This window comes from Flavobacterium sp. WG21 (assembly GCF_000335775.1).
GTDB classification, from domain to species: Bacteria; Bacteroidota; Bacteroidia; order Flavobacteriales; family Flavobacteriaceae; genus Flavobacterium; species Flavobacterium tructae.
Genome location: NZ_AMYW01000017.1, coordinates 57,672 through 110,319 on the forward strand (window position 1 = coordinate 57,672; position 52,648 = coordinate 110,319).

49 protein-coding genes (1 of these 49 running past the window's edge) are annotated in these 52,648 nt (G+C 34.7%); 18 read left to right on the forward strand and 31 right to left on the reverse strand.

What is annotated here, in order from left to right; translation table 11 throughout:
* The 5 genes from C245_RS0113345 to C245_RS0113370 all read right to left on the reverse strand — a co-directional run.
* Nucleotides 1-499, reverse strand: partial view of an aspartate aminotransferase family protein gene (locus C245_RS0113345; protein ID WP_017497100.1) — the start only. Its footprint begins 641 nt before the window's first position; the window shows 499 of its 1,140 coding nt (coding positions 1-499); it begins with the start codon at nucleotides 497-499; the stop codon falls past the left edge of the window.
* 145 nt (nucleotides 500-644) lie between these two features.
* The gene (gene argC, locus C245_RS0113350; protein ID WP_017497101.1) at nucleotides 645-1,622 is read right to left on the reverse strand and encodes an N-acetyl-gamma-glutamyl-phosphate reductase; all 978 of its coding nucleotides are present in this window, start codon (nucleotides 1,620-1,622) and stop codon (nucleotides 645-647) included.
* On the reverse strand, nucleotides 1,615-2,808 hold the full coding sequence (locus tag C245_RS0113355) for an argininosuccinate synthase (protein WP_017497102.1): 1,194 nt from the start codon (nucleotides 2,806-2,808) through the stop codon (nucleotides 1,615-1,617). The genes argC and C245_RS0113355 overlap by 8 nt, the downstream gene beginning before the upstream one ends.
* A 66-nt stretch (nucleotides 2,809-2,874) precedes the next feature.
* Nucleotides 2,875-3,516 carry a GNAT family N-acetyltransferase gene (locus C245_RS0113360; RefSeq protein ID WP_017497103.1) on the reverse strand — a complete coding sequence of 214 codons (642 nt, stop codon included), beginning with the start codon at nucleotides 3,514-3,516 and terminating at the stop codon, nucleotides 2,875-2,877.
* A 468-nt stretch (nucleotides 3,517-3,984) separates the two neighbouring features.
* Nucleotides 3,985-6,255: a M1 family metallopeptidase gene (locus tag C245_RS0113370; protein WP_017497105.1), complete on the reverse strand. Its 2,271-nt coding sequence runs from the start codon at nucleotides 6,253-6,255 to the stop codon at nucleotides 3,985-3,987.
* 186 nt (nucleotides 6,256-6,441) lie between these two features.
* On the opposite strand from C245_RS0113370, the gene C245_RS0113375 reads away from it, so the two are divergent.
* From C245_RS0113375 to C245_RS0113385, 3 genes are all read left to right on the forward strand, one after another.
* Nucleotides 6,442-7,293, forward strand: coding sequence for an aldose 1-epimerase family protein (locus C245_RS0113375; RefSeq protein WP_017497106.1), 852 nt, complete (start codon nucleotides 6,442-6,444; stop codon nucleotides 7,291-7,293).
* Between the two features lie 11 nt (nucleotides 7,294-7,304).
* Entirely contained in the window at nucleotides 7,305-7,862 is a 558-nt protein-coding gene (locus C245_RS0113380) for a GNAT family N-acetyltransferase (RefSeq protein ID WP_017497107.1), read from the forward strand.
* Nucleotides 7,863-7,988: 126 nt separating this feature from the next.
* Nucleotides 7,989-8,543, forward strand: a complete 555-nt coding sequence (locus C245_RS0113385; RefSeq protein ID WP_017497108.1) for a DUF3575 domain-containing protein — start codon at nucleotides 7,989-7,991, stop codon at nucleotides 8,541-8,543.
* A 1-nt stretch (nucleotide 8,544) separates the two neighbouring features.
* On the opposite strand, the gene C245_RS0113390 is transcribed toward C245_RS0113385, so the two are convergent.
* Both C245_RS0113390 and C245_RS0113395 read right to left on the reverse strand, forming a co-directional pair.
* Nucleotides 8,545-8,772, reverse strand: coding sequence for a VF530 family DNA-binding protein (locus tag C245_RS0113390; protein ID WP_017497109.1), 228 nt, complete (start codon nucleotides 8,770-8,772; stop codon nucleotides 8,545-8,547).
* Between the two features lie 108 nt (nucleotides 8,773-8,880).
* Nucleotides 8,881-9,519, reverse strand: coding sequence for an outer membrane beta-barrel protein (locus C245_RS0113395; RefSeq protein ID WP_017497110.1), 639 nt, complete (start codon nucleotides 9,517-9,519; stop codon nucleotides 8,881-8,883).
* A gap of 141 nt (nucleotides 9,520-9,660) precedes the next feature.
* Here C245_RS0113395 and smpB point away from each other — a divergent pair, with 141 nt between their 5' ends.
* Nucleotides 9,661-10,116, forward strand: a complete 456-nt coding sequence (gene smpB, locus C245_RS0113400) for an SsrA-binding protein SmpB (protein ID WP_017497111.1) — start codon at nucleotides 9,661-9,663, stop codon at nucleotides 10,114-10,116.
* Nucleotides 10,117-10,419: 303 nt separating this feature from the next.
* Nucleotides 10,420-11,469: a Fic family protein gene (locus tag C245_RS0113405; protein ID WP_017497112.1), complete on the forward strand. Its 1,050-nt coding sequence runs from the start codon at nucleotides 10,420-10,422 to the stop codon at nucleotides 11,467-11,469.
* A 32-nt stretch (nucleotides 11,470-11,501) separates the two neighbouring features.
* On the opposite strand, the gene C245_RS0113410 is transcribed toward C245_RS0113405, so the two are convergent.
* A complete protein-coding gene (locus C245_RS0113410) occupies nucleotides 11,502-12,143 on the reverse strand; it encodes a protein-L-isoaspartate(D-aspartate) O-methyltransferase (RefSeq protein ID WP_017497113.1) in 642 nt (213 codons plus the stop codon).
* Between the two features lie 562 nt (nucleotides 12,144-12,705).
* On the opposite strand from C245_RS0113410, the gene C245_RS0113425 reads away from it, so the two are divergent.
* From C245_RS0113425 to C245_RS0113475, 11 genes are all read left to right on the forward strand, one after another.
* On the forward strand, nucleotides 12,706-14,889 hold the full coding sequence (locus C245_RS0113425; protein WP_017497116.1) for a prolyl oligopeptidase family serine peptidase: 2,184 nt from the start codon (nucleotides 12,706-12,708) through the stop codon (nucleotides 14,887-14,889).
* A gap of 250 nt (nucleotides 14,890-15,139) precedes the next feature.
* Nucleotides 15,140-16,213: a sensor histidine kinase gene (locus tag C245_RS0113430; protein ID WP_017497117.1), complete on the forward strand. Its 1,074-nt coding sequence runs from the start codon at nucleotides 15,140-15,142 to the stop codon at nucleotides 16,211-16,213.
* Nucleotides 16,214-16,215: 2 nt separating this feature from the next.
* Nucleotides 16,216-16,938: a LytTR family DNA-binding domain-containing protein gene (locus tag C245_RS0113435; protein ID WP_017497118.1), complete on the forward strand. Its 723-nt coding sequence runs from the start codon at nucleotides 16,216-16,218 to the stop codon at nucleotides 16,936-16,938.
* A gap of 94 nt (nucleotides 16,939-17,032) precedes the next feature.
* Nucleotides 17,033-17,998, forward strand: coding sequence for a Gfo/Idh/MocA family protein (locus tag C245_RS0113440; RefSeq protein WP_017497119.1), 966 nt, complete (start codon nucleotides 17,033-17,035; stop codon nucleotides 17,996-17,998).
* 90 nt (nucleotides 17,999-18,088) lie between these two features.
* Nucleotides 18,089-18,982, forward strand: a complete 894-nt coding sequence (locus C245_RS0113445) for a 3-hydroxyacyl-CoA dehydrogenase family protein (protein WP_017497120.1) — start codon at nucleotides 18,089-18,091, stop codon at nucleotides 18,980-18,982.
* A 12-nt stretch (nucleotides 18,983-18,994) separates the two neighbouring features.
* Complete coding sequence (locus C245_RS0113450) at nucleotides 18,995-19,654, forward strand: YggS family pyridoxal phosphate-dependent enzyme (RefSeq protein WP_017497121.1); 660 nt, start codon at nucleotides 18,995-18,997, stop codon at nucleotides 19,652-19,654.
* Between the two features lie 42 nt (nucleotides 19,655-19,696).
* A complete protein-coding gene (locus C245_RS24655) occupies nucleotides 19,697-19,897 on the forward strand; it encodes a four helix bundle protein (protein WP_017497122.1) in 201 nt (66 codons plus the stop codon).
* A 244-nt stretch (nucleotides 19,898-20,141) separates the two neighbouring features.
* Nucleotides 20,142-21,503 (forward strand): exonuclease domain-containing protein, encoded by a 1,362-nt coding sequence (locus tag C245_RS0113460; RefSeq protein ID WP_017497123.1) that lies wholly within the window; start codon nucleotides 20,142-20,144, stop codon nucleotides 21,501-21,503.
* Nucleotides 21,504-21,533: 30 nt separating this feature from the next.
* The gene (locus C245_RS0113465; RefSeq protein WP_017497124.1) at nucleotides 21,534-22,373 is read left to right on the forward strand and encodes an ion transporter; all 840 of its coding nucleotides are present in this window, start codon (nucleotides 21,534-21,536) and stop codon (nucleotides 22,371-22,373) included.
* 85 nt (nucleotides 22,374-22,458) lie between these two features.
* Nucleotides 22,459-23,379, forward strand: coding sequence for a tRNA (adenosine(37)-N6)-dimethylallyltransferase MiaA (miaA, locus tag C245_RS0113470; RefSeq protein WP_017497125.1), 921 nt, complete (start codon nucleotides 22,459-22,461; stop codon nucleotides 23,377-23,379).
* Nucleotides 23,380-23,454: 75 nt separating this feature from the next.
* Complete coding sequence (locus C245_RS0113475; RefSeq protein WP_017497126.1) at nucleotides 23,455-24,201, forward strand: acyl-[acyl-carrier-protein] thioesterase; 747 nt, start codon at nucleotides 23,455-23,457, stop codon at nucleotides 24,199-24,201.
* 119 nt (nucleotides 24,202-24,320) lie between these two features.
* On the opposite strand, the gene C245_RS0113480 is transcribed toward C245_RS0113475, so the two are convergent.
* The 18 genes from C245_RS0113480 to C245_RS0113560 all read right to left on the reverse strand — a co-directional run bounded on the left by C245_RS0113480 (nucleotide 24,321) and on the right by C245_RS0113560 (nucleotide 40,845).
* On the reverse strand, nucleotides 24,321-24,824 hold the full coding sequence (locus C245_RS0113480) for a M48 family metallopeptidase (protein ID WP_017497127.1): 504 nt from the start codon (nucleotides 24,822-24,824) through the stop codon (nucleotides 24,321-24,323).
* A gap of 75 nt (nucleotides 24,825-24,899) precedes the next feature.
* A complete protein-coding gene (prfH, locus tag C245_RS0113485) occupies nucleotides 24,900-25,589 on the reverse strand; it encodes a peptide chain release factor H (RefSeq protein WP_017497128.1) in 690 nt (229 codons plus the stop codon).
* Nucleotides 25,577-26,188: a hypothetical protein gene (locus C245_RS0113490; protein ID WP_017497129.1), complete on the reverse strand. Its 612-nt coding sequence runs from the start codon at nucleotides 26,186-26,188 to the stop codon at nucleotides 25,577-25,579. Before C245_RS0113490 ends, prfH begins: the two co-directional genes overlap by 13 nt.
* 12 nt (nucleotides 26,189-26,200) lie before the next feature.
* Nucleotides 26,201-27,592, reverse strand: coding sequence for an RtcB family protein (locus C245_RS0113495; protein WP_017497130.1), 1,392 nt, complete (start codon nucleotides 27,590-27,592; stop codon nucleotides 26,201-26,203).
* A 3-nt stretch (nucleotides 27,593-27,595) separates the two neighbouring features.
* On the reverse strand, nucleotides 27,596-27,943 hold the full coding sequence (locus tag C245_RS23725) for a hypothetical protein (protein WP_017497131.1): 348 nt from the start codon (nucleotides 27,941-27,943) through the stop codon (nucleotides 27,596-27,598).
* 105 nt (nucleotides 27,944-28,048) lie between these two features.
* Complete coding sequence (locus C245_RS23730) at nucleotides 28,049-28,342, reverse strand: hypothetical protein (protein ID WP_017497132.1); 294 nt, start codon at nucleotides 28,340-28,342, stop codon at nucleotides 28,049-28,051.
* A gap of 614 nt (nucleotides 28,343-28,956) precedes the next feature.
* A complete protein-coding gene (locus C245_RS0113505; RefSeq protein ID WP_017497133.1) occupies nucleotides 28,957-29,673 on the reverse strand; it encodes a response regulator transcription factor in 717 nt (238 codons plus the stop codon).
* Nucleotides 29,674-29,676: 3 nt separating this feature from the next.
* Nucleotides 29,677-31,263: a sensor histidine kinase KdpD gene (locus C245_RS0113510; protein ID WP_017497134.1), complete on the reverse strand. Its 1,587-nt coding sequence runs from the start codon at nucleotides 31,261-31,263 to the stop codon at nucleotides 29,677-29,679.
* Nucleotides 31,264-31,322: 59 nt separating this feature from the next.
* The gene (coaE, locus tag C245_RS0113515) at nucleotides 31,323-31,919 is read right to left on the reverse strand and encodes a dephospho-CoA kinase (protein WP_017497135.1); all 597 of its coding nucleotides are present in this window, start codon (nucleotides 31,917-31,919) and stop codon (nucleotides 31,323-31,325) included.
* A 2-nt stretch (nucleotides 31,920-31,921) separates the two neighbouring features.
* Nucleotides 31,922-32,920 carry a glycosyltransferase family 2 protein gene (locus tag C245_RS0113520; protein WP_017497136.1) on the reverse strand — a complete coding sequence of 333 codons (999 nt, stop codon included), beginning with the start codon at nucleotides 32,918-32,920 and terminating at the stop codon, nucleotides 31,922-31,924.
* A gap of 127 nt (nucleotides 32,921-33,047) precedes the next feature.
* Nucleotides 33,048-34,238 carry an enoyl-ACP reductase FabV gene (gene fabV / locus C245_RS0113525; protein ID WP_017497137.1) on the reverse strand — a complete coding sequence of 397 codons (1,191 nt, stop codon included), beginning with the start codon at nucleotides 34,236-34,238 and terminating at the stop codon, nucleotides 33,048-33,050.
* Between the two features lie 105 nt (nucleotides 34,239-34,343).
* Complete coding sequence (gene recN / locus C245_RS0113530; RefSeq protein ID WP_017497138.1) at nucleotides 34,344-35,996, reverse strand: DNA repair protein RecN; 1,653 nt, start codon at nucleotides 35,994-35,996, stop codon at nucleotides 34,344-34,346.
* Nucleotides 35,997-36,045: 49 nt separating this feature from the next.
* A complete protein-coding gene (locus C245_RS0113535; protein ID WP_017497139.1) occupies nucleotides 36,046-36,930 on the reverse strand; it encodes a DUF4835 family protein in 885 nt (294 codons plus the stop codon).
* A 74-nt stretch (nucleotides 36,931-37,004) separates the two neighbouring features.
* Nucleotides 37,005-38,219: a bifunctional phosphopantothenoylcysteine decarboxylase/phosphopantothenate--cysteine ligase CoaBC gene (gene coaBC, locus C245_RS0113540; RefSeq protein WP_017497140.1), complete on the reverse strand. Its 1,215-nt coding sequence runs from the start codon at nucleotides 38,217-38,219 to the stop codon at nucleotides 37,005-37,007.
* Nucleotides 38,220-38,228: 9 nt separating this feature from the next.
* Complete coding sequence (locus C245_RS0113545) at nucleotides 38,229-38,546, reverse strand: DNA-directed RNA polymerase subunit omega (protein WP_007807938.1); 318 nt, start codon at nucleotides 38,544-38,546, stop codon at nucleotides 38,229-38,231.
* A gap of 9 nt (nucleotides 38,547-38,555) precedes the next feature.
* Nucleotides 38,556-39,350: an outer membrane protein assembly factor BamD gene (locus C245_RS0113550; protein ID WP_017497141.1), complete on the reverse strand. Its 795-nt coding sequence runs from the start codon at nucleotides 39,348-39,350 to the stop codon at nucleotides 38,556-38,558.
* Nucleotides 39,351-39,488: 138 nt separating this feature from the next.
* A complete protein-coding gene (dapA, locus tag C245_RS0113555; protein WP_017497142.1) occupies nucleotides 39,489-40,370 on the reverse strand; it encodes a 4-hydroxy-tetrahydrodipicolinate synthase in 882 nt (293 codons plus the stop codon).
* Nucleotides 40,371-40,386: 16 nt separating this feature from the next.
* A complete protein-coding gene (locus C245_RS0113560) occupies nucleotides 40,387-40,845 on the reverse strand; it encodes a hypothetical protein (protein WP_232424364.1) in 459 nt (152 codons plus the stop codon).
* A 101-nt stretch (nucleotides 40,846-40,946) separates the two neighbouring features.
* Between C245_RS0113560 and C245_RS0113565 the strand changes: the two genes are divergently transcribed.
* Together C245_RS0113565 and C245_RS0113570 are read left to right on the forward strand one after the other, a co-directional pair.
* Complete coding sequence (locus tag C245_RS0113565; RefSeq protein WP_017497144.1) at nucleotides 40,947-41,726, forward strand: 5'-nucleotidase C-terminal domain-containing protein; 780 nt, start codon at nucleotides 40,947-40,949, stop codon at nucleotides 41,724-41,726.
* A gap of 27 nt (nucleotides 41,727-41,753) precedes the next feature.
* A complete protein-coding gene (locus C245_RS0113570; RefSeq protein WP_017497145.1) occupies nucleotides 41,754-42,665 on the forward strand; it encodes a bifunctional UDP-sugar hydrolase/5'-nucleotidase in 912 nt (303 codons plus the stop codon).
* On the opposite strand, the gene C245_RS0113575 is transcribed toward C245_RS0113570, so the two are convergent.
* From C245_RS0113575 to C245_RS23085, 5 genes are all read right to left on the reverse strand, one after another.
* Nucleotides 42,655-43,350: a lysoplasmalogenase family protein gene (locus C245_RS0113575; protein ID WP_017497146.1), complete on the reverse strand. Its 696-nt coding sequence runs from the start codon at nucleotides 43,348-43,350 to the stop codon at nucleotides 42,655-42,657. The two genes, C245_RS0113570 and C245_RS0113575, sit on opposite strands and share 11 nt — an antisense overlap.
* Entirely contained in the window at nucleotides 43,337-45,343 is a 2,007-nt protein-coding gene (ligA, locus tag C245_RS0113580) for an NAD-dependent DNA ligase LigA (RefSeq protein ID WP_017497147.1), read from the reverse strand. Before ligA ends, C245_RS0113575 begins: the two co-directional genes overlap by 14 nt.
* Before the next feature lie 245 nt (nucleotides 45,344-45,588).
* Complete coding sequence (locus C245_RS0113585; protein WP_017497148.1) at nucleotides 45,589-47,526, reverse strand: OmpA family protein; 1,938 nt, start codon at nucleotides 47,524-47,526, stop codon at nucleotides 45,589-45,591.
* Between the two features lie 12 nt (nucleotides 47,527-47,538).
* Entirely contained in the window at nucleotides 47,539-48,471 is a 933-nt protein-coding gene (locus tag C245_RS0113590; RefSeq protein ID WP_017497149.1) for a type IX secretion system membrane protein PorP/SprF, read from the reverse strand.
* A 46-nt stretch (nucleotides 48,472-48,517) separates the two neighbouring features.
* Nucleotides 48,518-52,648 (reverse strand): T9SS C-terminal target domain-containing protein (locus C245_RS23085; protein ID WP_017497150.1); only part of this gene is annotated, 4,131 nt, incomplete at its 5' end.

Sequence of the window (52,648 nt, forward strand, 5' to 3'; positions counted from 1 at the left end):
CTTTTGCAAGTTCTGCTTCAACTAATTCGATTTGATCTAAGGGTAAAAAAGTAACTTCCTGCTGCGCATTTATTGGTGCTACAATTTTTTTATTATCGGTAACCGCAACTGCCGCAGAGGTTCTTCCGTGAAAAGAATTATCAAAAGCTACAACTCTTGATTTTCCGTTATGAAAAGAGGCTAATTTCAAAGCATTTTCGTTAGCTTCAGCACCTGAACTGCATAAAAACAATTCATAATCTTCTAATCCTGATAACTTTCCTAATTTTTGAGCCAGTTCTACCTGTAATGGATTCTGAATTGCGTTAGAATAAAATCCTAAGTGATCTAATTGATCTTTTAATTTAGCTACATAATCCGGTTGTGTATGGCCAATCGAAATTACACCATGTCCGCTGTATAAATCTAAGTATTCTACTCCTTTGTCATCTACAATTGTACAATCTATAGCTTTAACTGGAGTGATGTCGTATAATGGGTAAACGTTGAATAAGTTCATGTTTTTTTGTTTATTTTGTTTCAGGTTTCAGGTTTCAGGTTGCTCGCTAAACGTTAAACCTGGAACTTAAACCTGAACTTGATTTGAGTTTCAAATCTCAAGTTACGTATAGAACGTGAAACCTGAAACTTGAAATAAATTTTTACTAAAATCCGCTTGGTTTCAATTTTAAACCGGTGGTTTCTTCTAATCCGAACATTAAATTCATGTTTTGAATGGCTTGTCCCGAAGCACCTTTGGTTAAATTATCAATAATTGAGGTGATCAGAATCCGGTTTCCTTTTTTCATTAAACTAATGATACATTTGTTAGTTTGAACGACTTGTTTCATATTGATGTTTGTCGTTGTCACCGTCACAAAAGGCTCATTTTTATAGAATTCTTCGTATCTGGATACCGTCTGCTCCAGACTTTCATCGGAAATAGTATAAAGTGTGGCAAAAATTCCTCTTGGAAAATCTCCTCTATTTGGAATAAAAAGTAATTCACTTTCAAAATCATCTTGTAACTGAACCAAACTTTCTCCAATTTCTCCCAAATGCTGGTGTTCGAAAGCTTTGTAATGTGACATATTGTTGTTTCTCCAGCTAAAATGAGACGTTTCTGAAAGTCCCACTCCGGCTCCGGTACTTCCGGTAGTTGCATTAATATGTACATCATTAAGCAACAGATCACTATTTGCCAAAGGCAGCAAAGCCAATTGGATCGCTGTAGCAAAACAACCAGGATTTGCAATATAATTTGCCTTTTTGATCGCTGATTTATTCAATTCCGGAAGACCATAAACAAAATCCTTTCCTTCAAAATGGGCATCTTTGTTCAATCTGAAATCATTTCCCAGATCTATGATTTTCGTGTGGCTTGCAAACTGATTCTCTTTCAAAAACGAAATAGATTTCCCGTGACCAAGACATAGAAACACCACATTTACATTCGGATTAACCACATCTGTAAAGTTCATTTCGATATCTCCCATCAAATCCTGATGTGCCACAGAAAGCGGTTTTCCCGAATTGGTTGTACTGTAAACAAAATCGATGTTTACTTTGGGATGATTCATTAAGATTCTGATGAGCTCTCCGGCTGTATAGCCTGAGCCACCAATTATTCCAATATTAATCATGATCTAAATGGTTTACAGATGAAAATATGTTTTGAGCATTACCTAAAATCTTAATAAATCCTTTTGCATCGTCAGATGTCCACGCATTATTCATTTCTCCATACTGACCAAAACCTGTATTCATTAAATCATTTTTTGATTCAATTCCGTCAAGCGAAAAATGATAGGGTTTTAATGAAACTGTTACGGTTCCGTTCACTGTTTTTTGAGTATCCTGCAAGAAGGTTTCGATATTACGCATTACCGGATCTAAAAACTGCCCTTCGTGAAATAACATTCCGTACCAGTTTCCTAATTGTTCTTTCCAGTATTGCTGCCATTTACCAAGTGTATGTTTCTCCAGTAAATGGTGAGCTTTGATGATAATTAACGGCGCGGCAGCTTCAAAACCAACTCTTCCTTTAATCCCGATAATGGTATCACCTACGTGAATATCTCTCCCGATAGCATAAGCATTTGCCAGCTTTTCAAGTTTGACAATATTTTTTTCAGGAACATCTTTTTTACCGTTTAAGGCTACTAATTCTCCCTGCTCAAAATGCAAAGTCACTTTTTCTTCTCCTTCTTTTTGCAATTGCGAAGGATAAGCTTCACTTGGCAAAGGCTCACTTGATGTTAAGGTTTCTTTACCTCCCACACTAGTTCCCCAAAGTCCTTTATTGATTGAATATTGTGCTTTCTCCCAAGAATAATGTACTCCATTTTTAGATAAATAATCTACTTCTTCTTGTCTTGAAAGTTTTAAATCTCTAATTGGAGTAATGATTTCAATTTCAGGAGCAATAGTCTGGAAAATCAAATCGAAACGGATTTGATCATTTCCTGCACCTGTACTTCCGTGTGCAATCGCACTTGCTCCAACTTTTTTAGCATATTTGATCGCTTCAATTGCCTGAAAAACACGTTCAGCACTCACTGATAACGGATAGGTGTTGTTTTTTAACACATTTCCGAAAATCAAATATTTTATAGCTTTGTCATAATATTTGTCTACAATTGTTAGGTTTGCGTGTTGTGCACTTCCTAACTCATACGCTCTCTTTTCGATAGCTGACAATTCTTCTTCATCAAATCCTCCTGTATCTACCAGAACCGTATGAACTTCGTATCCTTTTTCATTTTTTAAATATTTCAAACAATACGAGGTATCTAATCCTCCACTATAAGCTAATACAACTTTTTTCATTTTTTATAATTTAGGCCAATACTTTCGTATTTAGCAAGTTTGAGATTCTAATTTTTAGTTTAATTTTTAAGATAAGAACCCGAAAAACAATGTTTTATTCAGGAACAAAGCTTGTTTGATTTTTTTCAATCTGCTTAAAACGGCTACGTTAAATGGGTGTTTTGGCGGATCTTTTTGTTTGTCTTTCGGGTCATGCAACATCCCTGTACAAAGACACATTTTGTTTTCTTTGCTTTTTAAAATTTCGTAATTCGTGCAGGTTTTACAGCCAGCCCAAAAACTTGGATCGGTAGTCAGTTCAGAAAAAGGTACAGGTTTATATCCTAAGTCAGAATTTATTTTCATAACAGCCAAACCTGTTGTAATACCAAATATCTTGGCATCAGGATATCTTTCCAGAGAGTAATCGAAAACTTTTGACTTGATTTTTTTGGCTAAGCCTAAACTTCTGTAATCCGGATGCACAATTAAGCCGGAATGAGCAACAAACTTTCCGTGCTCCCAACTTTCGATGTAACAAAAACCTGCAAATTTTCCGTCTGCCAAAGCAATCATCGCATCACCATTTGACATTTTTTTCTGAATATATTCAGGAGTTCTTTTAGCAATCCCGGTGCCTCTTAATAAGGCTGATGATTCTATTGTATCGCAAATTTCCTGTGCGAATTTGAAGTGTTCTTCCTGAGTAACAACAATAGAGATTTTCATTTCAATAGTTGAAGTTAGAGTTAAAAATTAAAACGTATTGTTTAGTTTGAAATCCTGAATTCAATCCAATAAAAATAAGCAAAATAGAAGTAACATTCTCAAAATCAAAAACTTGATTAAGAAAATTTAAAAAATAATATATACTTTTAGGATATGTTTGTCCAATGGACAAATGATGTGATTTCAAAATGAAAAATGAATATAAATAAATACGCGGCGAAAAACTCTGTGGATACTATAGAGATAGTGTCCGTACTTCGGGAGAAGTTACAGCTGAGTTTGTCCGTGACAAAGAAGTTATATGTAAACTTATTTTATTCATCGACTGCAAAAGTACACTATTTTTTTATTTACAAAACAAAAAAATAAAATTCTAACATTTTTTTTTCAGAATGTTAATATTGGCCCATAAAAAACCCGATAGTTCAAAATAACTATCGGGTTCTTAAGTATTTACTTTTTTATCTTTTAATTTTTAGTAAACGGTATTGCATTACCATTGCTCAAAATAATCATATCAAAACCTGTTTTAGCCTCATTAAATTTGAACTTTAGTCCAGCTTCAGCTGATTGAAAGACATCTTTTTCATTTTCTACCGCCTTAACCGTAAACTTCGGATAATTTGTTATTAGAACATTCAATACATTATTCTTTTCTGTAAAATCAATTTTCAAAGGAGCTTTTGAAGTCGAATAGGTTCCTAAATAACCATCTAAAACTACATCTTTTTCTATTTTACCGTTACCGGCTGTCCAAACATTATTAGCTTGATTATTGTCTGGAAAAACATTATCCGGATCAAGCGTGATACTTTCTATTTCTTCAGTAGAATTGTGTTTAAACGTCCAAACATTGTTACGTTGCCATACTTCAACAGGCAATTTAACTCTTGTCACTTTCCCACTTTTTGTTTTCACATCTAAAATAACCGGCATAGGCATTTTATCAAAATTTTCAACTGTGATTGCAACTCCTTTTGACGGATCATTTTTTATGTACTTAATTGAATTGATCCCCTGATTAAAGCGCCAATTGTTTACAAACCAACTTCTCCAGAACCAGCTTAAATCTTCACCTGCAACATTTTCCATTGATCGGAAGAAATCATCCGGCTGAGGATGTTTATAAGCCCAACGCTCTATGTAAGTACGGAAAGCAAGATCAAAACGCTCTTTTCCTAAAATCTGCTCTCTTAAAATTACCAAACCAGAACTTGGCTTAAAATAACACAGCATCCCAATATTAGCCTCTTTCATATTATCAGGAGAACTCATTATCGTTTCCAGATCCGGTCTCGTGAATGGCTCTGCTAATTTATGCAAATTCGATGGCGCCTCTTTATATTCACCTTTATTAAATTCCTCAGTACTTAATGAATTAATAAAAGTATTAAATCCTTCATCCATCCAGGCGAATAATCTTTCGTTTGAACCTACAATCATAGGAAACCAAATATGCCCAAATTCATGATCAGTTACCCCCCATAAATCTTGTCCTTTTGACTCCCAGCTGCAAAAAACAATTCCCGGATATTCCATTCCACCTTCGTTTCCTGCAACGTTTGTGGCTACCGGATAAGGATATTCGAACCATTTTTTAGAATAGTGCTCAATCGATGCTTTTACATATTCAGTGGAACGTCCGTAAGCTTCATTTCCGCCACTTTCTACCGGATAAGCTGATAAAGCCAGTGCTTTTTTACCACTAGGCAGATTAATTTTGGCACCGTCTAAAACAAAAGCTGCCGAAGAAGCCCATGAAAAGTCACGAGCATTTTTTATTTGATAATGCCATGTTTTCTCTCCTGTTGTTTTTGAATTTGCCGTAGCAGCAACTTCTTCAGCAGAACGAATTGTTACGGTTTTATCGCTTTGACCTGCTTCTTTATAGCGTTTAAGCTGTTCTGCCGGTAATACTTCTGCGCCGTTTATCAATTCTCCTGATCCTACAACATAATGATTTGCAGGCACCGTTAACTTTACATCAAAATTTCCATATTCTAAATAAAACTCTGATGCACCCAAGTAAGGGGCAGTATTCCATCCTTTTACGTCATCGTACACACACATACGCGGATACCATTGCGCAATCGTAAAAATTTTACCGTTTTTAGTTTCCAAAACTCCCATTCTGTCCGATCCTTCAAAAGGTGCAACGAACGAAAACTCAATTTTAATTTTTACAGCTCCCCCTTTTGATGCTAATGTTTCGGGAAGAAATATCTGCATTCTGGTATCTGTAACTATATATTTTGCTTCAATTTCAGTCTTTTTCTTTCCACCTGAAATTACTTTAACCGATTTAATTTTGTTTCCTCCATCAAAAACCTGTCCCTGAGCACCATTACGGCTTCCTGAAAGTGGCACCACCGCGTTCCCTCTTGAATCATTTTTGAATAAATTCTGATCTAAATTCAACCATACAAAAGACATTTTTTCCGGACTATTATTGGTATAGGTAATTTCATCTGTACCAGTAATTTCATTCGTAGTTCCGTTTAATTTTGCCGTAATCTGATAATCGGCTCTGTTTTGCCAATATTCAACTCCCGGCTGACCGTTTGCAGAGCGCGTTGGTGTTCCATTTTTGGTATAGAAATTTGGTCCAAACGCATCGTGGTAATCGTAATTGTTAACAGGATTTACTACTGTTGCAGGAGGTGTTTGCTGTGCCCAGACAGAAGAAACTCCAACAAACAAAGCCATGGTTAATAAGGCTTTTGAGGATTGTTTTTTCATAATTTTTAGCTGTTTATGTAGCAAATTAATGAAAAAAAAAGCTATTTACAGAGAAATTATAAAACGTAAATTCAATTTTAGCAAAATTTTATGCAAAAAATATTTTAAGCCATTTTCCTAAAAAAACAAAATTTATAAAATATATTTACATCAGTATATCAGTAATCTTTTTCAATTTCAAACACTTTGAACACAACTATCAACAATTCAGCGATAAGCGTCTCAATAAAACATTCCGGAGCAGAATTATTTTCATTAAAAGACAATCAAAATAAAGAATACATCTGGGAGGGCAATCCTGACTTTTGGGGCAAACATTCTCCGGTACTTTTTCCGATTGTAGGAACCCTTAAAAACAATACTTATACAATCGACGAAAAAGCATACCAGCTACCAAGACACGGTTTTGCACGTGATATGAACTTTGAATTGATCGAAAAGACCGAAAATACAGCAATCTTCTCTTTAAAATCAAATGCCGAAACATTAGAAAAATATCCTTTTGAATTTGAACTACAGCTTATTTACAGTGTTGAAAACACAACTTTGAATATTGAATATAAAGTAATCAACACAGGAAAAAGCAAAATGCCATTTTCGATCGGAGCTCACCCTGCGATAGCATTACCGGGAGATTTTAAAAATTATGCTTTCCAATTCGAAAAACAAGAAGTTTTAAAATATTATCTCTTAGAGAATGATTTGATTTCTAATCAAACAGAAACCTTGAAAAATGAAAATGGATTAATTCCGTTTGACTATCAATTATTCGAAAACGATGCATTAATTTTTAAAACCCTGGAATCAAAATCGCTAACGCTTCTTCAAAACTCCAAGCCCTATGTCAAAGTTGATTTTGAAGATTTTCCGAGTTTAGGAATCTGGACAAAACCACAAGCTCCTTTTATTTGTATTGAACCCTGGCTTGGATACTCTGACACTGCTGAAAATTCGGGAAATTTATTCGAAAAAGAAGGAGTTTTAGTTCTCGAAGCTAATCAAAACTTTAATTCAAAATTTAGTATCTCAATATTATAATCTACAAAAAAATGCTGGAATTTAATTTTACTCCCTTCCCTGTAATCGAAACAGAACGTTTGCTTTTACGAAGAATCACAAATGACGACGTTAATGAAGTTTTCGAATTGCGTTCAAATCCCGAAACGATGAAATTCATCCCTCGTCCCTTAGTTAAAGATTCTGAAGATGCCCTAGCACATATTAAGATGATTGAAGACAAAATTGTCGCAAATGAAGGAATCAATTGGGGAATTACGCTAAAAGACAACCCTAAATTATTAGGAATCATTGGCTATTACAGAATGCAGCCAGAGCATCATCGTGCTGAAATTGGATATATTTTACTACCGGAATTTCACGGAAAAGGAATCATCCCGGAATCAGTAAACGGATTGATCACTTATGGTTTTGAAGAATTAAAATTACATTCGATTGAAGCAGTAATTGACCCTGAAAATTATGCCTCTGAGAAAGTATTACAAAAGTGTGGCTTTGTAAAAGAAGGCCATTTTAAAGAATGTGAATTTTATGACGGCAAATTCATCGATAGCGTAATCTACTCATTATTAAGTAATAAAAAGCAATAGCTTTTTTTGAAAAAAAATATTCCTGTTAAATTAATGGTTCTGGATAATAGTAACTATTGGTTTGCGTTATATTTGCAATCGAAATAAGAAAAAAGAGCTTATTTCGACATCACGAAAGCCCTTTTTATGAAAAAAATATTTATTGCCCTTGTTCTTTTCTTTTCGATTCAGTCTCAAAGTCAGACTTTTATCAAGTTTAATGCTGCAACCGCTTTATTGGCAGTGCCAAATGTTGGAGTTGAAACCAGTATTGGAAAAAATTTAACTTTTAGTGTTGACGTAATGGCGTCATTTTGGGACTCTTTTAACGGACATAGCCCAATGAAACTCTACACATTAACACCTGAACTTCGTTATCATTTTAAAGAAAACTATAAAGGTTTTTATGTGGGTGGCCATGCAGGACCAGATATTTATCAAATTCAAAAATGGAACTACTGGGGGTCTAACCATTACGAAGACGGTTTTGGTTATCGTTTAGGGGTTACTGTTGGGTATAACATTAAACTAAATGATAAATTTTTACTGGATATTTTTGCAGGAGGTGGCTGGCACCAAGGTTTTTACCACGGTTATTACAACGATGGAACTCCAGGAAGATATGAAAAAGCACCAAACTGGAACAAAAGCGGCGAATGGCTTCCATACCGTGGAGGTGTTATGATTTCTTATAAATTATAAATTACTTCACCAATTTAGGCAGTGATTTTACATACAAATCTTCCACTTTTTTACGTGCCCAGTCGGTTTTTCTTAAAAAAGTCAAGCTTGATTTTACACTTGGATTTGAAATAAAGCACTTTATCGGAATTAATTCCGCCAGAGTATCAAAACCATAGTATTCCACTAATGCTTCTACAATTTTTTGAAACGTTATACCGTGTAAAGGATCTTTCGATTGATTTTGCATTTTATACTTTTAAATAATCTTATTAAAAAGACCGTACTTTCAAAAAGCACGGTCTTCCTTTTTTTTACAAAACTAGTAAATTAATTTACATCAATTTCCGTCGTTTGTTTAGAAAAGAAATTTAAACCCAAAAGAAAGCGGAGAAGTCAAATTTGGTCTGCTTCCTGCCAAAGCTGTATTGTAAAAAGGATCAACATTTGCAACATGTGCCAGTCCAAAATTGGTTACTGTGGTTTTCTCACCATTTTTTGGATCTAATGTCGTAGACGTAAAGTTTGCCAGATCGTATGAAAACTCAACCGAGAAATTTTTACTAATAAAATAATCAAACCCTCCTGAAACTGATAAGCCATATTGGCTAATCTTCAAATCACTTTCTTTCTCTTTTCCTGTGATAATAGGAGCTGCTATCTGTCCGAAGAAATATAGCGAACCCGCTACATTCCAGTATTTTCTAGCCAACGGCTGAATAACAAGCAAATCTGTTTTTGCTACGGTTCCTGCTTTTGCATCAGCTTTTATGTTAATAATACCAAACCCTGCTCCTACTGCAACAGAAGGCGTTACAAATGTCCCCACAATTGGCAATACAGAAAGATTTGTATTTTTAACGTCGCCCGTTTTAGTTTGCTGATAACCAAATTGTGATGTTGCAAACCAGGTTCCTTTTAAACCCTGATTTGTTTCCTGAGCTTTTGCGGTCAAGCCAATAAATGCAATACTTACTAATGTTAAAATTTTTTTCATGTTTTAGTATGTTTAAAATTATTCAACAAACTTATATGTAAGCATTTTCTTTGGGTATGATCAAAATCATAGATTAAAAAAAAACTTTAATTCTTTCAGATTTTATTAAAGTTTTTCATTTTTGTTTTACATTTGTACACTATGTTAAAAACAGTCAATATACTTAATAAAAGAGCCCGTTTTGATTATGAAATAATCGACACTTACACAGCGGGAATTGTTTTGTCGGGAACCGAAATTAAATCCATACGTCTAGGTAAAGCTAATATTACTGAAAGCTTTTGTGAATTTAACAACATGGAACTCTTTGCCATTAATACCTATATCGAAGAGTATTCTTTTGGGAATCAATTCAATCATAAATCCAGAAGTGAAAGAAAATTACTTTTGAACAAAAAGGAGCTTAAAACGTTGCATAAAAATGTTCAGGCCAAAGGACTTACTATTGTCCCATTGAAATTATTTACCAACGAAAAAGGACTTGCCAAACTACAAATAGGTCTCTGTAAAGGAAAGAAAAACTACGACAAACGCGAATCTCTGAAAGAACAGGATACCAAACGCGATTTAGACCGAATCAAAAAAGCATACAACTAAATAGAATATCTTTCCAAATCACTACTAAACAAGTGTTTATTACTATTTTATTGTTATTTTTACTATAAACAATTTAACCTTAAGAAAAGTAGTAAACTAATCTGGACAGGTACTACCAAATCAGAATATGGTACCGACCTTGGTCAAACCGTTGATACAATTTATGGTAGCAGTGGTAAAAAAAATAAAAAAAGAACGGTTCAATTCCTCTTAAATAGTATTTTAAAAAGCAATATTTTGATATTGCTTTTTTTTTACTAAATTTATGACTAAATTTGTCAAGACAATTTAAATGAAGTAAAAATGAAATCGCTCCTTAAAAATGCAAGAGAACAAAAAGGTCTAAAAACCCGTGAAGTAGCACAACTGCTTGGCATCGATCAGGCTCTAATAAGCAAATTTGAAAGTGGGGCAAGGAAACCAACCAAAGATCAAATTGTTAAGCTATCTCAACTTCTAGAAATTGACTATGAGACTTTAATGATCGCATGGCTGAAAGAAAAAATTCTCTATGAAATTGGTGATGATGAATTTGCTTTAAAAGCGCTTGAAGTTGCAGAGAAAGAAATCAAATACAATAAAACAGTCTCTAAATTAAAATTATCAACCACTTTAGAAAAAATCCTTAGTGAAATAGATGTTTTAAAAGAAAAACTAGATACTTACAGACAGTTTGATAGTTATAAAATTAGTCAGGCACTTGAGCTCGAATATACTTTTGAAAGCAATCGTATTGAAGGAAATACCATGACGCTTCGTGAGACCGATATGGTCATTAACGAAGGTTTGACCATTTCAGGAAAAAGTATGAGAGAACATCTTGAAACCATTAATCATCAGGAAGCGATAGGTTTTATCAAAGATTTAATGCAAAAGAACAACAGCTTAAATGAACGCGATCTTTTATCTATCCACAATTTAATTTTAAGAGGTATAATTCCCGAAGATGCAGGCCGTTATCGAAAAGTACAGGTCATGATTCAGGGAAGCAGTCACATGCCTCCACAGCCTTTTTTAGTTGCAAAGGAAATGGAAGAATACTTTATTTGGTATGAAATCAACAAAAATAAACTACATCCAGTTATTCTTGCAGCTGAAATGCACGAAAGACTAGTTACAATTCACCCTTTTATTGATGGAAACGGCAGAACCTCCAGATTAGTCATGAATTTAATTTTAATGCAAAAAGGCTATCTGATCGCCAATATAAAAGGAGATTATGAAAACAGAATGCAATACTACCAATCTCTGGAAACCGCTCAAATAAAAAAAGACAAAGAAGATTTTTTATTCTTCATCGCCAAAATCGAAAAAGAAAGTCTGGAGCGTTATATTAGTATTATTGGCCAATAAAATAAAACCCACTATTGCTAGTGGGTTTTATTTTAATTTTTATCTTCTAATAAAGGAACGAATCTAAATTCTCCAAACTCATGTTTTTCAAATTGTGTTTCATTCTTTCGAATCAATAGGGTCATAATCTGAACATCTTCTCCTAACGGAATAACAAGTCTTCCTCCTATTTTAAGCTGTGCCATTAAAGGTTGCGGAATAAACGGAGCTCCGGCAGTAACAATAATACTATCAAAAGGCGCGTAACTTGGCAACCCCTTATAACCGTCTCCAAAAGACAAGTGTTTTGGGCGAATGTTTAATTTTGGAAACAAATTAGAAGTTGTTCTAAACAACTCACTCTGTCTTTCCACACTGTACACTTTTGCTCCCAACATAAACAAAACTGCTGTTTGATACCCCGATCCTGTACCAATTTCTAAAATCTTATGGTCTTTTTTAACCTCCAATAATTGCGATTGAAAAGCAACTGTATAAGGTTGCGAAATAGTTTGCCCTGCTCCTATAGGAAATGCCTTATCCTGATATGCATAATCTTCAAAACTTGAATTTAAAAAAAGGTGTCTCGGGATTTTTTTTATCGCATCTAAAACTGCTTTATCAGTAATTCCTTTTTGTTCTAAAGTGCTTACTAATTGATTGCGAAGTCCTTGATGTTTGGCAGTATCTTTCAAAATGGATTGGTTTTATTTTTGCAAAAATAGGAAAGTAAATCAATTTTAAATGCTTTCACGCAGAATGTTTTCAACTCAGAAACTTCTTTCAAATTAATATTATCCGAACCATTTACCATTCAAATGCTTGTATCAACCGTTCGTCATTTTTTTAAAAATTTTCAGCTGATGTGTTGCTACTTTTGAAACATCAATCAGGAAATAATAATTTAAAAACCAAAATTATGAACACATTAAATTTTAAAACTCCGACCGAAGCTCTAAAACCATTAGCTATTGGTTTTGCAATCGGACTTATTACCAATTTCATTAGTTTTTTAATTCACTTGTAAAAAATCAATCAATCAATCAATCAATCAATCAATCAATCAATCAATCAATCAATCAATCAGTAAAATTAACCAATAAGTAAAACCAAAAATTATGGAAACCCAAAAAGAAGTAAACGTTTACAAAATTGTTAAATCATTTATCGTCGGATTTATAATCGGATTTGCGCTTTATAAATTTATCACTGTAGTCGTACTAAATTAATCTAATCTTCAATCAAAAAATATCAATCATGAAAACCAATACACTTAAAAAGATCGCTTTTCTATCTCTAGGAGTTATTTCGACAGGAAATTTATTTGCACAAAACAAACCCGAAAAAGCACCCTCTGTCCCTGCTAAAGACACTTATTTTGGAATTACAGTAGAAGACAAATACAGAAACCTTGAGGATTTAAAAAATGAACAAACCTTAAGCTGGTTAAAGGCTCAGGCAGATTATACGAACAATATTTTAAACTCAATTCCGGGAAAACAAACTCTTATAGATGAGTTGACTTCTATAAATGACAGAGTTACCGAGGCGATCAGCGGAACGCAGATTATGGAAGATGGTACTTATTTTTATCAAAAAACAACTCCAAAAGATCAGGTTGCAAAACTGTATAAAAGAGCTGGTTTAAAAGGAAAAGAGACGTTAATCTTTGACCCACAAACGCTAAAAGGTGAAGCAAAAGACATCTTTACTATTAGTTCTTTCTCTCCCAATAAGAGCGGAAAACTAATTGCTGTAAATATTTCCAAAAATGGTGGTGAAATGAGCGAAATGTTTTTAATAAATACAGCCGACAATAAAATTTTGGCGGATAAAATCGATAAGTTAAGATTTGGAAATGCCAATTGGTTAGACGATGACAAATCATTTTTATACTCACAATCACCAACAGCCGATATTCATGATGCAAAAGCGCAATTGAATATCGTTACAAAACTGCACGTTATAGGAAATGACATTACAAAGGATAAAGTGATTTTTTCGAAGGCCATGTATCCTGAATTAAAAATTGCAGAGGAAGAAATCCCTATTATGGGTTATGACGTAGACAGTAAGATGCTTTTTCTGATGCCTTATTCTGTAAATCCAAACATGAAAGTGTTTATTGCCAAAGGTTCAGAGTTGAAAAGTGCTAAAATTAGCTGGAAATTATTAACGGACAGAAAAGATGAAATTAAAAATTTTGCTTTCAGCGATAAAGACATTTATTTTTTCACAAGTTTAAATGCTCCAAAATTTAAAGTAACAAAAACCAGTATGGCTAATCCAAATTTAGCAACTGCAACACTGGTGATCCCTGAAGACAAAGAAGCCAATTTGAACCCTATTACGATTACCAAAGACGGGATTTTTTATACCAAAACAAAAAACGGAATCGAAAGTAAACTATTCTTCACTGATTTTGAAGGAAAAAAACACAGTGAAATCAAAACACCAAAAAAATCTGCTACTATTGTTTTAACTTCAAGAGGAAGTAAATTTTCAGACTTATGGGTTCGAACAACAGGCTGGACCACCAAAGGAGAGCGTTATAAATACGATGTAAAGAAAAATAATTTTATCAGAGAAGAACTCTCTACTATTACTGAATACCCGGAATTTGAAAATTTTGAAATTGAAGAATTAATGGTAAAATCGTATGATGGTGTCGAAGTTCCACTATCCCTTATTTATAAAAAAGGAATCAAAAAAGATGCAAACAATCCTGTTTTATTCTATGGTTATGGTGCCTACGGAATGTCTATGTCTCCTACTTTTAATCCTAGTCTGCTTTTATGGGTAGAAAGAGGCGGAATACTTGCTGTTGCTCACGTAAGAGGCGGTGGAGAATTAGGTGAAAAATGGCATTTAGAAGGTCAAAAAAGCACAAAACCAAATACATGGAAAGACGTAATTGCCTGTACCGAATACATGATTAAAGAAGGGTATACAAATCCGACAAAAACGGCAATCTACAGCAGAAGCGCCGGCGGAATTCTGGTAGGAAGAGCCATTACTGAAAGACCCGATTTATATGCTGTAGCCATTCCGGGAGTAGGAAGTATGAATACCGTTAGAGGCGAAAATGCACCAAACGGACCTGCAAATACACCTGAATTTGGAACTATGAAAATCGAAGATGAAGCCAAAGCTCTTATAGAAATGGACTCTTATTTACAATTAAAAGACGATGTTAAATATCCTGCAACCTTAACAACTGCCGGATTCAATGACCCTAGAATAATTGTTTGGTCACCTGCTAAATTTGCCGCTCGATTGCTTGAGGTAAATGCGTCTAAAAAACCAACTTTATTAAAAGTAGATTATGAAGCAGGTCACTTTGGCGGAGCTTCAAAAGCAAAATCTTATGAAGAAGTTGCAGATGTTTTAAGCTTTGCGCTATGGCAAGTAGGACATCCTGATTTTCAACCAAAAAATTAATCATTTAAAATGTAACTTTGGCAATGTTGACATTGCCAAAGTTTTTAAAACTTAAAATTATGATCAAAATAATTATAGCTTTGACTATTGAAATAAGCCATTTGTTATTTAAAATTTTATCTTAATGAAATTAACCGCAAAAATTCTAATGACTATAGTTGTTGTAATCTGCCTGCTCCTTGTAGTCTCTTTTATCGCAGGAATGATTTATGGATACCATACACCGATGAAGGTAAAATAACTTATAAAAATGTTTCAAAAAAAGGATCATGTTTTCATTTTAGTTCAGATCATTATATGGACTATCTACTCAGGAATAATTTTTATTCCTCAAATTATCATTCCGGAATTAAACATATTGAAATACAAAAACTGGCAACTCCTGTTGGACTACTTTTTTAGTGTTTGCGTGCTTACTTTCCTTTCGATAGCTTTAAAATATTTTTATAACCGGTACATAAAACTGGACGATTTTAAACTTTGGGAAATTATTAAAATGCTTTTTTTAATTTTCTCAGCTGCTCTCTTTTTCTTTGGGATACTAACAGCATATAATTATCTTATGATCAATTATGTTTATGAAAACCCTGAAGTTTTTGATCATCCGTCTCAATCTGCCAAAAGACAGATTTTCTTTATTTTTGTGATGGGATTTCTTTTCTTTCTTTGGATAATTGTGTACACCATTTACAAAACAACTTCGCAAATCAAGAATAATAAAATGGACCGAATGGAAATTGAAAACACTTTAAAAGATTCTCAACTGAATGCTTTAAAAGGGCAAATCAATCCGCATTTTATGTTTAACAGCTTAAATAATATTCGCGGATTAATTCTGGAAAATCCTGAAAAATCGAGAGAAATGATCACTCGATTGTCCGAAATGCTTCGATATTCCCTCACCAAAAACGAGATTACAACAATTGCGCTGGAAGAAGAAATTGAAATGGTAGAAAACTTCATTGAAATTTCAAAAATTCAAATGGAAGATCGTTTGAACTTTACTTCTCAAATAGATCAGAATACTTTAAAACTGCAAATCCCTCCCATGATCATTCAAATGCTGATCGAAAATGCGGTTAAACATGGAATTGCAAAATTAAAAGAAGGAGGCCAAATTTCATTAGAAACCAATATGGAAAACAACAATTTGACCATTGTAGTTTCGAATACAGGAGTACTTACCATTGAAAAAGATTCTACACAATTAGGAATCAAAAATATCGAGAAAAGACTGCATTTAATTTATGGCGAGAAAGCTCGTTTTAAATTGCAGGAAATAGAAAATAAAGTAATTGCAAAAATAACAATTCCAATACTTTAAGTATGAAAAAAATAAAAGCTGTTATTGTTGAAGATTCCCGTCTGGCCAGAAATGAGCTTAAAGAATTAATTAAAAATCATCCGGAAATTGAAATTATTGGAGAAGCAGAAAATGTAGATTCAGGCTTTAAATTAATACAGGAAACGCAGCCGGATTTACTTTTTTTAGACATCAATATGCCAGAAAAAGATGGTTTTGAACTGTTAGAAATGCTCGACAAAGTTCCCATTACTATTTTCACAACGGCTTTTGACGAGTACGCCATTAAATCTTTTGAATACAATGCTTTAGATTATTTACTAAAACCTATAAATCCGAAAAGATTTGCACATTCAATCGAAAAAGTAAGTCAAAACCTAGTTGAAAAAGAAGAAAAAAACAATAAGAAACTGACGCTAAACAATCAGATTTTTATTCGCGATGGCGAGAAATGCTGGCTTGTAAAAATTGCCGATATCTTTCTGTTTGAAGTGGATGGCAACTACACCCGAATCTTTTTTCAGGATGAGAAAGCGGTACTTAATAAATCATTAAACCATATTGAAGAGAAACTTCCTGATGATTATTTCTTTAGGGCCAATCGAAACCAGATTATCAATATAGAATATATACTCAAAATAGACCCTTGGTTTAGTGGTAATCTGCTCGTACAGCTTCCAAAAGAAGTAAAAGTAGAAATATCACGAAGACAAACCAATAACTTTAAAGAGAAGTTAAGTCTGTAAATACATTTAAAATTGTTCAAATAATTTCGACTTTGTCCTAACTAAACTTTTACTTTCAACAAATAAATTATATTTTTGTTTAAAATACATTCTCATGTTAAAAGTAGGAGTTTTAGGTGCAGGTCATCTTGGTAAAATACATTTACGCTTATTACAACAATCTGACCAATACGAATTAGTTGGATTTTACGACGAAAATCAGGAAAATGCCGAAAAAATCTCAAAAGAGTTTGGCTATAAAAACTTCAACACAATTGCAAAATTAATTCACGCTGTGGATGTTATCGACATTGTGACCCCAACTCTTTCACACTACAAATGTGCTAAGGTAGCCATCAAATCAGGAAAACATATCTTTATAGAAAAACCAATTGCCAATACTGTTGAAGAAGCCGAAGAAATCATTGCTTTGGCGGCAGAACACCATGTAAAAGGTCAGGTAGGTCACGTTGAACGTTTTAACCCTGCGTTCATTGCTACAAAAAACATGATCGAAAATCCAATGTTTATAGAAACGCACCGTCTCGCCGAGTTCAATCCTCGTGGTACAGACGTTCCTGTTGTTTTGGATTTAATGATTCATGATATTGATGCCATTTTGAGCGTTGTAAACTCAAAAGTAAAAAACATCAATGCAAGTGGTGTTTCTGTAATTAGCGAAACACCGGATATTGCCAATGCCAGAATCGAATTTGAGAATGGATGTGTTGCTAATCTAACCGCAAGCAGAATTTCGATGAAAAACATGCGTAAAACACGATTTTTTCAAAAGGATGCCTACATTTCTGTAGATTTTCTGGAGAAAAAATGTGAAGTGGTTCGAATGAAAGACGCTCCGGAAATTCCTGGTGATTTTGATATGATTTTACAAAATGCAGAAGGTGTAAAAAAGCAAATCTATTTTACAAATCCTGATGTAGAACAAAATAACGCAATTTTAGATGAGCTGGAATCATTTGCCAATGCTATAAAAACAGACACAACTCCGGTTGTAACTCTGGAACAGGCAACAGATGCATTACGAGTGGCTTATCAGATAATTGATTGTTTCGATAAATAATTTGGAAGTTTTAAAAAATAAATTAGCCACGAGTTCATAAATTAATTTGTGAACTCGTGGCTAAAATCATAAATATAATATCAAATTTAAATGAAAACTATAGCTGTAATTGGTGCAGGAACAATGGGTAACGGAATTGCTCATACATTTGCACAAAGTGGTTTTGTCGTAAAACTAATTGACGTTTCTGAAAAATCATTAGACAAAGGAATGGCAACTATTGCTGCCAATTTAGACCGAATGCTTTCTAAAGGAACCATCACTCAAGAAGAAGTTACCAAAACGATCACTAATATTATTACGTATACTGATATTAAAGACGGCGTTGTTGGTGTGGATTTAGTAGTTGAAGCTGCTACTGAAAATGTAGAGTTAAAACTTAATATTTTCAAACAATTAAACGAAGCTTGTTCTCATAACACCATTCTGGCAACGAATACTTCTTCGATATCTATTACTCAAATCGGAGCAGTTGTAGCACATCCTGAAAGAGTTATCGGAATGCACTTTATGAATCCGGTGCCGATTATGAAATTGGTCGAAATTATCCGCGGATACAACACCAGCGATGAAGTTACCAAAACCATCATGGACTTATCTGTAAAATTAGGTAAAGTTCCTGTTGAAGTAAACGATTACCCTGGTTTTGTGGCCAATCGAATTTTAATGCCAATGTTAAACGAAGCTATCGAAACCTTATACAACAAAGTTGCCGGAGTTTACGAAATTGACACGGTAATGAAATTAGGAATGGGACACCCAATGGGACCTCTTCAATTAGCTGATTTTATTGGTCTTGATGTTTGTCTTGCTATTTTAAATGTAATGTACGACGGTTTCAAAAATCCAAAATACGCCCCTTGCCCACTATTAGTGAATATGGTTAGAGCCGGAAAGTTAGGAGTAAAATCAGGTGAAGGTTTTTATGATTATAGCGAAAGTAAAAAAGCAGAGAAAATCTCCAAGCAATTTATCCTTTCCTAAAAAAGAAATACCATGTCGATAGCATCGAATTTAAATACAATCAAGGCAGGTTTACCTGAAAATGTAACTTTAGTTGCCGTTTCTAAAACAAAACCGGTTCCCGATTTAATGCAGGCATATGATGCCGGTCAGCGCATTTTTGGAGAAAATAAAATTCAGGAAATGACTGAAAAATGGGAACAAATGCCAAAAGACATTCAATGGCACATGATTGGTCATGTACAGTCGAATAAAGTCAAATTTATGGCGCCTTTTGTAAGTTTGATTCATGGTGTTGACAGCTTAAAACTGTTGCAGGAAATCAATAAACAAGCATTGAAAAACGATCGAATTATTGATTGCCTGCTTCAAATATATATTGCCGAAGAAGAATCTAAATTTGGGTTAGACGAAAACGAATTAAATGAATTACTATCTTCACCAGAATTCAAAGAACTGAAAAACATTCGTATCTTGGGATTAATGGGAATGGCAACTTTTACAGAAGATCAAAGCCAAATTAAAAAGGAATTTACACATTTAAAATCTATTTTTGATTCCATAAAAGAACTGAAAACTGAAAACTGCAACCTGACTACTGTCTCTATGGGAATGTCCGGAGATTATCAACTCGCAATTGAATGCGGCAGTACAATGGTCCGCATTGGAAGTAGTATTTTTGGAGGAAGATAAGTTCTCAATATCAATGACAGTTTCAAAAATCAATTCATATAAATGGAAAAAATATTCAATTTTGAGGATCGATTAGTTCGTTTTGCCGGAGAATGTATTTTCTTTACAAGACAATTAGAGAAGTTATTCGAAAATGAATATTACAAAAATCAATTGATTAGATCATCCGGAAGTGCTTCACTGAATTTTGGAGAAGCACAAGGTTCAATTACAGATAAAGATTTTATTTTAAACTTTCTTTAGTTGTAAAAGAACTGAAGGAATCCAGAAATTCGCTAAAAATTTTAGATTATATAAAAGAAGGTGATAATAACAAAAGGGACAAACTTCTAATTGAAGTTGAACAACTTATCGCAATTTCATCAAAAATGATAATAAATAAAAGATAATTTTTCAATGACAATTACAATAGCAATTGCAAATTTCAATTTTTAATATTGATTTTTAGCATTGACATTGATTTTTGAAATTGATATTGACATTGAAAATGTACGCAATACTAGACATAGAAACCACTGGAGGCCAGTTTAATGAAGAAGGAATTACCGAAATAGCCATTTACAAATTTGATGGCCACGAGGTAATTGACCAGTTCATTAGCCTTGTCAATCCTGAAATTCCGATTCAGCCCTTCGTGGTGAAATTAACCGGAATCAATAATGCTATGTTGCGGTCTGCTCCTAAGTTTTTTGAAGTTGCTAAACGAATTATAGAAATCACTACAGATTGTATAATTGTAGCACACAACGCTTCTTTTGATTACCGAATTTTACGCACAGAATTCAGACGTTTAGGTTACAATTTTGAAGCCAGAACCCTCTGTACAGTCGAACTTGCCAAAAAATTAATTCCGGATCAGCCTTCCTATAGTTTAGGAAAACTGGTGCGAGCACTTGGAATTCCAATGGCAGACAGACATCGTGCCAGCGGAGATGCAATGGCAACAACCAAGCTCTTTAAAATGCTTCTGGAAAAAGACCTGGAAAAAACCATTGTAAAAGATTTTATCAAACTGGAAGTAGAAAAAGGAATTGCTCCAAAATTTCTGGATATTCTGGCACAAATGCCTGCTAAAACCGGTGTTTATTACATATATAATGAAGGTGGAACCCTAATCTACATTGGAAAAAGCCAAAACATCAAAAAAAGAGTCAATCAACATTTTACAGGAATTACCACCAAAAGCAAAAAAATTCAGGCAGAAGTTTTTACCATCACGTATGATGAAACGGGAAGCGAGTTAATTGCACTCCTAAAAGAAAGTGAAGAAATAAAAATAAATCGTCCAAAATATAATCGTTCACAACGAAAAACGATCTTTCAGTATGCTTTATATGCAGAAAAAGACACTAATGGTTACATCAATTTAAAGCTTGAAAAAGCAGACGGTCGTAAAAAAGAAATCACCTCATTTGGTACTTTGCAGGAAGGTAAAAATGCTCTGTTCAGATTTACGTCAAAATATCATTTATGCCAAAAGCTAACGGGACTTTATCAAACCAAAAAAGAGTGTTTTCAATATAAAATCAAAGAATGTGACGGTGCCTGTATTGAAGAAGTAACACCTGAAGTTTACAATGCTCGTGTACAACAATTTATCGCAGAAAACAGTTTCGAAAATAAAAGCATGATTTTGCTGGACAGAGGCCGAAATGTCAACGAAAGAAGCGCCATTTTAATTGAAAATGGCCTCTATAAAGGATATGCCTTTTACGATCTAAATTATCAAATTACAAACATCGAGATTCTAAAAAATATTTTAATTCCGATGCAGCATAATCGCGATGTGAAAAACATTATTCAGAGTTACCTCCGAAAGAGTAAATCAATAAAGGTTCTTCATTTTTAACACTGCAAAACTTTCCTTATCTTCGTGAGGATGAAAAAAATAAAATCAAAATACGAAATCTTCCGGGAAAAAGTCAAAATCATCCTCTACGGGACAGATACGTTTTTTGGAAAAATGTTTGATTTGGTTCTGCTTGGATTGATCTTACTAAGCGTTATTTTGATTATGATGGAAACCGTTCAGGGAATCAATCAAAAATACCATACTCAGCTTATTATCTGCGAATGGATTATCACCGTATTTTTCACCATTGAATATGTACTTCGAATAATTTCGATTCAAAAACCAATCCGATATGTTTTTAGTTTTTACGGAATTATTGATTTAATGGCAGTTCTGCCAATGTATTTATCAATATTTTTCCCTGGAGCAAGTGTCCTTTCCATAATAAGAGCCTTACGTTTCTTTAGATTGTTTAAAATCCTGCATATTCCGCAAATTTCACATCAGTCTATTCAACTTCGGGAAGCCATCGAAGCCAGTAAAGAGAAAATCCTTGTTTTTATTTACTTCGTATTGATCAGCACCATCATAATCGGTTCGATTATGTATCTGGTCGAAGGTAAAGAATCCGGCTTTACAAGTATTCCCATGAGTATTTATTGGACTATTGTTACTTTAACCACAGTAGGTTACGGCGATATTTCTCCACAGACTCCTCTCGGTCAGTTTATTGCTGCCTTTGTCATGATTTTAGGTTACGGAATTATAGCTGTTCCAACTGGAATTGTAACTGCTGAATTTGCAAAAAGCAGTCTAAAAAACAGTGTCGTAAGCAGCAAAAAAACATGCAAAAATTGCAATGCACAGGTACATTTTGATCATGCACAATATTGCTTTGAATGTGGAACGAAATTGCCGAACAATTAATTCAACGAAAATTTCTCCACCTCATTTTTATTAAAAGTTTAACCCTGCAAGTCTAAGGTTTTACCACCATTAAGACTAAAAAAATATGAAATATCTAATTACCATCGTCGGACCAACAGCAATAGGCAAAACAGCTTTAAGCATTGCTCTGGCACAACATTTTAATTGTGAGATAATCTCCTGCGACAGTCGCCAGTTTTTTAAAGAAATGACAATTGGTACCGCAGTTCCTACTCCCGAAGAGTTACAATCAGCGACACATCATTTTATACAGAATAAATCTATTTTCGAAAATTATACTGTTGGTGACTACGAAAAAGAAGCGCTTTTAAAACTAGAGGAGTTATTCTCAACAAATGATTTCGCTATATTGATTGGCGGTTCAGGATTGTATGTTGATGCCATTTTAAAAGGATTCGATGAATTTCCGGAAATTGATCCTGAGATACGTTCTGACATAAACGCAAACTACGAAAAACTAGGAATCAATTATCTGCAGGAGCAATTACAAAAACTGGATCCTGATTATTATCAAAAACTCACCGTAGAAAACCCGCAAACACTCCAGAATCCACAAAGAATGATGCGTTTTACAGAGGTCTGTATTGGAACACAAAAGCCTTACTCTTCTTTCTTAAATCAGAAGAAAAACAATCGAAACTTTATTCCGATTTTAATAGGTTTAGAAGCCGACAGAGCTGTAATTTACAACCGCATCAATCAGCGTGTAGATCTGATGATGAATGAAGGATTATTGGAAGAAGCCAAAGCTTTGCATCCCAACAAAACGTTAAATGCGCTTCAAACAGTCGGGTATCGCGAATTATTTAGTTATTTTGACGGAGAATTCCCGTTGCCATTTGCCATCGAAGAAATCAAGAAAAATACCAGACGTTTCTCAAAAAGACAACTTACCTGGTTCAAACGAAATGAAGCTACCAAATGGTTTGATTACGCGACAGACAGAAAAGAAATTATAGATTATATAGAGAATTCTTTCAAGTAAAAATCATTCTCTGTATTCTTTACTCTATTTTCTAAATCAATCTAAAATCAACAATCTAAAATCTAAAATTCAGCAATGCCAATATCTCCTAATTTTACTTCCATTCTAAGCAAAGACTGGGAAATCAATTTTACACAATGTACACCAAATGGTTTTCTAAAGTACACTGATTTATGCAACATTCTGCAATTGACAGCTGCTGCACATTCTGAAATTGGAGGCATCAGCTTTACGGATATGCAGGAATTTGATCAGGCCTGGGTCTTAAGCCGTATGCGTGTAGAAATTACTGCTTTACCAAAATGGCGAGATATTGTTACGGTAACCACATGGATCAACAGTTTAGAAAATTCTCGTTCCGTTCGTGCTTTAGAGATACACGCAAACGGAAAAAAAATAGTAGGATGTGAAACGTACTGGGCTGTTTTTAATACACAATTACGACGTCCGGAAGCTTTAGCCCTGCCTTACGAACATTTTGAATTGTATCCGGAGAAACGCGCTACTACAGAAGGGTTTTCGAAAATAAATATCACTCACGAAAAAGAAGCTATTTTTGAAAAAACAGTTTACCTCTCTGATCTGGATATCGTAAATCACGTCAATAATGTCAAGTATCTGGAATGGTGTCTCGATCACGTCGACCCGAAAAGAATCCTGAAACAAGAAGTAAAAAGTTTTGAAATGAACTTCATGAAAGAACTTTCGCTTCAGGATAATGTAATCATTCACGAGGGCGAAAACGACAATCAAACTATTTCAACATTCAGTATTACCAAAGGCGAGAAAACATCTTTTGCTTTAAAATTACACTGGAAATAAAAGAAGATTAAAAAAGCGATTTTTTATTACTCAACCATTATCAGGTGTATTTAAAATTTCATTCCGTATCATGAAAATAAAAAACGATGCAGTGTTGCATCGTTTTTTATTCAATCAAGTTACTTTGATTTTTTCTTCTTCTTTAACAAATCCATCTTACCTTCAATTCTTTTCTCTACTTCCCTAATGTTGCATTCAAAAGCAAATTGCAACGTACATAGTTTGGCTTTTTTAATTTCTTTTAATGCTAATCCAAACTGTTGCTGCGCTTCATAAAGAATTGCTTTTTTGACAAAAATTTCAGATTTGTTTATTCCTTTTACTGTTAAAGCAAAATCAATTAATTTTTCTGCCTCTTCAAAATCTTCATTCAAAATTAAAGTTTGTACATAATGCGGATATATCTCAAGTGCATGAATATTTATTGCTAAAGCTTCCTGAAAATACCATTTGGCTTCTTCATAATTCCATAATTGTTCCGCCTGAATCCGTCCATACAAACAGAAAACCATCGTATTCTTAGCATCATATGAAAATGCATAATCTAAAGATTCAATCGTCTCTTCTAATGAATAAGGATAACTGTCCAGCGCCTGAAAGAGATATTTATCTATTGTTTTCATTTTACGTATCGATATTTATTGTTTTTTTGGTCACATATAATTCGCATATCATCATTGTTTTTTGTGACCAACTTTTTAATTATGCTCATTTCGCAAATCTGTTTTTAACTTCTGACGCGTTCCTTTATAACTCTTCTCTGTTTTACTCTTTTTAAAATCAGTTCCGGTAAAAACTCTGATCGGATTCCCCCGCTGAATGTTCAGCTGATTTTCCCATTGTTTTCCAACATGGTTTTTAAGTTGCTGTAAAGTTTCGTCTTCCAGTTTTTTTAATAATCGTTCTGTTGCCAGTTTTTTATTCTGATGCTGTGAACGGCTGTCCATTGCAACAACAGCAATTCCGGTTGGAACGTGAGTTGCTCTGATTGCCGAACTCACCTTGTTTACATGCTGTCCGCCAGCCCCCGAACTTCGCATGGCCTGATACTGAATGTCACTTTCTAAAAATGATGCATTCTGTTGTGGTTCAATCTCAAAAATGCCAATAAACCAATTTTTACGTTTGTGCATTTTCCTAAACTGACTTTGGCCAATCCATTGAATAGTTCCAGTCCAGGAAGCTACAAATTGAGTGGCTTTTTTACCTTTTACTGCAATTGTTGCCGTTTCAATTGTTCCATTCTCCTGGCCCACTTCTCGCTGAAGCAAAGTCGTTTCTAATTGCTCTTCCTGTGCTTCTTCCAAAACTTTTTTAAGTACCTGAGCCACTACCCAGGTACATTCTGCTGGTCCCCGACCCGCTGTTATCTGAATTATTTTTTCCATTTTTCTATTATCTTAAGAAGCTTTTCTCTGTTTTTAGCTTCCTTTATAAATTTTGGAAGTCTTGAAACCATTGTACTGTTACCGCTTCCATTATTATTTCTTTCTCTTAATTCCGCTTCAATGTATCTTCCTAAATAATCAATGTGCTGCTGGTTATAAGCCCAAAAAACAGCTGTTCCCGCTTCTTTTTGAAACCAAAGCGGCAAATTGTAATAATGCTCTTTAACTAAGCCGTCATCCCTTTTTGAATTCTTCAAAACCTTTTCCACTTTTGGTTTCCATTCTTCCTGAAAATTACAATGCGGACATCTTGTTTTATATACTTTCGGTTTGTCTTTTAAGGGCTGTGATTTAAATTCATATCTCTCATAGCATTGATTACAATGTGCTTTGCCATAAGCAATGTATTGATAAACGGGGCTGTCAAGTTTCAGAAAGCAATCTTTACATTCAAAAACTTTAGTGCAACAATGCCCACACTCACATCCTTCTGAAAGTTTACTCTTTACCTTAGCTTTAGAATCACATTTCGGACACCTTACTAAAATCTCGTTTATAAAACTTTCTAAAAACTTATTCTCATCCTGAAATCTTTTCATAATCTTTGTTTTTTATCGGTCCATTCTAACAATCTTTGGTGTGAAAGTTCCCAGAACTTCAACCAAATCACTTTGATTTGACATCACTTTAGTAATGTCCTTGTACGCCATAGGTGCTTCATCAATATTCCCTCCAATCAAGGTAACCTCATTCGCTTTTAATACCTTTTTAATTTCACTTTGCGTAAAAGTGCTTTTACACTTCGCTCTCGAAAATAAACGTCCGGCACCGTGAGACGCAGAGTTTAAACTCTCAGCATTACCTTTACCCTTCACAATGTAACCAGGGGCGGTCATCGATCCGGGAATAATTCCTAATTGCCCTTCTCCCGCGGGCGTTGCACCTTTTCTATGTACAATACACTCCTGACTGTTTACCATTTCTTTCCAGGCAAAATTGTGATGGTTTTCAATCGTGACCACTACCCTTTTCCCAATAGCTTTAGCAATTCGTCTGTGAATATCATCGTGACAGGCTTTTGCATATTCACCGGCTAAATTCATAGCAAGCCAATATTCCTGTCCGTCATGCGTATTCAAATCTAACCAGGCCAAATGCTGCACATTTTTTGGTAACGGACATTGTTTTGTCGCCAAATAGGTATAATGTTTCGCAATATTTGCTCCTAACCCTCGAGATCCGCTATGCGATAAAACTGCGAAATACTCCCCTTTTTCAAGCTTCCACTCGTTTTCAGGATTTTCAATTTTAGCAATTCCGAATTCGACAAAATGATTTCCTCCTCCAGAACTTCCCAACTGCTTATACGCCTTAGGTAAAAGATTTTTCAATAATGGAATATCCTGAAATTCACTTTTGTAAAAAACATCATGATCTACTCTTGAAGCATGAGTTTCATACATTCCAAATTTGGTATTGTCCTTCAAAATAGTTTCTAATTGATGTTCTTTACCTTTAAAATGAGAAGCTGGCAAGTCAAAAATCGAAAGACTCATTCGACATCCAATATCCACTCCAACTCCATAAGGAATTACCGCATTATCTGTTGCCAAAACTCCTCCAATGGGCAATCCATAGCCCGAATGCGCGTCCGGCATTAAAGCACCTGCAACCGAAATTGGCAATTTTAATGAATCATACAATTGATATTTCGCCTGTTCATCAATCTCATTTTCGCCAAAAATTTTGAAGGGAGCTCTTGTTGTTTTCAACTGATGCATTCTTACCTGCACCGGCTTTAATAAACCTTCAGCCACCTTGCCCCAGGTACCATTTCCTTCGTACTTTTCGGGATTCAGCAGAACATCTTTTGCTTCGGTTAGAATAGATTCTTTTTTCTCTCTTTTTCTATATCTGTTTATTTGCCCTAAGGCAATATTTATTGAATTGTTTTTTGGAAACCCCAATTTAATCAGGTCTTTTCCGGATAATTTATTTCCCATGATTTAGATCATTTCGTCTACATATTGCTGATACAATGCCTGTAGACTTTTATTTTTAATTGGACTTATCTCTTTTGGATTCTCTTTTTCGTAGTAACTCCATTTATGAGAAGTGCCATTTATTAATCTGTTTATTTTATATCTCAGATGATTGTTTACAATATAATTGTCTATAAACTGAATTTGACTTTCCAAATCAGAATCAACCATTTTGGTATGTGTTATCATATAAGGATTAACACGCAGCACGTATCGCCAGGGCTCATTGAAAACATAGTGAATTTTGTATCGTTTACAATTGCTGCACCAGCGTTCTCTTTTATAAAAATGTACTTTTTCTTTTTCGGTCAATTCGAGTTTTGAACTTTTCCATTCCCATTCTGAAAATTCTTTTACAGTTTGGACATTTTCAGTGTATACATGTTTTCGTTTTCTCTTTTTCTTTCTTTTAAAAGATTATTCAGGAGAAAACTGCCATGTATTTATTTTTTCCAATAATTCTGTGTAAAATGAAGCTTCACTTGATCTGGCGACATCATCTCTTAATTTAAAATTACGCTGCCATCCTTTCTGATAAGGAACTTCTAAAGCTACCAATGGTAAATTTCTACGCTTTTTCCAAAGGTCAACTTCAAGTTTTCTTAACTCAATTAATTGTTTTTCAAAATCTTCTTTAATTAATCGTCTTTTCTTTCTTTTACTTTTAAAACGAGCACATAAAGCATACTCGTCTACCGTATAATTTTCCATAAAAAAATTATAGTGCATTAAATTAACAGCCCAATAGGCTTAGCATTTTATCCTTGAAGGATAAATAAAATCGATTTTTCGGGAAAATTTGAAGTGTCTAGAATAAAAAAAAGCCCGAAACTAAATGTCTTCGGGCTTTTATATATCTAAAAATATATTTCTAAGATTGAAATAAGCCACGAAGAAGCACTGCACCAAAATTGTTTGATGCGAAGCTCTGAGATGTAGATGTAAATACAAACATTTTTTCTTCGTTTTTAAAGGGTTATTATTTTTTTCGTCTGCAAATATTCAGAATACTTTTTCGATTTTCCAAATTTATTTTAAGAAAAATCAGTACAAAAAATTTATCCATATTATTCTTAAAGCCAAAAAAAAGACTACAGAACTCAAAATCAAAAAGATAGAAATCGTATTTTAAGAATATTTTTCTTGATATTTTTTTACTTAACCGCAAAGAATGCAAAGGAAAAAACGCAAAGTTCGCGAAGCTTTGAGGTGAACTCTTTGCGAACTTTGCGAAAATCGTTGCGTGCCTCGCGGTTAAAATTCTGCATAAAAAAAGTCCTGATTTCTCAGGACTCTAATATTTTTTTGTTTGGTTATGTTTTTTGTTATTCTGTAACTTTGCTTTTAACAACAAGTCTGAAACCTTCACCGTGAATGTTTAGAATTTCAACATCTTCGTCAGCTTTTAAGTATTTTCTAAGTTTAGCAATGTAAACGTCCATACTTCTGGATGTAAAATAGTTATCGTCTCTCCAGATTTTAGTTAAAGCTAATTCTCTTGGCATTAAATCATTTTCATGAAGAATCAACATTTTAAGCAATTCGTTCTCTTTTGGAGACAATTTAATTGGCTCTTCGTCCTGGAAAGTCAGGAATCTTAGTTTTGAATTTAAATGGAATTTACCAATATTGAATTCGAACTGTACCTGCTCTGCTTTTGTATCAGCAGATTTTCTTTGAATAATTGCTTTTATTTTCATCAATAAAACCTCAGAATCAAAAGGCTTATTCAAATAATCATCAGCACCAGCTTTGTATCCTTTTAATACATCTTCTTTCATAGACTTAGCTGTTAAGAAGATAATTGGCACTTCGCTGTTCTTTTCTCTAATCTCCTTGGCTAAAGTATAACCATCTTTATAAGGCATCATCACATCAAGAATACATAAATCATATACATCTTTCTTGAATTTTTCGAAACCTTCCATACCGTTTTTAGCTAAAGTAACTTCAAAGTCATTTAACATTAGATAATCTTTAAGAACTGCCCCAAAATTAAGGTCATCTTCTACTAAAAGTATTCTTTTGTTATTATTTTCCATATTTTAATTTATTAATGGTATTTTTATTATAAAGGTGCTACCTTTTCCTTTCTCGCTTTCAACATATACTTGACCATTATGGTCCTCTACTATTCTTTTCACATAAGCCAGACCTAGCCCGTGTCCTTTTACATTATGTAAATCTCCTGTATGTTCTCTGTAAAATTTCTCAAAAACTCGTTTTTGAGCTACCTTACTCATACCAAGACCATTATCTTTTACTTTTATCAGAATCATGTCTTTGACATTTTCTGTAAAAATTTCTATTTCAGGCGTACCCGGAGAATATTTTATGGCATTCTCCAAAATATTAACCAACACATTTGTAAAATGCACTTCGTTGATCAGACAGGTTGTTCTCGCTGCATTAAAATGTTTGGCTACACTTCCTCCTCTGTCTTCTAAAATTAAATTTACATGTTCAATTGCATCATCAATGATATCATGAATAGCAGTTGGTTCTTTTGTAATATCCAGTTCTCTCTTTTCCAGTTTAGAAATACGAAGCACGTTTTCTACCTGAGCATGCATTCTTTTATTTTCATCCCGGATCATTTGAAGATAGCGATACACTTTTTCTTTATCTTCAATTATCTTAGGATTTTTAATAGCATCTAATGCCAGATTAATTGTCGCTATCGGCGTTTTAAACTCGTGCGTCATGTTATTTATAAAATCGGTCTTGATTTCAGAAATATGTTTTTGACGTAACAATTGATTTAGTGCACTGGTATAAGCAACTATAATAATTAATGTAAAAATTATTGACAGTATGGTAATACTTAATAATTCTGACAATAAGAATTTCTTTTTATGCGGAAATGTAATAAACAATTCATATTTACTATTTCCTTCATTATCTGTATAAATTGGCACGTGGTAACTTGCGTCTTTATCGTAATGAAATCCATCCGATCTTACTTTCGTCGCAAGACCATTGTTGAGAACTCCGTATTCAAATTTGGTTTTCACACCATATTCTTCCAGTTCTTTCTTTAAGAGTTTTTGAAGTTTATCCTTTGTAATTCTACCTTCTATAGGTGTCAAAGAAGCAACGTCTTTGTACTGAATTTGCTGTTGAACTTTATTTAAAATATCAAGACTTCCAGATTTTTCGATTTTTAAATCAGGTATAATACTTTGTCCTAAAGCATTATTGTCAATATTATTGTTATTGTTGTATACTTCTGTAACTCTTTTTGAACTAAAGTTTTTAAATCTTTCGCTGCTAAATTTTTTATTAAAAATCGAGCCGCTAATATCATAATCTTCAGATGTAAGCGTATTAGAATAAACTATTGTTTTGTTTGTTTTTGCGTTTCTTTGAATGTAAAAAACCTGAAGTAAGTCTTCTTTTTTAGGTGTTTTACCGGTACTGTCTTTAATGCGGTTGTATTTATCGTAAAAACTGTATTCTTCCTGCTGCTCCAATTTATCAGCAACATTCCCAATTACCTGAGTAACATGATATTTAAACTGCTCATCGTTGTTTTTGAACGAAGAATTAAACCAGTATACCTGCACCAAAATTATCCCTATTAAGGACAAGCTCATCAATAAAACAAGTAATCTAAAAAATAATTTATTCATCGAAACAAAATTAATATTTTAACAATATACTAAATAATACATTAACCAAATATTAACATTTAAGACTGATTTTGTTTTATATTTAAAATTTTAAGAATTTTAACAACTTCTTCTCTAGCAATTTTAAGATTACTGTTATTAATAACAAAATTGCTTAAAGAAATTCGTTTTTCATCATCCCACTGCATTTTCATTCGACTTAAAACTTGCTCTCGTGTGGTTTTATCACGCTTAATAACTCTTTCAATTCTCATCTCTTCGGGAGCTATAACGGTTACTACAACATCACAATCTTTATAACGGCCGCTTTCAAACAAAATTGCAGCTTCGTAAATTACATAGTGGTATTTTTTGTTTTTTAACAACCAAAGCTCGAAGTCTTCTTTAACTGCCGGATGTACAATTGCATTTAATGCTGCCAGTTTATCAGCGTCATTAAAAACAATCTCGGCTAATTTAGCTCTGTTTAAAACATCATTTTCAAAGAGCGAGTCTCCAAAAGCAAGTTTAATTTGTTTCACAATCTTTTCAGACTGCATTACTTTTTTGGCTTCATCATCGGCGATATATAAGGGTACTCCCATTTCTGCAAAGTAGTTTGCAATAGTGGTTTTTCCACTTCCTATTCCGCCTGTCAGGCCAATAATTTTAGCCATACCTATATTTTAAAAAACATATTAGGAAAAGCCTCCTGGGGTTTTTTCTTTAAAATAATAACTTTCAGGAACGATTTTAGAAATCCTGTCCCGTAACCATAAAATTGCTTCCATACTGCAATTACAGATAAATATCCAATTTTAATGCTTTTATTCTGAATAGTGGCTGTCAGAAAAATTACCACGAAATATACAAAATATAATTGTAATAGGATATCAATATTGAAAATTAATAGTAAAAAAGCTAATAATAATCCTACGATAAAAACGGTAGGAAAAAAGAATGTTAGTTTATTATGTTCCGGATACCAGCTGTTTAATATTGGTCTGGCGATTCCAAATTTATTCACCTGAATTGAAAACTTTTCCCAATCAATTCTTCGCTTATGATATACATACGCTTCCGGGAACAATCTGGTTTCAAATCCCAGGTTCCACAAACGAATAGAAAGATCAGGATCTTCTCCCGGGTGAATGTTTCCAAACCCTTTTGAAGCAATAAAAGCTTTCTTTGAAATTCCCATGTTAAAACTTCTCGGCTGAAATTTATTGATTTTTTCAGAGCCTCCGCGAATTCCTCCTGTAGTCAAAAATGAAGTCATCGCAAAGTTAATGGCTTTCTGAATATCCGAAAAACTATCTAATGCCTTATCCGGCCCTCCAAAACAATCCACATAACCCGCATTAAGCGCTTTTCGAACCTCGGTCAGATAGTTAGAAGGAATGATACAATCAGAATCAAAAATGATAAAATAATCCCCTCTGGCCTTCTGCATTCCAAAGTTTCTGGAATCTCCCGGCCCTGAATTTTCTTTAAAATAGTACGATATATTCAATTTCCCCTGATAGTTCATCACGACATCTTTACAAGGTATTGATGATCCGTCTTCGACAAGAACAATTTCAAAGGCTTCATTATAATCGGATTTAGACAAACTTTCTAAAAGTTCATCTACTTCATCCGGACGATTATACACGGGTATAATTAAAGAAAAAATCATAGCGATCACGCGGTATTAAAGTGGCAATATTTTAAATTTCAAAATTTTAACAAAGATATGTTATATTCATAAAAAAACCATTCGTCGCAACGAATGGTTTTCATATCTAGTAGTATTTTTTTCTTTTTTATTTGATACTTTCAATTTCTACAACTTCATTCGCTTCGGCAGCATAGTCTACACCTGCAAATTCAAATCCAAATAGATTCAGGAAGTCATTTCTATATCCGGCTAAATCTCCAATTTCAGGTAATGTTTCGGTTGTAGCTTCTAACCAAAGTTTAGCCACTTTAGCCTGCACATCTTCACGCATTTCCCAATCGTCAATTCTGATTCTTCCTTTTTCATCTACAGGAACTTCTCCTCCGTTGTACAATCTGTCCTGAAACAAACGTTGGATTTGCTCGATACAACCTTCGTGAATTCCCTCCTCTTTCATTGTTTTGTACAAAAGAGAAATATACAATGGAATAACCGGAATTGCAGAACTTGCCTGAGTTACCAAAGCTTTGTTTACAGAAACGTAAGCTTTTCCACCAATAGATTTTAAACTATCTGTAATTGAAAATGCTGTAGCTTCTAAATCATCTTTTGCACGACCAATTGTACCTTTACGGTAAACTGCTTCTGTTAATGATGGTCCAATATAAGAATAAGCCACTGTTGTAGCGCCTTCAGCTAATAAATTCTCTGCTTTTAGGGCATCCATCCACATTGTCCAGTCCTCACCTCCCATTACAGCAACTGTATTGGCAATATCTTCTTCATTTGCCGGAGCAATAGAAACTTCTGAAACGTTTCCAGTATGAAAATCAACTGTTTTATTGGTAAAAGTTTGTCCGATTGGTTTTAAAACCGAACGGTGTAAAACTCCTGTAACCGGGTGCTGACGCACCGGAGAAGCTAAACTGTAGATTACCAAATCAACCTGACCTAAGTCAGCTTTGATTAAATCTAAAGTTTGTCTTTTTATTTCGTTTGAAAAAGCATCTCCGTTGATACTTTTAGCATATAAACCTGCTTTGTGAGCTTCTGTTTCAAATGCTGCAGAATTATACCATCCTGGTGAAGCTGTTTTTCCTTCAACCGGTGGTTTTTCAAAAAATACTCCAATTGTTGCAGCATCAGATCCAAAAGCACTTGTAATTCTTGAAGCCAATCCGAAACCTGTTGAAGCACCAATAACTAAGACTTTTTTTGCACCAGCAATTGGTCCTTTTGATTTGATATATTCTATTTGATTTTTAACATTTTGCTCGCTGCCTTTTGGGTGGGCTGTCAAGCAAATAAATCCTCTCATTCTAGGTTCTATAATCATATTTTTGTTTTTTTCGTATTTTAAACAATCTTTAAAAATATAAAAATTGTATTTTATTTACGTTTGTTTAATTCGCTTTTAAGATGACAAATATAAATTATTTCTTTAGTTCAACAAGGCCTTAGCATGATTTAAAGCCGAATCAGAGACAACTGCTCCGGATAACATTTGAGCAATTTCTATAACTCTTTCTTCCTGAGACAATAGCTTAAGTTCTGACTGTGTATCCTCATCAACTGTTGATTTAGAGACTTTAAAGTGCGAATCTCCTTTGGCTGCAATTTGAGGCAAATGGGTGATGGCAAAAATTTGCATTGTACCACTCATTTCTTTCATAATTTCTCCCATTCTAATGGCAATTTCTCCTGAAACCCCGGTATCAATCTCATCAAAGATTAAGGTTGGAAGTTTTGAATATTGCGCTAAAATCGCTTTGACTGCCAGCATAATACGTGACATTTCCCCTCCTGAAGCTACTTTTTTCAGCAAGCCGAAATCAGTTCCTTTATTTGCTGAGAATAAAAACTGCAGCTCATCTTTTCCGTTTTGGAAATAGGTCTCAGAGGACAAAAGCTCCATATTGAAACGCACATTTGGCATTCCCAATGTCTCTAATATTGACACTAACTTTTGTGACAAAACCGGAATTGCATTGATTCTATTCTGATGAATAGCTTCCGCAAAAGCGTCTAATTCTGTAACTTTTTGCGCTATTGATTCTGACAAAGCAGTAATTTCTTCTCCAATATTATCCAATTCCACCAGGGAATTTTCTAATGTCGTTTGTATTCCAAGCAATTCATCAACAGAAGTTACCTGATGCTTTTTTTGCAAATTATAAATTAGCTGTAGTTTTTGACTCACTAATTCTAATTGTGCAGGATCGTTCAAAAGTTTTTCAGAGGCATTTTGCAATTCTTTTGAAACATCGTCAAATTCAATAGCTAAACTGGTAATCCTCTCAAAAACATTTTGGTATTCCGGCGAAAAAAGCGCTATTTTCTGTAGTGCCGTTTTTATTTCATTCAGACTGTGGAAAACACCAAATTGCTCTTCATTGGCAATTGCCAATGATTTATCCATAGCCTCTTTAATAATTTCAACATTGTTCAGTTTTTCAAAATCAGCCTCCAATTCTTCCTGCTCTCCTGATTTTAATTTTGCAGTAACCAATTCATTTAACAAATAGGTATTGTATTCCTGCTCTTTTCCTGAATCACTTTGTTTTTTCAGCAAAGCATTTAGTTTGGACTTATCTGATTTATATCCTTTTAAAACATCCTGGTACGATTGAATCACTTCTCCATTATTGGCAATAGCGTCAATAATTTTAAACTGAACTCCCTCGTCTGATAATTCCTGAGTCTGCTGTTGTGAATGAATATCAATCAAAAACAAACTTAGATCCTGCAATTCCTGCAAATTTACCGGACTATCATTAATAAAAGCACGCGATTTTCCTGAAGGCAAAATTTCTCTTCTAATAATAGTCTCCTCTTCATAATCGAGATCATTTGCTGTAAAAAAATCTTTCAGGTTGTATTTAGAAATTTCAAACTGTGCTTCGATAACACATTTTTCTTCTTTATTTTTTAGTGAAGTTAAATCGGCTCTTTTTCCTAAAACCAATCCTATCGCTCCTAATATAATAGATTTACCTGCACCTGTTTCACCTGTAATAATAGAAAAACCTTTTGAAAAATCTATAGTTAATTTTTCAATCAGTGCATAGTTTTTAATCGACAAGGACGTTATCATAGAAAATTTGGGAAATATAAAAATTAATAAAGAGAGTAATTAAAATGGCCTAAAATTTAATCTGCGACCATTTGGCGGTATTCAACGGAGATACTTTATTTAAGACATCGGTCAGATCTGTAATCGGAATACTTGGTCCTCCAGAAAATATGGAGACAATTTCGTCTGATTTGGCATCGAAAAACACTCTGGTCAAAAAAGCATTGGGTTTTACCGAATTCAATTTTCCGATAAGTATCAAGGCTGATTTGATTTTTTCTTTTGAGGCTTTCAAATCCTGACTCATACCATCTAAGCCGTTATGGTACATGAACATGGTTTGACGTAAATCGCTGTACATTGGTGAAATCATATCGGTAATCAAATAATAACGGTTTTGAACTCCGTCTGACTGGCTCCAGCCTTTTGACCCTCCTTGTTGTGCTACACTTGCAATATTCTGAGCGGTTTCAAGATATTGACTTCCTGCTCCCATTTGAAAGCTATCTGCGTCCATCGCTAAAATTAAATAACTGTAAAAAGAAACCACAGATACTAGATTAGACTCAAACGTGGTCGGATTAAACAACAAAGGCTCGTATTCAATATATCTGAAGTTGAAATCTTTATCGTTGTAATTTAATATTGGTGAAGAATACGTAGAATTATAAATCAATCGTGAGGATTGCACCTGAATGGTACCCGAAAACTGATCAGAACTGTTTGACGACAGTGTAATGTACATCGAGCAATTGATTCGCTCGTTTTGTTTTAAGACTGTTCCCGTCCAATCTGTTTTATTTACAAACTCCGACAACGAAGTCTGAAGTGTTTTAAACACCTGCTGATTGGGATTGGGTAATCTTTCTGTATTAATAGTTACAGTGCAATTTAGCTGCTGTGCTTGTGTAAAGCCAAAGATTAAAAATGCTAAAAAAGTAACTAGTTTATTCATACGAAAGATATTATTTTGATTACAGCATATAACAGACTTACTATCCTTGTTATTGCTTTGTTTACTCTAAATCTTTATGATTTCGCAAAATGCAAAACCACTTTATTTAAAATATCAACAGCAACAGATTCTTTTGATTTTAATTCCATCGGTTCAATTTTAAAATCCTGATCAATAAAGGTCACTTTATTGGTTTCTTTTTTAAAACCGGCTCCTTCATCCTGTAAGGAATTTAGAACAATCAAATCTAAGTTTTTTTTCTGAATTTTCAGCTTCGCATTTTCAATTTCATTCTCAGTTTCCAATGCAAATCCAATTAAAAACTGATTTTTCTTTATCGCTCCTAATGAAGCCAGAATATCTTTTGTTTTTTCAAGTTCAATCGAAAATTCATCTGCCGCTTTCTTAATCTTTTGTAAAGCGACTACTTTTGGCCTGTAATCGGCTACTGCGGCCGCAGCGATTGCTACATCAACATCATTAAAATACTCATGACAGGCATCATACATGTCTTGCGCCGAAACTACATTGATCACTTCCACTAAACCATTTTTAGCTTTATAATGTGTTGGTCCTGCAATCAGAATCACCTGAGCACCTAAGTTTGCTGCTTCATTTGCCAGATCAAAACCCATTTTTCCCGAAGAATGATTTCCTATAAAACGCACAGGATCGATTGCTTCGTATGTTGGACCGGCAGTAATTAGTATTTTTTTCCCTTTTAAAGGCAGTTTACTTTCTAAATCGGCTTCCAGAAAGGCTATAATATTTTCGGGTTCAGCCATTCGTCCTTCTCCGGACAGACCGCTGGCTAACTCACCGCTTTCAGCCGGAATCATAATGTTTCCGAAACTTTTTAAAGCCGTAAAACTAGACAGAACTGAAGGGTGTTTGTACATATCTAAATCCATTGCCGGCGCAAAATAAACCGGACATTTGGCTGATAAATAAGTAGCTACTAAAAGATTATCACTGTTCCCTGTTGTCATTTTAGACAAGGTATTGGATGTTGCAGGTGCAATCAGCATCAAATCGGCCCAAAGAGCCAAATCAACGTGATTGTTCCAAACAGCATCTTCATCATCCTGATTAAAGAAACTGGAATGTACCGGATTTTTTGATAGTGTAGATAAGGTAAGTGGAGTTACAAAATCCTTAGAAGCAGGTGTCATTATCACTTGGACATGTGCACCTGCTTTTATAAAGAGTCGTACTAATGAGGCTGTTTTATAGGCTGCAATTCCACCAGAAACCCCTAGTAAAATTTTCTTCCCGTTTAAAACTGACATTATACTATATTATTTGTTTGAACCTCTGTGGTATGTTTTACCGTCTAACCACTCCTGAACTGCTAAAGCGTGAGGTTTTGGTAATTTTTCGTAAAATTTAGAAACTTCGATTTGTTCTTTATTTTCAAAAACTTCTTCAAGACTGTCATTATAAGTAGCAAACTCTTCCAATTTCTCTGTCAATTCTTTTTTAATTTCAGAGTTAATTTGATTTGCTCTTTTAGCCATAATGGTAATTGCTTCATACACATTTCCTGTTGGCTCTTCAATAACTGTTTTATTGTAAGTTATTGTATTTACAGGAGCATTCGTCTTTTTTAAATCCATGACTTTATTTTATTTAGTAAATTTTTGTAAATCTGTTTCCACTCTGGCATTCATTTCATCTGCCTCTTTTTTATACTTCGTAGCACCATTAAACTTAATCAAGTTTCCATAGGCTACTTTAGCCACATTTAAACGCTCTTCCATTTTTGAAGGAATACTGTTTATTGCTAATTTATATGCTGAATCGTATTTATAAAACAATGCATCTTCTTTTAACGGTGTTCCCGGAAAATCAGCAATAAAATTATCAAAAGCGATTAATGCTGATTTATAATCAGAAATTGTATTGTATCCTTTCGCGTTTTCGTATGCTTTTTTCTCCAGTTTACCATTTAAAACTTTTACAGCTTCGTTTGCCTGAGCGATATACTCAGAATTTGGGTAACTTTCGATAAAAGTTTGTAATTTTTCTAAGGCTTTTACAGTGTCTGTCTGATCTAAGCTATAAACAGGCGCTAATTTAGAATAGCTGTACGCTCCTAAAAAAGCAGCTTCCTGAACTTTTTCACTTCTAGGGTAACCTGAAACGAAACTCTCAAACTGGTAACCTGCTAAGTAATATTGCTTTGTTTTGTAATACGATTGTGAGAACATGTAAAATAATTTCTCTGCCTGAGGTTTCCCTCTGTAAGAAGATGCCAATTGTTCAAAAAGACGTATGGCTTTTGAATATTTACCTGCATCATACATTTTCGTTGCAACTTCGAATTTTGCAGCAACATCATCGTTCTTTAATGCCTTTTGGTATTCGCTACAAGAACAAAAAAGGACAACAATAATTAACAGAGATACTATTTTTTTCATTTTCTTACTTTTATTATGATTTCTTAGACAATTGTGCCAAAGCAAAATCACACCGAAGTTTCGGTGGCAAATTTAGTTATTAATTTAGCTACTACAAAATATTTTTTGGTATATGATAGAATACCGACAATCTCATGCTTATTTTATGCTGTTTTTCACAAATTCATTCAATCTGCCTGCTAATGAATCATCAACAGCTACTAATGGCAAACGTACTGTATTCTCAGCAATACCAAGGGCTTGAAAAACTTGTTTGATTCCGGCAGGATTTCCCTGCTCAAAAATCATATCAATACAATCAGATAAAAGATACTGTGTTTTAAACGCTTCAGTTACCTTTTTATTGAGTCCTAAACGAATCATTTCTGTAAATTCTTTTGGAAAACCTTGTCCGATAACCGAAATCACCCCTGCTCCACCTGCCAAAACAATTGGTAAAGCAATCATATCATCTCCTGAAATAATCAGAAAACCTTCTGGTGCATTTTTAATCAATTGTAAAGCCTGAGCCATATCTCCGGCAGCTTCTTTAATCGCTACCACATTACTAAAGTCATTCGCCAAACGAATTACTGTTGACGGCAACATGTTACTGGATGTTCTTCCCGGAACGTTATATAAAATCACAGGAATTGGAGAAGCTTCTGCAATAGCTTTAAAATGCTGATAGATTCCTTCTTGTGTTGGTTTGTTATAATAAGGAGAAACAGAGAGTATGGCTTCAAAAGCAGAAAAATCTCCTGTTTTTAATTCCTCTACAATTTGCATGGTATTATTTCCACCAACTCCAAGTACCAATGGCAGTCTTCCTTTATTAGTATCGATAACCGTTTTAATCACCAGTTCTTTTTCGGCTTGTGTCAGAGTAGCATTTTCTGCCGTTGTTCCCATAACTACAAGATACTCAACACCACCGTCTATCGAAAAATTAACGATGCGCTGTAAAGCTTCGATATCTACTGAAAAGTCTTTTTTAAATGGGGTTACAAGCGCAACACCAGTTCCTATTAATGATTGCATATTCTACTTTATAATTTTATTTTATACTCTTTAAATATCTAAACAATTCGTGCACGAAAAGTTTGTAATTCTTTATAGCAGTATCAATCATCCATCGATTTAATTTTTCATCTACTGATGCGAATCCTACTTTAAACTTCGCTTTTGACTTGGCAGTTATCAGCATCAAAATGGCCGTTTCAATATCATAATAACTAATCAAAAGATCAAATTCTGTTTTTATAAATTCATTTAAGAAACCTTCTGTAATTTCCCCCTTCCAATTGACGCTTTTTCGTCCAAAAGTTGGTCTTGAATACGTTTGTTTCTCGCTAAATTTACTTCTGTACACTGCAATTTTGATATTCTCAGGAGTAATTCCTTTCGAGACCAATTCCTTTATCAGGTCTTCTGAATGATCAAATCTACTTTCATCAATCAGTAAACCAATTGTTTGCACATTACTTGTAAATACTTCGTTTTTGACATTATTCAAGTTATTTTTTAATGATTTTTTTACAAAAAATTCCTTTATATAATTTAAAAACATAGTACTTTTACCAGATTACAAAATTAATTATTTAAGTCGCATTTAAGATGGTAAAACTAAAAAAGTATAACGGAGTTTTGAAACTTTTTGTTATATTCTTAACACTTTTTTTTATATTTTCCTGTAGCCAGAAAAATTATAATCTAACAAAAATTGAAGGAAAGCAACTTCCGATAACTGAAAAAGGAACTGAAACTCCTGCAATTGAGAACTTTATTAAACCTTATCGTGATCATATTAATAAGGATTTAGATAATGTTCTGGCTTATTGCCCTGAAACTCTTGATAAAAGTACAGGGAAATGGCAAACCAGTATTGGTAACCTTATGGCTGATGTTTGCGTTAAAAGAGGAAACCTGGTTTTTGAGGCACGCGAGAAGAAAAAAATTGACTTGTGCTTACTAAATCATGGTGGTATACGAGCTATATTGCCTAAAGGAAATGTAACTAACAGAACAGCATTTGAAATCATGCCTTTTGAAAACAGTATGGTGGTTATGGCTTTAAAAGGAGATCAGATTTTAGAAATGACTTCTTATATTATTAAGGCACAAAAAGCACAACCTTTATCGGGTATGACTTTTACTATTGCAAAAGACAAGACTGCAAAGAATATTATGATTCAGGGAAAGCCACTTGATCTTAATAAAATTTACTATGTAGCAACAAATGATTATTTGGCAAATGGCGGAGACAGTATGTCTTTTTTCGCAAAAAGTGTTCAAAAATATGATCTGAACTACAAACTGAGAGATGTATTAATTGATTACTTTAAAGAAGTTGATACGATTCCGGTAGCAAAAGACATCCGAATTACAGAAGAATAAAAATCCCATTTCGCAAAAACATACAAAATGAAAAGAAGAGAATTTATCGAAAAAACAGCTGCAAGTACTGCCTTATTAAGTCTAGGTTTGTCGTTGAGCAGTTTTGAAAATAACGATATCAAACACTTAACCATTCTACATACTAACGATGTTCACAGTCATATTGATCCATTTCCGGCTGATGATCCTCGTAATCCAAACAAAGGCGGTGTCTCACGCAGAGCTGCACTTATAGAAACGATTCGTAAAGAAAATCCAAATGTACTTTTATTGGATGCCGGCGATATTTTTCAGGGAACTCCTTATTTTAATTATTATGGAGGGGAATTGGAATTTAAACTGATGAGTATGATGAAGTACGACGCATCGACTATTGGAAACCACGATTTCGACAATGGTCTTGACGGATTACATGCACAAATGCCTCACGCTAGTTTTGATTTTATCTGCTCGAACTACGATTTTAAAAATACGGTGATGAACGGTCTTGTAAAACCGTATAAAATTTTCAATAAAAACGGAATTAAAGTAGGTGTATTTGGTTTAGGAATCGAGCTTGCCGGCCTAGTTGACAAACAAATGTACAAAGAAACAGTTTACAACAATCCTGTAGAAATTGCGCAGGACATGACGCAATTGCTAAAGAAAGAAGAAAAATGCGATTTGGTTGTTTGTCTGTCACATCTTGGATACAAATACAAAGACGATGAATCTAAAATTTGTGATTTAAAACTGGCTGCTCAAACTCAGGATATCGATTTGATTATTGGAGGCCACACACATACTTTCTTAGACAAACCAACTGTTGTAAAAAACAAAGCCAATCAGGATGTTTTGGTGAATCAGGTAGGCTGCTACGGAATCAATTTAGGAAGAATAGACTTTTACTTCGATAAGAACAAAGCTCACACGAACGAAGGGAAATCAATTATTGTTTAGCGTTTTTCTTTTTTTTGGTTTTCGTTTTTTCCAGGAAATACTCGACCATAAAAAAGTATGCTAAAATTTGAGTGACATCCCGGATCAATACCAGAACTACGGAATAGGAAAAGTATTCATTAAAAATATAGAATATATCTGAAAAGATATAGGAAATTGCCATTAATGACATGAGTAACGCTAAGTAGGTTCCTTTTGTAATATAACTAATGAAGGACAAACAACTTAACACACTTAAGACAATTCCGTAGATCATATAGATCAAACTAAATCGTTTCATATTATCAAATTGCATCCCTAGTGCTGATACTAAGAGATATACAATAAAAATAACTACTATAGAAACTGGAAGAAAATCTTTTTTTTCCAGTTTTATTTTTTCATGCCCTCCCAGATAAAGTCGGATAATTAAAAGGTAAACGACTAAAAAACACAGGACTCCCCCTAATTCAGAACTTTCGATATCCATTAGATTAAACACCTGGCCAATAAAGCTGAATAAAAAGATAACCCCTTCGATTTTCCCGATATTGAATTCGGTGCTAATCAAAAAATAAATAAAAATCGAAGGAATTACAATGGCTTTGGCATAAGTCGCAAATAAAAACAGCTCGGTCCAGTCAAAAATGGCCGTGCATAATAATGCTAAAAAAAATAAAATCAACGACGGTTTATTCGCTTTCATTTAGTTTGTTTATAAAATCTTCTTCAGACAGAATAGGGATATTTAATTTACTGGCTTTTTCTAATTTTGCCGGTCCCATATTATCTCCTGCGACAACAAAATCTGTTTTTGCCGAAATAGAGCTTCCTACCTTACCACCATTGTCTTCAATAGTTTTCTTCAATTCGTCTCTGGAGAATTGAGTAAAAACTCCCGAAACCACAAATGTTTTTCCGATAAATTTTTCGGTAGCATTCGGGTTTATCTTCTCTACAATTTCAAACTGAATGCCGTAACTTTTGAGACGGTCTATAATTTCCTGATTCTCTTTATTCTCAAAAAACTCAATTACACTTTTGGCAATTCTTTCTCCAATTTCATCTACCAAAATCAAATCCATCAGGGTGGCCTGACGTAATGCATCAATATTTTTATAATGTTTCGCCAGTTTTTTGGCTACCGTTTCCCCTACAAAACGAATTCCTAAGGCAAAAAGAACGCTCTCAAATGGGATTTCTTTTGATTTCTCTACTCCTTTTACCAGATTCTCGGCAGATTTTTGTGCCATTCTCTCTAAAGGTAAAATATCTTCTACTTTTAATTCATACAAATCGGCATAATTGTGCACCAATCCATTGTTGAAAAGCAAAGCAACTGTTTCACCACCAAGCCCTTCAATATCCATTGCTTTTCTTGAAATATAATGTTGAACCCTTCCAATAATCTGCGGTGGGCACCCATAAAAGTTAGGGCAATAATGATTGGCTTCTCCTTCATTTCGAATCAATTCGGTTTGGCATTCCGGACAATGTGTGATGTATGCAGTAACTTCTGAATCTTCTGGGCGTTTGGACAGGTCGACGGCAATTATTTTTGGAATGATCTCTCCTCCTTTTTCTACAAAAACGGTGTCATTGATTCTGATATCCAATTTTTCAATCTGATCTGCATTGTGCAAAGAGGCTCTTTTTACAATGGTTCCGGCCAGTTGTACCGGTTCTAAATTGGCTACAGGAGTTATTGCTCCCGTACGGCCTACCTGATATGAAATAGACTGAAGTGTGGTCGAAACCTGTTCTGATTTGAATTTATAAGCTATGGCCCAACGTGGAGATTTTGCAGTGTATCCTAATTCTTCCTGATGCTGAATACTGTTTACTTTTACGACTACACCATCGGTTTCGTAAGGTAAATTATGACGATGTACGTCCCAATAATCAATGAAATCGAAAACTTCCTGCATATTTTGCACCAGTTTTGCTTCGTTAGGCACTTTGAATCCCCAATTTCTGGCTGATTCCAATCCTTCAAACTGGGAAGTAAACGGGAGATTGTTTCCTGTAACAAAATACAGTAAACATTCTAACGGACGTTTGGCAACCTCAGCACTATCCTGTAATTTCAAACTTCCTGAAGCTGTATTTCTGGGATTTGAATACGGTGTTTCGCCTATTTCAATTAGATCCTGATTCATTTTTTCGAAACCGGCAAAAGGCAGAATTATTTCTCCTCTAATATCAAATTTATCCGGATAGTTCCCTTTTAATTGTAAAGGAATCGATTTTATGGTTTTGATGTTGTTGGTTACCTCATCTCCCTGAAAACCGTCTCCTCGTGTTAAAGCCTGAACCAGTTTTCCGTTTTCATAAGTAATACTGATCGAAGCTCCGTCGTATTTTAATTCGCAGGTATATTGCAGATCTACATTTCCTAAAACTTTCTGAATTCTGGCTTCCCAATCCAGTAAATCTTCTTTAGAATAGGAGTTATCCAAAGAATACATCCTGTACTGGTGTGCAATTGTTTTAAAATTCTTGGTCACGGCACCTCCTACTCTTTGAGTTGGGGAATTTTCATCAAAAAACTCAGGATGTTTATTTTCTAAATCCTGAAGTTCCTTTAACTTAATATCAAAATCATAATCAGAAATTGTAGCGTTGTCTAACACGTAATAATTGTAATTGTGCTGATTAAGTTCGTTTCGTAAAGTCTGAATTGTTTCTTGAATACTCATAAGATTTTAAAATACCGGAGGTTTTGATTTTGAATAATTGAATACCAAAATTAGGATTATTTTTGTTCAAAAACAGTAAAATCCAAAAGTTTTATAAACTCAAAAATCAAGTTGCAAAAAGATGCAACTTGATTTTCTTCCTGCCCATTCTTCTTAAAAAAGAATTAATAAAAACCAACTTCCAAATGGTTTCTTCATTTTAAAATTCAAACTAACAATTCAATCATTAGTGTGAAAATGTAACTCTATTTTTGAATTATAATAAAGTCTGAGCGTCTGTTTAACAAATGTTCCGCCTCGGTACATTTTACACCATTTTTGCATTTATTGATCGGACGGCTTTCACCGTAACCAATAGCACTTTCGATTCTTGCAGTGTCAATACCTTGTGAAAGGATATAATCACGTGTTGATTTAGCTCTATTATCTGAAAGTTTCAGGTTATAAGCATCTTTACCTCTAGAATCGGTATGGGACTCAATTTTGATACGGATTTTAGGAAATTTTCGCATCACAAATACTACTTTATCCAGCTCAGTGGCTGCCAAAGGTGTAATATTGTATTTATCGTAATCAAAATAGATCGGATTAACGTCTACTTTTTCGACTCCTTGTTTTTTCACTACCAGGTCATCATAATTACTAAGCTCAAAATCGACATCGGTAATTTCGGCTTCATTGATTTTGGTTGTGGCAACAGTTTTTTCATCGTCACTATAATTAAATTTTGACGCTACCAAACGAACTGCTTTGTTGCAAGGAACTGTTACCGCATATTTGCCGTCAAAATTGGTTTTAGTTTCTGCCAAAACTTCATTATACGGATCATAAGCTATTATAGTAACATCGGCTAAAAGTGCTTTTGATTTATGATCGATTGCTTTACCTGAAATATTCTGATTGCAAACGGGTTGTCCTTTAGTAAAGGAATAAATATCATCATCGCCTTTTCCTCCTGCTCTGTTGGAAGATACATATCCATAACTTCCGGTTTTATCAATCACAAAAGTAAAATCGTCTTTATTACTGTTTATTGGAGCTCCCAAATTTTTCGGTGCCGAAAAGCTCCCATCCGATAACATTTTACTTTCGTACACATCTAAATCTCCTAAACCATAATGTCCGTCTGAAGAAAAATAAAGTATTCCGTTACGAAAGAATGGAAAAAGATCATTTCCTAATGTGTTAATTTTTGGCCCTAAATTTTGAGGGGAACTCATGGTTCCGTCGTTTGCGATTTTCACAACATACAAATCGGTTTCTCCATAGCCGCCCGGCATATCGGAAGCGAAGAAGAGCAATTTACCGTCGTCGCTTAAACTAGGATGCCCAACAGAATAATCATCACTATCAAAGAAAATCTTTTGCGGGTTTTCTACCTTTCCGTCTACCAAAGATCCTTTTAGAATTTGAAAGTTGTTGATTCTGTCCTGGTCGACTACTAATTTGTTTTTCTTGACAATATTAGACGTATAGTAAATTGTTTTTCCGCTGGCATCAAAAGAGGCGGTTGCTTCGTGATATTTAGTCATCACGTTAGGGATAAACAGTTTTTCGTTAAATAAACCTCCATCAGCGGGATTTCGTTCGGCTACATACAAATTAAGAAAAGGCTGATTGTTCCAGTTGTAAAGTTTATCGGCAAACTTCGTAGTATCTCTGGCCGATGAAAATACGATTCGGTCCTGAAAAAATGTAGCTCCAAAATCAGATTTACCGGTATTAATGTCTAAGTTTCTAATGTCGTACAAAGACTTTGTTTTGGCCAGACTGTCTAATTGTTTTTTCTGAGCAACATACCGATTGATCTCTTTCTGATCTCCTTTTTTATTGAGATACTCTTTGGTAATTTTATCGGCTTCATCATAATCCATAACAGATTTCAAACACTGAATATAGCGCAGGTAATAAATGTCGGTCAGATTATTCCCTTGTATCTGATAGAGTCTTTTATACCATCGAAGCGCATTTCTTCCATCGGAAATAAAATAATAAGAATCTGCCGCATTTTTTATGGTTTGTGCTGTTGGATTCTCTATATTCTGCAAACACTCTTCATAAGCTTTAGAAGCATCGAGATAAGAGAAATTTCGAAACAATGCATCGGCTTTTTTTAAATTAGTCTTTTGAGCAAAACCAAAAGTAATGCTCAAGACTAAACTGAGGATATATAGTTTTTTCATAGGATTTATGTTTTAGAAGAATCGAGGTGATTTGATTTTACTTTGTTTTCTAGTAAACTGATAACGCAAGATGATCTCATGTGATCCATCATTGTATTTATTCAAATCACTAACGGTATAATCAAAAGCATACCCTGCATAAAAACTTCTGGATATCTGAAAACCTGCCAGAATACTTATCGAGTCGTCTGTTCGGTAAGATCCACCTATTACAAACTTTTCTGCTATCATAAAATTTGCCGAGATATCAGCAGTAAGTGGTGCTCCACTCACTGCTTTTACCAAAAATGCCGGCTTAAATTTTAAGTTTGGATTCAAATCAAAAACATAACCTCCCATAAGGTAGTAATGCAATCGATCGTAAGATATAGATTCCTGAATATCATCGTAATAATCACTTTTAATAAAACTTGGAACTGAAAGACCAACATACCATTTGTTAGTGTAATAGTACACCCCTGCTCCTACAGCCAGTTTCAATTGATTATTAATATTCTGATTCAGTAGTACATCATTATTGTTATAGAATCGTCCTTTTGACCAATCTACGTTTAACATTCGCATACCTGCTTTTAATCCAAACGCAAGTCTTTTTTCATATCCTAAAGGAATTGAATAAGCGAAGTTCCCGTCGATATACAACTCGTTTGACGGACCAATTTTGTCATTTACAACACTTAATCCTAAACCAATCATCTCGTTTCGAAGAGGTGAATGAACAGAAAATGATTGTGTTTCGGGTGCTCCATCGATTCCAACCCATTGCGAACGATGTAGAAGTGTCGCCTCGATGGTTCCGGTAGATCCAGCATAAGCTGGATTCACCGACATCGTATTGTACATGTATTGCGTGTACTCCGGATCCTGTTGTGCACTGGCACAAAATGTGATAAAAGAACATATTAAAATAAAATACGTTTCTATTGATTTTATATATAGTTTCATAACGATACTTATTAAGTTTAATTAATTAGATGATTAATACGGCTGCTTATCTCATTATAGACAACCATCCTTTTTTAACCGTTCCGTCTCCTATTGCTATCACATAGAAATAAGTACCTGTTGGCAGCATATCTCCTCTGTTGATAACTCCGGATACATTAGCGGTTCCGTCCCAATCATTTTCATAATGTTGTTTACTATATACTAATGAACCGTATCTGTTATACACTTTCAACTCATTATTTGGATAAGTTTCGATACAATCAATTCTGAACAAATCATTTGCCCCGTCATTGTTTGGAGTAAATTCATTGTAAACGGTCAAACAAATTGGTTCAACAGAAACTGAAGCCGAGTTATTTGATGAATCCACATCTAACGGAGTGGAAGTCTCGACAGTTGCAACGCTTAAGTATTTACCACCCGGCAATACTTCTGCTACAATTGTAAGGACCACACTTTGTCCTGCATTCAACGTTGGAATCGTCCAAATTTGGGATAACAAACTGTATGTTCCTGCTGTTGCAGATGCACTTATCAAATTATATCCGCTAGGTAATAAATCGCTTACTATTGTATTGATAAAATTACCCTGACCAATATTATTTACTGTTATGGTAAATGTTATCTGATCACCAAAATTAGGCTTAGGATTGCTAACTGTATTGGTTATCGTCAGATCAGAACAAGTTGCTACAATTACATTTAATGATTTTGTAGTTCTCTCGTTACAAGTATTAATATACTCAACCTCAACTTTACCCGGTCCAATATCTGACCAGGAAATGGTTACAGAACCGTCGTTAAGTCCTCCGCCTGAAGTAATTGTTCCGTTAGAAACTGACCATACATAATTTGATTTTCCATTGGCAATCGAATAAGTAACTCCCTGGAATACACATGGCGTATCATCTGTTGTTGTAATAGGAACCAATGCATCATTGTTAAAGGTAACAATCACCGCTAATCTCGGAACTGCTCCACAGCCATTAGTAATGTTCCCTTGTGCCGCAGCATAATAAGTTGCCGCAACAAGAGGTGTATTCACTGCCAGTGGAGTTCCTCCAGATGCAGTGGTATACCAAACAATGTTAGCCTCATTTACTACAATATCCTGAACTGTTGGCGCTGCTGATAAACAAAATACCTGTGTCGTTCTTGGAGTAGTAACACTAAGCGGTACGTTTACCGTTACTGCAACGGCCAATCTAATTGGATTTTCACAACCAGAACTGCTTGCGATTACTCCATAATAAGTACCAGTAGCTAAAGCTGTAGTTGCCGGAATAGCAGTTCCGCCTGTTGGAGTACTGTACCAGATTACACCGGATTCATTCACTTGAATGTTAGACACTTTTGGTGCATCTACCGAACAGAAGTTTTGAGTTGCTGCATTAGTTGTAGGTGTCGCCATTGGGGTTACAATGGTAATGACAACCTGCAAACGATTAGCACTTTTACATCCTGTTACCGGATCTGTAAGCTCTCCGTAATAGGTACCGGAAGTTAAAGCGGTTGTCAATGGAATTGCTGTTCCGCCTGTTGCGCTACTAAACCATGCTACATTACTCTCGTTAACCTGAATATTTGCAAAGGTAGGAGCACTTGTAGAACAGAAATTCTGAGTCGCCGCAGTTGTAGTTGGATCTTTAGAAATTCCAATAGTTACAGTAACTTTCAGTCTCACGCTGCTTTCACAACCGGATACCGGATCTTTTATCGCTGCATAATAATCACCATTTACTAATGGTGTAGTTCCCGCAACGACAGTTCCGCCAGTTGCAGTTGTATACCACACGATGTTGCTTCCGTTTACTTGAATGTTAGCAACTGTTGGATTATTTCCTGAGCAGAATACCTGAGTGGCTGCTGTTGTTGTTGGCGTACCCGGATCGATTACATTAACATTTACTGTTAATCTCACAGCACTTTCACATCCTGATACAGGATCTTTTATCACTGCATAATAAGTACCACTGGTTAAAGCTGTAGTGGAAGGAATCACTGTTCCTCCAGTTAGCGCAGTATACCAAACTATGTTTGCCTGATTGAATTGAACACTCGCAAACGTTGGTGCATTTACCGTACAGAAGGTTTGTGTTCCTGCTGTTACTAAAGTTGGTGTTCCCGGATTGGCAACATTGATCGTTACCGCTAATCTTACGGCGCTTTCACAGTTTGTAACCGGGTCTTTAATTACGGCATAATAAGTACCGCTGGTTAAAGCTGTGGTCGGTGCAATCACCGTTCCTCCTGTTAGCGCAGTATACCAAACAATATTGGCTTGATTAAACTGAACACTGGCAAACGTTGGAGCATTTACCAAACAGAAGTTTTGTACTCCCGCTGTAACCAATGTTGGTGTTCCAGGATCAGTAACGCTAATCGTTACGGCTAATCTTTCAGCACTTTCACATCCTGATACAGGATCTTTTATTACTGCATAATAAGTACCGCTGATTAAAGCTGTTGTAGAAGGAATCAATGCTCCTCCTGTTAGCGCGGTATACCAAACTATGTTTGCCTGATTAAATTGAACACTGGCAAACGTTGGAGCATTTACCAAACAGAAGTTTTGTACTCCCGCTGTAACCAATGTTGGTGTTCCAGGATCAGAAACATTAATGGTTACCGCTAATCTTACGGCGCTTTCACATCCTGATACAGGATCTTTTATCACTGCATAATAAGTACCACTGGTTAAAGCTGTAGTAGAAGGAATCACTGTTCCTCCTGTTAGCGCAGTATACCAAACTATGTTTGCCTGATTAAACTGAACACTGGCAAAGGTTGGCGTATTTGCCAAACAGAAGTTTTGTGTTCCCGCTGTTACTAAAGTTGGTGTTCCCGGATTAGCAACATTGATCGTTACCGCTAATCTTACGGCGCTTTCGCAATTAGTAACTGGGTCTTTAATTACTGCATAATAAGTACCGCTGGTTAAAGCTGTGGTCGGTGCAATCACCGTTCCTCCTGTTATTGCAGTATACCAAACAATATTGGCCTGATTAAACTGAACACTTGCAAACGTTGGTGCATTTGCCAAACAGAAGTTTTGCGTTCCCGCTGTTACCAGAGTTGGTGTACCAGGATCAGTAACATTGATTGTAATTGGTAATCTTTCGGTACTTTCACATCCTGATACCGGATCTATAACCGCAGCATAATAAATTCCCGTAGTTAAAGCTGTTGTAGAAGGAATTACTGTTCCTCCAGTCAACGCTGTGTACCAAACAATATTTGCTGCAACGGCAGGACTTACGTCGATTGTTGCAAAAGTTGGCGCATTTACCAAACAGAAATCCTGAGTAGTTTTGGTAATAATTGGTGCTTCAGGATCGGTTACAATAATGACAATCGCCAATCTCACATTACTCTCACAAAGAGTTACCGGATCTTTGATTGCAGCATAATATGTACCACTTGTCAATGCTGTAGTCGATGGAATTAAAATTCCTCCGGTTAAGGCAGTGTACCAAACTATATTGGCCGCAACAGCTGGACTTACATCAATCGATGCAAAAGTTGGTGCATTGAACAAACAGAAATTCTGAGTAGTTTTTGTAATCACAGGAGTTCCCGGATCGGTTACATTGATCGTAATCGCTAATCTGACAGCACTTTCACAAAGAGTTGTCGGATCTTTGATTGCAGCGTAGTAAACTCCAGTGGTCAAAGCTGTTGTGGATGGAATTAAGACCCCTCCGGTCAACGTCGTGTACCAAACAATATTGGCGGCAACAGCAGGACTTACATCAATCGATGCAAAAGTTGGTGCATTCACTAAACAGAAATTCTGAGTAGTGTTAGTGATAACCGGTGTTCCAGGATCAGTAACATTAATCGTTACCGCTAATCTCACGGCACTTTCGCAATTTGTGATTGGATCTTTGATTACCGCATAATAAGTACCGCTGGTTAAGGCTGTAGTCGAAGGAATAACTGTTCCTCCGGTCAATGCTGTGTACCAAACGATATTGGCTTCATTAAATTGAACGCTTGCAAAAGTTGGAGCATTTACCAAACAGAAGTTTTGTGTTCCTGCTGTAACTAAAGTTGGTGTTCCCGGATCGGTAACACTGATCACTACAGCTAATATAACTGCACTTTCACAATTGGTGATTGGATCTTTGATAACAGCATAATAGGTACCGCTAGTTAAAGCTGTAGTGGAAGG

Coding starts and splice junctions, on each gene's coding strand:
- argC (WP_017497101.1), bottom strand. CDS start 1,622: ATGATTAATATTGGAATAATTGGTGGCTCAGGCTATACAGCCGGAGAG.
- C245_RS0113440 (WP_017497119.1), top strand. CDS start 17,033: ATGTTAAAAGTAGGAGTTTTAGGTGCAGGTCATCTTGGTAAAATACAT.
- C245_RS0113480 (WP_017497127.1), bottom strand. CDS start 24,824: ATGAAAACAATAGATAAATATCTCTTTCAGGCGCTGGACAGTTATCCT.
- C245_RS0113385 (WP_017497108.1), top strand. CDS start 7,989: ATGAAAAAAATATTTATTGCCCTTGTTCTTTTCTTTTCGATTCAGTCT.
- recN (WP_017497138.1), bottom strand. CDS start 35,996: ATGATAACGTCCTTGTCGATTAAAAACTATGCACTGATTGAAAAATTA.
- C245_RS0113585 (WP_017497148.1), bottom strand. CDS start 47,526: ATGAAAAAACTATATATCCTCAGTTTAGTCTTGAGCATTACTTTTGGT.
- coaE (WP_017497135.1), bottom strand. CDS start 31,919: ATGGCTAAAATTATTGGCCTGACAGGCGGAATAGGAAGTGGAAAAACC.
- fabV (WP_017497137.1), bottom strand. CDS start 34,238: ATGATTATAGAACCTAGAATGAGAGGATTTATTTGCTTGACAGCCCAC.
- C245_RS23730 (WP_017497132.1), bottom strand. CDS start 28,342: ATGGAAAATTATACGGTAGACGAGTATGCTTTATGTGCTCGTTTTAAA.
- C245_RS0113435 (WP_017497118.1), top strand. CDS start 16,216: ATGAAAAAAATAAAAGCTGTTATTGTTGAAGATTCCCGTCTGGCCAGA.
- miaA (WP_017497125.1), top strand. CDS start 22,459: ATGAAATATCTAATTACCATCGTCGGACCAACAGCAATAGGCAAAACA.
- smpB (WP_017497111.1), top strand. CDS start 9,661: ATGTTAAAAACAGTCAATATACTTAATAAAAGAGCCCGTTTTGATTAT.
- C245_RS0113380 (WP_017497107.1), top strand. CDS start 7,305: ATGCTGGAATTTAATTTTACTCCCTTCCCTGTAATCGAAACAGAACGT.
- prfH (WP_017497128.1), bottom strand. CDS start 25,589: ATGGAAAAAATAATTCAGATAACAGCGGGTCGGGGACCAGCAGAATGT.
- C245_RS0113405 (WP_017497112.1), top strand. CDS start 10,420: ATGAAATCGCTCCTTAAAAATGCAAGAGAACAAAAAGGTCTAAAAACC.
- C245_RS0113475 (WP_017497126.1), top strand. CDS start 23,455: ATGCCAATATCTCCTAATTTTACTTCCATTCTAAGCAAAGACTGGGAA.
- C245_RS0113510 (WP_017497134.1), bottom strand. CDS start 31,263: ATGAATAAATTATTTTTTAGATTACTTGTTTTATTGATGAGCTTGTCC.
- C245_RS0113490 (WP_017497129.1), bottom strand. CDS start 26,188: ATGAAAAGATTTCAGGATGAGAATAAGTTTTTAGAAAGTTTTATAAAC.
- C245_RS0113570 (WP_017497145.1), top strand. CDS start 41,754: ATGAAAAGAAGAGAATTTATCGAAAAAACAGCTGCAAGTACTGCCTTA.
- C245_RS0113390 (WP_017497109.1), bottom strand. CDS start 8,772: ATGCAAAATCAATCGAAAGATCCTTTACACGGTATAACGTTTCAAAAA.
- C245_RS0113430 (WP_017497117.1), top strand. CDS start 15,140: ATGTTTCAAAAAAAGGATCATGTTTTCATTTTAGTTCAGATCATTATA.
- C245_RS0113355 (WP_017497102.1), bottom strand. CDS start 2,808: ATGAAAAAAGTTGTATTAGCTTATAGTGGAGGATTAGATACCTCGTAT.
- C245_RS0113465 (WP_017497124.1), top strand. CDS start 21,534: ATGAAAAAAATAAAATCAAAATACGAAATCTTCCGGGAAAAAGTCAAA.
- C245_RS0113520 (WP_017497136.1), bottom strand. CDS start 32,920: ATGATTTTTTCTTTAATTATACCCGTGTATAATCGTCCGGATGAAGTA.
- C245_RS0113460 (WP_017497123.1), top strand. CDS start 20,142: ATGTACGCAATACTAGACATAGAAACCACTGGAGGCCAGTTTAATGAA.
- C245_RS0113360 (WP_017497103.1), bottom strand. CDS start 3,516: ATGAAAATCTCTATTGTTGTTACTCAGGAAGAACACTTCAAATTCGCA.
- C245_RS0113505 (WP_017497133.1), bottom strand. CDS start 29,673: ATGGAAAATAATAACAAAAGAATACTTTTAGTAGAAGATGACCTTAAT.
- C245_RS0113450 (WP_017497121.1), top strand. CDS start 18,995: ATGTCGATAGCATCGAATTTAAATACAATCAAGGCAGGTTTACCTGAA.
- C245_RS0113535 (WP_017497139.1), bottom strand. CDS start 36,930: ATGAATAAACTAGTTACTTTTTTAGCATTTTTAATCTTTGGCTTTACA.
- C245_RS0113550 (WP_017497141.1), bottom strand. CDS start 39,350: ATGAAAAAAATAGTATCTCTGTTAATTATTGTTGTCCTTTTTTGTTCT.
- C245_RS0113565 (WP_017497144.1), top strand. CDS start 40,947: ATGGTAAAACTAAAAAAGTATAACGGAGTTTTGAAACTTTTTGTTATA.
- C245_RS0113370 (WP_017497105.1), bottom strand. CDS start 6,255: ATGAAAAAACAATCCTCAAAAGCCTTATTAACCATGGCTTTGTTTGTT.
- C245_RS0113575 (WP_017497146.1), bottom strand. CDS start 43,350: ATGAAAGCGAATAAACCGTCGTTGATTTTATTTTTTTTAGCATTATTA.
- ligA (WP_017497147.1), bottom strand. CDS start 45,343: ATGAGTATTCAAGAAACAATTCAGACTTTACGAAACGAACTTAATCAG.
- dapA (WP_017497142.1), bottom strand. CDS start 40,370: ATGCAATCATTAATAGGAACTGGTGTTGCGCTTGTAACCCCATTTAAA.
- C245_RS0113590 (WP_017497149.1), bottom strand. CDS start 48,471: ATGAAACTATATATAAAATCAATAGAAACGTATTTTATTTTAATATGT.
- C245_RS0113445 (WP_017497120.1), top strand. CDS start 18,089: ATGAAAACTATAGCTGTAATTGGTGCAGGAACAATGGGTAACGGAATT.
- coaBC (WP_017497140.1), bottom strand. CDS start 38,219: ATGTCAGTTTTAAACGGGAAGAAAATTTTACTAGGGGTTTCTGGTGGA.
- C245_RS0113495 (WP_017497130.1), bottom strand. CDS start 27,592: ATGGGAAATAAATTATCCGGAAAAGACCTGATTAAATTGGGGTTTCCA.
- C245_RS0113545 (WP_007807938.1), bottom strand. CDS start 38,546: ATGGATTTAAAAAAGACGAATGCTCCTGTAAATACAATAACTTACAAT.
- C245_RS24655 (WP_017497122.1), top strand. CDS start 19,697: ATGGAAAAAATATTCAATTTTGAGGATCGATTAGTTCGTTTTGCCGGA.
- C245_RS0113425 (WP_017497116.1), top strand. CDS start 12,706: ATGAAAACCAATACACTTAAAAAGATCGCTTTTCTATCTCTAGGAGTT.
- C245_RS0113395 (WP_017497110.1), bottom strand. CDS start 9,519: ATGAAAAAAATTTTAACATTAGTAAGTATTGCATTTATTGGCTTGACC.